This window comes from Acidobacteriota bacterium (assembly GCA_009861545.1).
Lineage (GTDB): Bacteria > Acidobacteriota > Vicinamibacteria > Vicinamibacterales > UBA8438 > WTFV01.
In genome coordinates this window covers 57,672-115,342 of record VXME01000076.1, presented here as the reverse complement: position 1 = coordinate 115,342, position 57,671 = coordinate 57,672, and the positions used below count along the sequence as shown (strand labels likewise).

46 protein-coding genes (2 of these 46 cut by a window edge) are annotated in these 57,671 nt (G+C 68.9%); 13 read left to right on the top strand and 33 right to left on the bottom strand.

The annotated features are described in order from the left end of the window. The 5 genes from F4X11_12690 to F4X11_12670 form a co-directional block, all read right to left on the bottom strand. Positions 1 to 572, bottom strand: partial view of a PQQ-dependent sugar dehydrogenase gene (locus F4X11_12690; GenBank protein ID MYN65868.1) — the beginning only. The gene continues 733 nt to the left of window position 1, outside the view; the window shows 572 of its 1,305 coding nt (coding positions 1-572); it begins with the start codon at positions 570 to 572; its stop codon lies off the left edge, out of view. A 104-nt stretch (positions 573 to 676) separates the two neighbouring features. Beyond that, positions 677 to 2,446, bottom strand: coding sequence for a PQQ-binding-like beta-propeller repeat protein (locus F4X11_12685; GenBank protein MYN65867.1), 1,770 nt, complete (start codon positions 2,444 to 2,446; stop codon positions 677 to 679). Positions 2,447 to 2,551: 105 nt separating this feature from the next. Further along, on the bottom strand, positions 2,552 to 3,292 hold the full coding sequence (locus tag F4X11_12680) for a hypothetical protein (GenBank protein ID MYN65866.1): 741 nt from the start codon (positions 3,290 to 3,292) through the stop codon (positions 2,552 to 2,554). Continuing rightward, a complete protein-coding gene (locus F4X11_12675) occupies positions 3,292 to 4,020 on the bottom strand; it encodes an ABC transporter permease (GenBank protein MYN65865.1) in 729 nt (242 codons plus the stop codon). The genes F4X11_12680 and F4X11_12675 overlap by 1 nt, the downstream gene beginning before the upstream one ends. Positions 4,021 to 4,024: 4 nt before the next feature. Continuing rightward, the gene (locus F4X11_12670; protein MYN65864.1) at positions 4,025 to 4,885 is read right to left on the bottom strand and encodes an ABC transporter ATP-binding protein; all 861 of its coding nucleotides are present in this window, start codon (positions 4,883 to 4,885) and stop codon (positions 4,025 to 4,027) included. A gap of 177 nt (positions 4,886 to 5,062) precedes the next feature. Between F4X11_12670 and F4X11_12665 the strand changes: the two genes are divergently transcribed. After that, positions 5,063 to 6,076: a YncE family protein gene (locus tag F4X11_12665; GenBank protein ID MYN65863.1), complete on the top strand. Its 1,014-nt coding sequence runs from the start codon at positions 5,063 to 5,065 to the stop codon at positions 6,074 to 6,076. Positions 6,077 to 6,190: 114 nt separating this feature from the next. On the opposite strand, the gene F4X11_12660 is transcribed toward F4X11_12665, so the two are convergent. Further along, positions 6,191 to 6,649, bottom strand: coding sequence for a hypothetical protein (locus tag F4X11_12660; protein MYN65862.1), 459 nt, complete (start codon positions 6,647 to 6,649; stop codon positions 6,191 to 6,193). 329 nt (positions 6,650 to 6,978) lie between these two features. Between F4X11_12660 and F4X11_12655 the strand changes: the two genes are divergently transcribed. Then, complete coding sequence (locus F4X11_12655; protein MYN65861.1) at positions 6,979 to 9,186, top strand: hypothetical protein; 2,208 nt, start codon at positions 6,979 to 6,981, stop codon at positions 9,184 to 9,186. 20 nt (positions 9,187 to 9,206) lie between these two features. On the opposite strand, the gene F4X11_12650 is transcribed toward F4X11_12655, so the two are convergent. Together F4X11_12650 and F4X11_12645 are read right to left on the bottom strand one after the other, a co-directional pair. Further along, positions 9,207 to 9,437: a type II toxin-antitoxin system VapC family toxin gene (locus F4X11_12650; GenBank protein ID MYN65860.1), complete on the bottom strand. Its 231-nt coding sequence runs from the start codon at positions 9,435 to 9,437 to the stop codon at positions 9,207 to 9,209. Next, positions 9,434 to 9,718: a ribbon-helix-helix protein, CopG family gene (locus F4X11_12645; GenBank protein MYN65859.1), complete on the bottom strand. Its 285-nt coding sequence runs from the start codon at positions 9,716 to 9,718 to the stop codon at positions 9,434 to 9,436. The genes F4X11_12650 and F4X11_12645 overlap by 4 nt, the downstream gene beginning before the upstream one ends. Before the next feature lie 174 nt (positions 9,719 to 9,892). On the opposite strand from F4X11_12645, the gene F4X11_12640 reads away from it, so the two are divergent. The 4 genes from F4X11_12640 (at position 9,893) to F4X11_12625 (ending at position 18,359) form a co-directional block, all read left to right on the top strand. After that, the gene (locus tag F4X11_12640) at positions 9,893 to 11,017 is read left to right on the top strand and encodes a hypothetical protein (GenBank protein MYN65858.1); all 1,125 of its coding nucleotides are present in this window, start codon (positions 9,893 to 9,895) and stop codon (positions 11,015 to 11,017) included. Positions 11,018 to 11,127: 110 nt separating this feature from the next. After that, positions 11,128 to 12,111, top strand: coding sequence for a hypothetical protein (locus tag F4X11_12635; GenBank protein ID MYN65857.1), 984 nt, complete (start codon positions 11,128 to 11,130; stop codon positions 12,109 to 12,111). Positions 12,112 to 13,288: 1,177 nt separating this feature from the next. Beyond that, positions 13,289 to 15,217 carry an exonuclease SbcCD subunit D gene (locus F4X11_12630; protein ID MYN65856.1) on the top strand — a complete coding sequence of 643 codons (1,929 nt, stop codon included), beginning with the start codon at positions 13,289 to 13,291 and terminating at the stop codon, positions 15,215 to 15,217. 1 nt (position 15,218) lies between these two features. Further along, positions 15,219 to 18,359: an SMC family ATPase gene (locus F4X11_12625; protein MYN65855.1), complete on the top strand. Its 3,141-nt coding sequence runs from the start codon at positions 15,219 to 15,221 to the stop codon at positions 18,357 to 18,359. Between the two features lie 73 nt (positions 18,360 to 18,432). Here F4X11_12625 and F4X11_12620 read toward each other — a convergent pair whose 3' ends face one another. From F4X11_12620 to F4X11_12595, 6 genes are read right to left on the bottom strand one after another with little or no spacing between them, the layout of a single operon-like run. Next, positions 18,433 to 19,329 carry a restriction endonuclease gene (locus F4X11_12620; protein ID MYN65854.1) on the bottom strand — a complete coding sequence of 299 codons (897 nt, stop codon included), beginning with the start codon at positions 19,327 to 19,329 and terminating at the stop codon, positions 18,433 to 18,435. Between the two features lie 54 nt (positions 19,330 to 19,383). Continuing rightward, complete coding sequence (locus F4X11_12615; GenBank protein MYN65853.1) at positions 19,384 to 19,599, bottom strand: DUF2283 domain-containing protein; 216 nt, start codon at positions 19,597 to 19,599, stop codon at positions 19,384 to 19,386. Between the two features lie 11 nt (positions 19,600 to 19,610). Continuing rightward, a complete protein-coding gene (locus tag F4X11_12610) occupies positions 19,611 to 19,865 on the bottom strand; it encodes a hypothetical protein (GenBank protein ID MYN65852.1) in 255 nt (84 codons plus the stop codon). A gap of 13 nt (positions 19,866 to 19,878) precedes the next feature. Next, positions 19,879 to 20,676 (bottom strand): phytanoyl-CoA dioxygenase family protein, encoded by a 798-nt coding sequence (locus tag F4X11_12605; GenBank protein ID MYN65851.1) that lies wholly within the window; start codon positions 20,674 to 20,676, stop codon positions 19,879 to 19,881. A gap of 49 nt (positions 20,677 to 20,725) precedes the next feature. Next, entirely contained in the window at positions 20,726 to 20,938 is a 213-nt protein-coding gene (locus F4X11_12600) for a type II toxin-antitoxin system HicB family antitoxin (GenBank protein MYN65850.1), read from the bottom strand. Further along, positions 20,938 to 21,192 (bottom strand): type II toxin-antitoxin system HicA family toxin, encoded by a 255-nt coding sequence (locus F4X11_12595; GenBank protein MYN65849.1) that lies wholly within the window; start codon positions 21,190 to 21,192, stop codon positions 20,938 to 20,940. The genes F4X11_12600 and F4X11_12595 overlap by 1 nt, the downstream gene beginning before the upstream one ends. Positions 21,193 to 21,344: 152 nt before the next feature. Between F4X11_12595 and F4X11_12590 the strand changes: the two genes are divergently transcribed. Both F4X11_12590 and F4X11_12585 read left to right on the top strand, forming a co-directional pair. Further along, positions 21,345 to 24,932: a TM0106 family RecB-like putative nuclease gene (locus F4X11_12590; GenBank protein MYN65848.1), complete on the top strand. Its 3,588-nt coding sequence runs from the start codon at positions 21,345 to 21,347 to the stop codon at positions 24,930 to 24,932. 53 nt (positions 24,933 to 24,985) lie between these two features. After that, the gene (locus F4X11_12585; GenBank protein ID MYN65847.1) at positions 24,986 to 26,068 is read left to right on the top strand and encodes a hypothetical protein; all 1,083 of its coding nucleotides are present in this window, start codon (positions 24,986 to 24,988) and stop codon (positions 26,066 to 26,068) included. A gap of 26 nt (positions 26,069 to 26,094) precedes the next feature. On the opposite strand, the gene F4X11_12580 is transcribed toward F4X11_12585, so the two are convergent. From F4X11_12580 to F4X11_12565, 4 genes are all read right to left on the bottom strand, one after another. Then, positions 26,095 to 27,174: a M28 family peptidase gene (locus tag F4X11_12580; GenBank protein ID MYN65846.1), complete on the bottom strand. Its 1,080-nt coding sequence runs from the start codon at positions 27,172 to 27,174 to the stop codon at positions 26,095 to 26,097. Next, entirely contained in the window at positions 27,171 to 28,790 is a 1,620-nt protein-coding gene (locus F4X11_12575) for a hypothetical protein (protein ID MYN65845.1), read from the bottom strand. The genes F4X11_12580 and F4X11_12575 overlap by 4 nt, the downstream gene beginning before the upstream one ends. Positions 28,791 to 28,798: 8 nt before the next feature. Then, a complete protein-coding gene (locus F4X11_12570; GenBank protein ID MYN65844.1) occupies positions 28,799 to 29,125 on the bottom strand; it encodes a hypothetical protein in 327 nt (108 codons plus the stop codon). Positions 29,126 to 29,369: 244 nt separating this feature from the next. Continuing rightward, entirely contained in the window at positions 29,370 to 31,094 is a 1,725-nt protein-coding gene (locus F4X11_12565; protein MYN65843.1) for an AAA family ATPase, read from the bottom strand. On the opposite strand from F4X11_12565, the gene F4X11_12560 reads away from it, so the two are divergent. Next, positions 30,955 to 32,700, top strand: coding sequence for a hypothetical protein (locus F4X11_12560; GenBank protein ID MYN65842.1), 1,746 nt, complete (start codon positions 30,955 to 30,957; stop codon positions 32,698 to 32,700). The two genes, F4X11_12565 and F4X11_12560, sit on opposite strands and share 140 nt — an antisense overlap. 143 nt (positions 32,701 to 32,843) lie before the next feature. Here the strand turns inward: F4X11_12560 and F4X11_12555 are convergent, their stop codons facing one another. Further along, positions 32,844 to 34,196, bottom strand: a complete 1,353-nt coding sequence (locus F4X11_12555; protein MYN65841.1) for a DUF1552 domain-containing protein — start codon at positions 34,194 to 34,196, stop codon at positions 32,844 to 32,846. A 50-nt stretch (positions 34,197 to 34,246) separates the two neighbouring features. Beyond that, a complete protein-coding gene (locus F4X11_12550; protein MYN65840.1) occupies positions 34,247 to 36,661 on the bottom strand; it encodes a DUF1592 domain-containing protein in 2,415 nt (804 codons plus the stop codon). 273 nt (positions 36,662 to 36,934) lie between these two features. Here F4X11_12550 and F4X11_12545 point away from each other — a divergent pair, with 273 nt between their 5' ends. Next, positions 36,935 to 38,695: an ankyrin repeat domain-containing protein gene (locus F4X11_12545; GenBank protein ID MYN65839.1), complete on the top strand. Its 1,761-nt coding sequence runs from the start codon at positions 36,935 to 36,937 to the stop codon at positions 38,693 to 38,695. A 10-nt stretch (positions 38,696 to 38,705) separates the two neighbouring features. Here F4X11_12545 and F4X11_12540 read toward each other — a convergent pair whose 3' ends face one another. Next, positions 38,706 to 39,581 (bottom strand): cytochrome c, encoded by an 876-nt coding sequence (locus F4X11_12540; protein ID MYN65838.1) that lies wholly within the window; start codon positions 39,579 to 39,581, stop codon positions 38,706 to 38,708. Beyond that, a complete protein-coding gene (locus tag F4X11_12535; protein MYN65837.1) occupies positions 39,514 to 39,726 on the bottom strand; it encodes a hypothetical protein in 213 nt (70 codons plus the stop codon). The genes F4X11_12540 and F4X11_12535 overlap by 68 nt, the downstream gene beginning before the upstream one ends. Before the next feature lie 292 nt (positions 39,727 to 40,018). Between F4X11_12535 and F4X11_12530 the strand changes: the two genes are divergently transcribed. Beyond that, positions 40,019 to 40,642: an STAS domain-containing protein gene (locus tag F4X11_12530; GenBank protein ID MYN65836.1), complete on the top strand. Its 624-nt coding sequence runs from the start codon at positions 40,019 to 40,021 to the stop codon at positions 40,640 to 40,642. Positions 40,643 to 40,669: 27 nt separating this feature from the next. Here F4X11_12530 and F4X11_12525 read toward each other — a convergent pair whose 3' ends face one another. The 11 genes from F4X11_12525 to F4X11_12475 form a co-directional block, all read right to left on the bottom strand. Beyond that, a complete protein-coding gene (locus F4X11_12525; GenBank protein ID MYN65835.1) occupies positions 40,670 to 41,581 on the bottom strand; it encodes an MBL fold metallo-hydrolase in 912 nt (303 codons plus the stop codon). A gap of 70 nt (positions 41,582 to 41,651) precedes the next feature. Then, positions 41,652 to 42,848 carry an ATP-binding protein gene (locus F4X11_12520; GenBank protein MYN65834.1) on the bottom strand — a complete coding sequence of 399 codons (1,197 nt, stop codon included), beginning with the start codon at positions 42,846 to 42,848 and terminating at the stop codon, positions 41,652 to 41,654. A gap of 151 nt (positions 42,849 to 42,999) precedes the next feature. Beyond that, on the bottom strand, positions 43,000 to 43,998 hold the full coding sequence (locus F4X11_12515) for a ParA family protein (GenBank protein ID MYN65833.1): 999 nt from the start codon (positions 43,996 to 43,998) through the stop codon (positions 43,000 to 43,002). Continuing rightward, on the bottom strand, positions 43,995 to 44,807 hold the full coding sequence (locus F4X11_12510) for a hypothetical protein (GenBank protein MYN65832.1): 813 nt from the start codon (positions 44,805 to 44,807) through the stop codon (positions 43,995 to 43,997). Before F4X11_12510 ends, F4X11_12515 begins: the two co-directional genes overlap by 4 nt. 249 nt (positions 44,808 to 45,056) lie before the next feature. Continuing rightward, positions 45,057 to 46,211, bottom strand: coding sequence for a carboxylate-amine ligase (locus F4X11_12505; protein MYN65831.1), 1,155 nt, complete (start codon positions 46,209 to 46,211; stop codon positions 45,057 to 45,059). Positions 46,212 to 46,449: 238 nt separating this feature from the next. After that, positions 46,450 to 46,980: an NYN domain-containing protein gene (locus tag F4X11_12500; protein MYN65830.1), complete on the bottom strand. Its 531-nt coding sequence runs from the start codon at positions 46,978 to 46,980 to the stop codon at positions 46,450 to 46,452. 82 nt (positions 46,981 to 47,062) lie between these two features. Then, entirely contained in the window at positions 47,063 to 48,256 is a 1,194-nt protein-coding gene (locus F4X11_12495) for a beta-propeller fold lactonase family protein (protein MYN65829.1), read from the bottom strand. Between the two features lie 177 nt (positions 48,257 to 48,433). Then, on the bottom strand, positions 48,434 to 50,665 hold the full coding sequence (locus F4X11_12490) for a carboxypeptidase regulatory-like domain-containing protein (GenBank protein ID MYN65828.1): 2,232 nt from the start codon (positions 50,663 to 50,665) through the stop codon (positions 48,434 to 48,436). A 180-nt stretch (positions 50,666 to 50,845) separates the two neighbouring features. Further along, complete coding sequence (locus tag F4X11_12485) at positions 50,846 to 52,318, bottom strand: hypothetical protein (GenBank protein ID MYN65827.1); 1,473 nt, start codon at positions 52,316 to 52,318, stop codon at positions 50,846 to 50,848. Between the two features lie 80 nt (positions 52,319 to 52,398). Continuing rightward, entirely contained in the window at positions 52,399 to 53,754 is a 1,356-nt protein-coding gene (locus F4X11_12480) for a DUF1552 domain-containing protein (protein MYN65826.1), read from the bottom strand. After that, positions 53,751 to 56,132 carry a DUF1592 domain-containing protein gene (locus F4X11_12475; GenBank protein MYN65825.1) on the bottom strand — a complete coding sequence of 794 codons (2,382 nt, stop codon included), beginning with the start codon at positions 56,130 to 56,132 and terminating at the stop codon, positions 53,751 to 53,753. Before F4X11_12475 ends, F4X11_12480 begins: the two co-directional genes overlap by 4 nt. 257 nt (positions 56,133 to 56,389) lie before the next feature. On the opposite strand from F4X11_12475, the gene F4X11_12470 reads away from it, so the two are divergent. Further along, positions 56,390 to 57,493, top strand: a complete 1,104-nt coding sequence (locus F4X11_12470) for a cyclase family protein (protein MYN65824.1) — start codon at positions 56,390 to 56,392, stop codon at positions 57,491 to 57,493. A gap of 95 nt (positions 57,494 to 57,588) precedes the next feature. Continuing rightward, on the top strand, positions 57,589 to 57,671 hold the beginning of the coding sequence (locus F4X11_12465) for a tannase/feruloyl esterase family alpha/beta hydrolase (protein ID MYN65823.1). 1,486 nt of this gene lie beyond the right edge of the window; the window shows 83 of its 1,569 coding nt (coding positions 1-83); it begins with the start codon at positions 57,589 to 57,591; its stop codon lies off the right edge, out of view.

Here is a 57,671-nt window from a genome sequence, read left to right as displayed (position 1 = left end):
ATCAGTCTGGCCACGCTGAAGCCGCTGACCCGGGCGTCCGAGACGAAGATGTCCTCGACGTCGGTCAGGGTGTTGGCGCCGTCGAAGCGGGCGCGCGCCAGCACCGACGTTCCCGCGGGCGCCTGGGACACGGCCGCATCCTGCGGCACGTCGTCACTCCGGTCGGGCTTCAGGTACGTGAAATAGACCAGCCGGTTTTCGGCGAACCGCGGATGCACCGCCACGTCCCACAGGCCCAGCCGGCCACCGTAGCTGTTGAGCACCTCGGGCATGCCGCGGATGGGTTCCGGATCGAGCACCCCGTCGCGGATGATGCGCAGGCCGCCCGAGCGCTCGGCGACCAGAATGTCGCCATTCGGCAGGAAGTCCACGGCCGACGGACGGAAGAAGCCCTTGATGGGGACGACACGGAACTGCTGGTCGCCGAAGCCCAGGATCCGCGGCTCGTCGGGCAGGGTGTCGGGGCCGATCCCCCGGCGTCCCTGCTGCGCGTTGCTGATGGCGATGAACAGGCACAGCGTGAGGATGACGAAGAGCGTGCGAGACCGTCCCAGCGAGCTTGCGTGCGTCATGGTGAACCTCCGGTACGCGGGTGGATACCAGTTTCGGGCCGCGATCGGGCGGCCGAGGGACGCCGGTCGACATCGACTCGACGACCGGCGGTCGCCCGCCGCGGTCACTCCGGCAGAGCGAACACGAACAGGTTGTTGCCGAGGCTCGGACGCAGCTCGGGGGTCAGGTCGATGAAGCGCGGCGTCCCCGTGCTGACGGCGACGTACTGCCGGCCGTCGACGGCGTAGGTGATGGGGAACCCGGAGACCGACGAGCCGAGGTTGATCTCCCAGAGGACCTCTCCGGTCCGGTCGTCGAAGGCGCGGAACCGCCCGTTGACGTCGCCCCCGAACACCAGCCCGCCGCCGGTCGCCGCCAGCGACATGGTGGCGGCCCGCTGCTCGTATACCCAGGCGGTCGCCCCCGTCTCGGCGGAGATCGCGTGCACCGCGCCGACCTGATCGGTACCCGGCGCGATCTGGCTGCGCCACGCGATGGCGTACAGCCGGCTCGCCTCCTCGTCCTCGAAGGTACTGGCGCGCATCCGCGCGCAGACGTTCCGCAGCGGCATGTACATCGTGTTCGTCAGCGGGCTGTAGGCACCGGCCTCCCAGTCCTTCCCGCCGCTCGCGTGCGGACAGGCCAGCACCACCTGCCCCTGCGCGGTGAAGACCAGCTCCGCGTTCTCCGACACCGCCCCGGTCGCCCCGTCGATGCCGCTGATGACGTTCTGGGTGATGGTCGGGGTGGCCCACAGGAACTCGCCGGTCTCCCGGTCGAGGGTGTAGACGACGCCCGTCTTGCCCGGAATGCCGGTCAGGACGCGGCGCTCCTCGCCCGGCTGCAGCCGCGGGTTGATCCAGCTCACCGCGGCCGGGTCGGGTCGGACCGGGGTGTCGACGAGCAGACGCTCGAACGGATGATCGAGGTCCCAACTGTCGTTCAGGTGCTGGTAGTACCAGACAATTTCTCCCGTGTCGGCGTTCAGCGCCAGGGTCGAGTTGTGGTAGAGGTGGGTCCTGTCGACCCCGCCGAGCATGAACTTCGGCGCCGGCGAGGTGACCGACGTGCCCAGGTAGACGAGGTTCAGCTCGGGATCGAAGCTCGGCACCATCCAGGAGCCGACGTGCCCCCGCTCCTCGAAGGGGACGTCGCCCCAGGTCTCGTCACCGAACTCGCCCGGTCCCGGAATCAGGCGGCGCCTCCAGAGCTCCTCGCCGGTCAGCGCGTCGTGGGCGACGATGACGCAGGCGTGCGGCCCGCCGCGCGGATGGCAGCTCCGCCCCGAGATCACCTTGCCGTCGGCGACGATGGGACCGGAGGTCTGATTCGCCGGGTTCACCCGGTAGTCGAGGACCTCGGTCTCCCAGACCACCTCCCCGGTGGTCGCGTCGAGGGCAATCACGTAGTCGTCGCTGGTGCTGTCGAAGAGGAGCGTGTCGTAGATGGCGATGTTGCGGTTGTGGCCGATCAGGCCCGGGATCATGTAGTCGGCGAGATCGTCCGGGCGATCGCGCTGGTACTGCCACAGCAGATCCCCGGTCACCGCGTCGATCGCCTGGATGAGATCGCGCGGATTCGGCATGTACATCACGCCGTTGCGGACCAGCGGGGTGCCCTGCTGGCGACCCGGACCCAACCCGCGGGACCAGACCATGCGGAGGTCGGCGACGTTGTCGCGATCGATCTGGTCGAGCGGACTGTAGCCCCAGCCGTTCAGCGTGCGGCGCCACATGAGCCACTCGTCGGGGCTGGGATCCTGCAGCTCCGCGTCGGTGACCGGATCGATGCGCGCGACCTGCGCCTGCGCCGGCAACGAAGCGGCGACGGTGACGGCGGCGAACGCGAACGCCGCCAGCCAGGTCCGGAACGACGGCGAGTCGGATGCGGGCATGACGCCTCCTCCGGGTTCGAGTTCTGGCCGATTATGTCACCGGGCAGGAGCCATCTCCTATCGTTGCGCCACGCCGCCCGACGTCTCTGAACGCGACTCTCGCCGCTATCGAGCGATCACGGTCTTGAAGCGCCGCAGCAGGAGCGCAATCAGCCCCCCCTGGTAGCCCAGGCCGGCCAGGAAGTAGAGGACCACGCGGGGTTCGCCGGCCTCGAGCATCCAGAAGACTTTGAGCGGCCAGTAGAGCGGGTCGAGCCCGATCGCGACCTGCCACGGCGACGCGACGAACCAGGCCAAAACCGGCGGCCAGGTGAGCACCCCGGCGCCTTTCAGCAGGGCGAACCCCTGGACCTTGTTCGCCGCGAACGCGGCGACGAACAGCGCGTAGAGCGGCGCGGCGGGGGCCGCCTGGACGGCGGCCGCGAAGGCCGCGACGATACCCATCTCGACCAGGTCCGCGATGGCGATGCCCGCCATCATGACCGGCACGCTCACGGCCATCGGGACGGCGATGCGGTAGGCGAGGTACCCCTGCACGGTGAGGGGCGTGACCTGCAGAGCCGTGAGCGTGCGGTCGTCGCGCTGATCGAGCAACAGGAAGCCGACGACCGAACCCAACAGCGTCGGCGTCATCAGCGCGAGGAAGCTGGTCAGCAGCGGGTAGTACGGGGTGAGGTCGAAGGCGTAGCGCTCGCCGAGCCAGCCGTCGAGGGCCGGGATGCCCCACCGGAACACGAAAGCGAGGACGATCGGCGTGCCGATAAGCCACCGCAGCATGCTGTCGCGGGCGACGCTCTTGAGGTCGATGGGGCCGAGCGCGCGGATGACGGCGGCGGCGGTCGGCATCAGCAGCCTCCCTCACCGGCGGCGCTGCCGCGTCTCTCCCGCGCGACGATGAACCGGTCGAACGCCCGCCGGCCGGCGAGCAGCAGCAGCCCGGCCCAGGCGGCGGAGTACAGCACGCCGTAGATCCACTGCCATGGCCCAAGCGGCCGGAACGCCCCGCCCAGCAACACGAGCGGCGCCGTGAAGGGATGGAGATAGAGCAGCCCGGTGTCCCAGAGGCCGAAGTAGTGCAGCATCGGGAGCGAGAGAACGGTCGTGAAGAGGACCGAGGGAAACAGGAACTCGTTGATCGACCGGTAGCGGGCGACGAGAAGGAAGCCGGTCAACGTGTACAGGACGCCCGCCAGCACGGTGCCGGCGATCAGCGGGCCGGCCGCGAAGCCGCCGCCGTACGCCGACCAGACGATGGCCACCTGCTCGACCACCGAGAGGGCGGCCAGCGTCAGTGTCTTCGAGGCCAGGTACTCCCAGTCGGCCAGCGGCGTCACCACCTGGGCCTCCAGCGTCCCCTCGCCTTTCTCCAGCAGCACGAGGCCCGCGACGAAGTAGAAGTTGACCATCACGAGGTTGCCGAACACGACGGCCGGCAACAGGTAGCCCCAGTCGATCGGTGGGAGAAGGGTGAGCACGATGAACCAGCAGACCAGCACGAAGGCCACCGCGTAGTAGAAGCCGTTCCGCATCTGCAGGCGGAGGTCCAGGCGCACGGTGGCGGCCAGCCTGTGCATCGGTTCACTGCAGGCTGTGGCCGGTGATCCGCAGGAAGACGTCCTCGAGGGTGGCTTCCTGGGTGTGCACGGTGTGGACGGTGGCCTCACGCAGCAGGACCAGGAAATCGGCGTCGTCGCCGAGTCCGTCGAGCGGAAACTCGCGCCGCCCGGGGCGGCCGTCGAGGTCGTACTCCATCACCACCGTCCGCGCGCCGTGGGCCAGCTTCAGGCCGTGCGGCGAGTCGACGAGCCGTATCTCGCCGTTGACGATGAAGGCCACGCGGTCGCACAGCTCGTCGGCCACCGTCATGTCGTGCGTGGTCAGGAACACGGTGCGGCCGGCCGCCTTCAGGTCCCGGATGAGGTTCCGGATGTGCCGCCCGCTGACGGGGTCGAGCCCCACCGTCGGCTCGTCCAGGAAGATCAGTTGCGGATCGTTGAGCAGGGCGCGCGCCAGACCGAGCCGCGTACTCATACCCTTGGAGTACTCGGCGACGAGGCGCGCGCCGTCCTCCGCCAGACCCACCAACTCGAGCAGCGCCTCCGGCTCTCGGGTCTCGCCCCGGTACAGCGCCCGGAAGTAGCGGAGGTTCTCCAGGCCGGTCAACCGGAGATAGTGATTGGGCAGCTCGAACGAGACGCCGATGCGCTCGTAGTAGTCGGCTCCCAAGTCCGCGAGGTCGCGGCCCATTACCGAGACTGTGCCCCGATAACCCCGCAGCAGCCCGATCAACAGCTTCTGGGTGGTCGACTTCCCCGCGCCGTTGGGTCCGAGAAACCCGAAAATCTCGCCGCGGTCGATGCGGAAGCAAAGATCCCGCACCGCGGGGGCCGTTCCGGACGCGTAGGTGAAGGTGAGCCCGTCGACGTCGACTACCGGCATGCGTGCGTCACCGCGCCGTCTTCCGGTGGGGGTTATATGCGATGGTGCCCAGAGGAGCAAGCGGCGAACGGTGCGGCGATAGAAGACCACGCGGGTATAATCGGCCGACTGTGTCGCGTGTCCTGCTGGAACCGTTGCCGATCCGGCAGTCCAGCCCGATCGTCAAGGAGGTTCCGGATGAGCTCAGTCAACACGTCGCTCCGGTGGATCGTCTCGCTGTCGCTCGCGGTGATCGTCACCGTGCTGGGCGTCGCCGACGCCCAGCCGCAGTCGCCCGAGCGACTTCTCGTCCTGCTGAGGGATGCCAGCGCCCTCGCGATCGTCGACCCGGCGAGCGGAACCGTTCTCGGGCGCGTGCCGACCGGCAGGGACCCGCACGAGGTCACCGCGTCGGCGGACGGCCGGCTGGCGTTCGTGGCGAGCATGGTCGATGGGATTTCGGTCATCGACATCGCGGCCCAGGAGGAAATCCGGCGGGTGGATCCCGGCCCCGGCAGTCTGACGCACGATGTGCTGTTCGCCGCCGGCAAGGTGTACTTCACCATCGAGGGCTACAAGTCCATCGGCCGCTACGATCCGTCAACGGACCAGATCGACTGGACGCTCGGGATCGGCCAGGACGGCACGCACATGCTCGTGCTGGATCAGGACCGGGACCTGATGTTCCTGCCGAACATCGGCTCGAACACCGTGACGATGGTCGAGGGCGCCATGGCGGGTCCGGCTCGAGCGACGCTCACCGATATCCCCGTACCGGGCGTCAGGCCCGAGGGCCTCGACCTGTCGCCGGACGGCCGGGAGCTCTGGACGGCGACCCGCGGCGATGGGGGCGTGTCGATAATCGACGTGGCGAGCCGACGGGTTGTCGAGACGCTCGACCTGGGTATGCAGGATGCCAATCGCCTGAAGTTCACCCCGGACGGCCGCGTGCTGATCATCGACGGCGAAGCGGCATCCCTGGTGGTGATGGACGCTGCTTCCCGGACCGTCATCGAGCGAGTGACCGTGGGCTCGACGGACACCGGCGACGGCGCCGTCCTGGTGGCGCCCGACGGCTCACGCGCCTATCTGGGGCTGCGAGCCGCGGACCGCGTCGCGGTCGTGGATCTGGACACGCTCGAGGTCATACGCGAGATACCCATGGGCGACGGCGCCGGTCCCGGCTGCCTCTACTGGATCGGCGCGATGTAGCTGACAGCGGGATCAGTAGATCCGCCGTCTCACCGCGCTCCAGCCGAACCGGGATGGATTCCGGTCCCCCGCCCCTGGTGGAACCGTACGGTGATCACCTCGATGCTTGCCGGGCTACTGCCCGGTGCCGAGGGGTCCGATGTGCTGGTTCTGGTCCGCGAACTCGAGGTGGATCGAGACGCGAGGTGCGTCGCCGACGTTCGCCGTCGTGTGCCCCTGGCCTGTCAGATCGTCGATGTATTCGACCGACCCTGCGGGCAAATCGACCTTGCCTTCCGCCACCTCGAGCTGTCCGCCACCCGTCAAATTGATGATGTATCGGCGCCCCGGGGCCACATGCCAGTCGATGAAGCTCCCCGGCGGTGACACCCGGACCCGCATGCCGGTGACCTCCTCCATCACCGAGTCCGCGTTCAGTGGGATGTTCTCGACGTGCGAAAGTCCATCGGTGCCTGTATAGATCCGCTGCATCATGAACGGAGCGTCCGACGCCTGCGCCTCCACCACACCCTGACCGCCCTTGACCGCCCACCCAAGACCGAACCCGACCACAAGGGCTCCGGCCACGAACAACCTCGTCCTCGTCATGGAGCTCATCTGGAATTCCTCCTGCTGACGACCCGAACAACAGGCACGGCGAATCCGCGTGCCGACGCATCCTCGTCACGCTCGCGTTTCGCGAATACTCGAACTCTAGATGCCAACAACAAGCCTGTCAAAACGTGGCTCGATGGGCCTGATGGCGCCGCGGCGACGCGACCGATCAACATCTGCACGGTTGACGTTTCTCCTCTGCGATTTGGATCGAGTCCGCGCCTTGGCGCGACGTCCGAGAGTGGATACGATGTCGCAACACGGAGGCGGTGGCGCCCGGTCTGCCCACGGCGGGGCGATTGCCGACGATGCCGACGACGGGAGTTGCGCGCGAGGACTGCCGGGCAGCACACATCATGTTCCCTTCCAGCTCTTTGCTACGTTCGACGATAGTAGCCGCCGGCCTGCTCGTTCCCGCCTGCGCGTTCGCACAGGACGAGGCCGAACAGGAAGTGGCGGCGCCCCACACGCTCACCGTCTCGCCCGAGGAGATCACGCTGACGGCCGGCGAGACCGCCCGCATCCGCGCCACCGTGCTCGACGGCGAGGGGAACGAGATCGAGGCCGAGGTGCTCTATCTCCCCCTTTACGGGCAGTACTGGAACCTGGAGGAACGCACCTGGGGATTCAACATCTTCAGGGTATCGCCCGACGGCCGCGTCTCGACCGTCCGTCCGGGCGAGTACGCCGTGCTGGTGCGCGTGGTGGGCAGTCAGCGCGACCCGCCGGCGGCCGATTCGGATGCGGGCGGCTACCTGCAGCGGCGCGTTCCGCTCACCATACTGCCGCGGCCGCCGGCGTCGATCGTGCTGAACGCTCCGGGCCCCTTCTATGCCGGCACCGAGGTGACGCTCGAGGCCACGCCGCTCGACGACAACGGAGCGTTCGCGGACGATGTCGAGGTCGACTGGGAAACCTCGGACGGTTCGATCGCGTCGCCGATCGGGCAACCGCCGGCCAACCAGCGGACCACCCGCCGGGGCGTGCTGATGCTCGGCGCGCCGGGCAGGGTCACGATCACGGCGGCCGCCGGCGCGGCGACGGCTGAGATGACGCTCGACGTGGAGCCGAATCCTGCAGCCCGTATCACGCTGACACCCGACCGGAACGCCGTCCGCACCGGAGACGTGACGTACCTGACCGCCACCGTGACCGACGCCGAAGGGCGCTCGATCGAGGACATCCCGGTCGCCTTCAGCGTGTCCGCGATCAGCGACGCTATGACCAGCGGGGGCCCTTCATCGGGCCTGATCACGCAGGACGGGCGCTTCGTCGCCGATCTTCCCGGCGCCTATACCGTGGTCGCCCGCACCGGGTCGGTAGCGGCCTCCGCCATGATCCGGGTCGTCGAGCGCGGGGTTCGGCGGCCCATCGAGCTGGTCGGGCACGGCCGCGTGCAGGATCGCGCCACTACCGATCTCTGGGTGTGGGAGGCGCCCAACGGGCGAGACTACGCGCTGACCGGGACACACAGCGCCGCTGGCCACGCCTACGTCTGGGACGTGACGGATCCGGCGAGCCTCGAGGTCGTCGACATCGTCCGCGTGGACGCGCGCTCGGTGAACGACGTCAAGGTCTCGGAGGACGGCGCGACGGCGGTGATCTCCCGCGAGGGAGCCTCCAACCGCCGGAACGGGCTGGTCATCTTCGACGTGTCCGATCCGGCGGTCGGTGTGCGGAAAATCGCCGAGTACGACGACCGGCTCACGGGCGGCGTCCACAACACCTTCATCCACGACGGGCACGTGTACGCGCTCTCCGCCGCCCGACGCTACGACATCATCAGCATCGAGGATCCGGCGGCCCCGCGGCGGGTCGGCAGCTTTGCGCTCGACAACCCGGCGCGCTCCATCCACGATGTCGTGGTCCGGGATGGCATCGCCTACTCCGCGAACTGGACGGACGGGGTGGCGGTGGTCGACGTCGGCGGGGCCGGCAGGGGCGGGAGCCCGCAGGAGCCGCGGCTCATCGGGCAGTTCCCGTTCCCTACCGGCTGGAACCACGCCGTCTATCCCTACCGGAGCGCGTCGACCGGCAAGTTCTACATTTTCGCCGGGGACGAAGCGGCGCGCAGCGGCCCGAACTACAGCCCGGAGTCGGCCATCGGCACCGGTACGCCCGGCTACGAGAACGAGCCCCATCGCTGGCGCGGCTGGGTTCACATCCTGGAGTGGGACGAGTTCGAGTCGCCGCCGCGCCTGGTCGCCCGCTACGAGGTCCCGGAGGCCGGGAGTCACAACATCTGGGTCGAGGACGACGTGATGTACGTGGCGTTCTACAACGGAGGCCTCCGGGTCGTGGACGTCTCGGGCGAACTGCTCGGCAACCTCTACCGCCAAGGCCGGGAGATAGCCCGCTTCCTGCCGCTCGACCCCGAGGGCTTCGTCCCGAACGCGGCGCAGGTCTTCGGCGCCCAGCCGCACAAGGGAACGATCTTCTTCTCGGACATGAACTCGGGCCTCTGGGCTGTGCGCCTCGGAGAGCTTGAGGGCGAGGAGACGACGGACCCGCCGTAGCGGCCGACCCGGGCCGGGACCTACGCCAGCTTCAGGCCGGCAGCAGCGAATCGGCTGAAGTGGGCTACGTTCGATGTCGCGACGCTGGCGCCGTCGGCGAGAGCGGCCGCCCCGATCATGCAATCGATGATCGTCCCGCGACGCCGCCCCGACTCGTTGAACAGGCGCGCGGCCACGTTCCGCAGCTTCGTCTCTTCCGGCGTCCCCGGAATCAGCGCGCGAACGAGAAAGCTCGTATCCAGATGAATCATCGCGTTTCCGAGCCGAGCCGCCGGCCCGCGGCCTGCCGCTCGGACTCCACCTCCCGCGCCCACTGATCGAGATCGATGTTGCGTGAGCGCAGCGACGCCTGAAGCTGGTCGAGCGCCGCCAGCGCATCCCCGCCTCTGGCGGGTTGTCGACCGGCTTCGCTCCGGATGGCCCGCCGGAGCGCTTCCGACTTCGAGACTCCCCAGCGGCCGGCCAACTCCTCGAGCGCTCGCACGGACTCGACGTCCAGCGAGTACGTTGTCTTGATGGTAGTGGTGACCATACTGCATTATGGCCATACTTTTCTTCTCCTTCAAGGCCCCATCGACGGGACTCACGAATCGTGCAGTGCAACGGCTTGACGCGCCGCACGAGGGGTGCACTCAGCGTGTTCCGGTGGCTCGTCGGGACCGCCGGGTCGCCCACGCCTGCCGCGCGGCGGTACCCTCTTCCCGGCATGCAACCGTGGCAGGGAAGGTTGACAAACATGACAAGGGGCTACAAGAACCAGTGCAACGCCATCGCGGCCGGCGACCTGACGGCCCTCGAAACCGCCATCGAGCGCCATCCGGACGGCCTCGGCCACTGGAAGCCCATCGTCGACGCGGCCCACGCCGGTCGCGCCGACATGGTGCGGGCCCTGATTGCCGCCGGCGCCAACCCGAATGTCATCTCCGGCACAGGCGCGCGCCATACACCGCTCACCCGGCTCACCGAGCACCACGCGACCATTCCCAGGCATGACGGCCACCGGAAGGCGCTCGTCGCGTTGCTCGAGGGCGGCGCCGATCCGAACCTGCGCGCCGGTCCCCACCACTTCGAGCCGCTGGCGTACGCCGCCATGGCGCCGGCCCAGGATTTCATCGATCTGCTGCGGAGCGGCGGCGCCAGAATCAGCGTCCACCTGGCCGCCAGCCTGCTCGACAACGGTCGCCTCGTCCGAGCGTTGCGCAACCCGGATCGCGCGCGGGAGGTCGATCCGCGTGGCAGAACGCCGTTGCACTACGTCGCGCTGTCGGGGCTGTGGAAGCTGCACGGCAGCGACCGCGCGTTGCTGTGCGCGGCGTTGCTGCTGGACGCCGGGGCCGACCTGGACGCCGCCGAGGAGATCGTGGACGGCGACGAGGTCTTTCGAGCCACGCCGCTGTGGCACGCCCTGGCATGGCAGCAGCACCTTGCGCTGGCCGCGTTCCTGCTCGAACGTGGTGCCGATCCGAACCCGGCCGTGTTCGCCGTCACCTATCAGGGGGACGAGCGTGCGTGCGCGCTGCTCGACCGGTATGGCGCCGACTGGGAGCAGGTCTTCAACGGCCGCACGCCGCTCATGGACCTGATGTACTTCAGGCGCCCCGGCGCCAGCCGCTGGCTGATTGCGCGCGGCGTCGACGTCAACACCGCGGATCGAACCGGCAAGACCGCCCTGCACTTCGCCGCCCTGCGGGGCGTGCGCGCCGACTACGTCGAGAGCCTCGTCGACGCCGGCGCCGACGTCGGCGCGCAGGATGCGAACGGACGGACGCCGCTCGATTGCGCCGTGCAGAAGAAGCGGACCAGGCTCTTCGAGATACTGAAGCCGAGGTGATGGGAGCACGAGTCAAGTCGAGGGCGCCCAACCTCGCTGTCAGGATCCGTCACCGCTGTCGGCGTACGCTCACAGTTCCGAGAGAGGCTGCGCCGAAATAGAGATCTCCGATGCCGGAGCACCAGGCGGACGCTGCACATAGGAACGGCAAGCTCGGCGTCGAGGCCTTCGATGCCGCCTACGGCGCCGGGTTTCGGGCGGACGACGACTCGCCGCACGCCGTCGAGTGCGAGCTCGTGGAGGACGCCGGGGCGTTCGAGGCACACCGCCCGCCCGCAGGGGAGCGCCCGCACCGCCTCGCGTTCGTGGACGGCACGATGCGCACCGAGGCGCGCCTGACCCACACCAGCGCCGCGGGCGACGCGAACACGGGTCTCGCGGGAAGCTGGGCCGCCGGCGCGGTGCTCGTCACCGCCTACGCACCGGCCCGCTTCGATCGGGTGAGCATCGGACGCACGGCCATCTTCACGGGCGGAAACGCCGGCCACCTGCCCGACCACCGGGACGGCTGGCGGTGGGAGCCGTACGCGGTCGACGGCGCCGACATCGAAGCCGCCCGGCAGCAGCTCCAGCGGCTGATGCGCGACGCCGAGTCAGACATCGCCGAACAGCTCTGCGCCGATGGCTGGCTGACCGTGCTCGACGGCCCGCTCCACGGCATCCGCCATCGGCGCGGCCTGCCTGTAGTCGGCTACGTCAAGACGCATCATCGCCGTATGCTTGCGCACGAACACTGGACCCGGGTGCCGAGCCTCGCCGTGCGCGGACGTTCGGGCCTCTTCGCGATGGGTGACGAGCTGTACGGCTGCTACCTGCGGGTAGGCGACCCCGGGCCGTGGGCGGGCCCGTGGGCAGGCATCGCCCGCATCGAGATGCCGGCCGGGATCGGTCTGGCCGCCGCGGTAGAGGCCGCGGACCGGGCCGCGGGCTGGCTGCCGGACTTCGCGTCGGCACTCCACCGGGACGCGCGGGCCCCGGTCAACCTGACCCCGATAGCCGGTCTGGAACGGCACCTGCACCATCTACAGGGCGACCCGCGTCTGGCCCTTCGAGCCGTACGAGAGGCCGTTCTGCAACGCAACCGCGAGGGATGAAGCGAATGAGCATGCCGCCGCCGGCGGACGGTCCGCCGCACGACGATGGACGCATAGGACTGGTCGACGGATCGGTCGAGAGCGACTCGCGCACCTTCCACGTGGTGCTCGACCCGGACGTGTTGATCCAGCTCGACGAGCTGGTCGCCGTCGCGACCGACCTGCCCGGCGGCAGGCAGGTGACACACTACGGCATCGTCACCGAGCTGCGATCCCGCTTCGAGGGCGCCGACCTGCCATCGGACACCGGCCGGGTAGTCGACCGGACGCTGCCGGCGGAGCACGTCCGGCGGGCCGAGGTCCGCGTCCTGCGGGTGGTTCCCGAGCTGTTCGTCGCGCCGCACGCCGGGGCCGCCGCGACACGGGCTGTCGGAGAGCACCGCACGGCCGCCCTGTTCGAGGACGAGATGACACGCGGCAAGCTGCCGGTCGGCCTGGACCTGGGCGGCGCGCCGGTCTACGCGGACATGCGCTTCGTCGACGGCCGATCCGGCGGCCACGTCTCGATCTCCGGCATCTCGGGCGTCGCCACCAAGACCTCCTATGCGCTGTTCCTCCTCTACCAGCTCCTGGAAACCGAGCAGGGCATGGATCTGCTGGGCGGCCGGGCCGGACGCGAGAGCGTGCGTGCGCTGGTCTTCAACACGAAGGGGGAGGATCTGCTGCACGTCGACCGCCCGAACGCCGAGTTCGCGGGCAAGGCGGAGGCGATCGAGAAATGGCGCGCGCTCGGCATCGACGATCCGGGGCCGTTCCGCTCCGTCCGGCTCTACGCGCCGCGCCGGGCCGGCGTGCAGACCAACGTCGCCGACGTGAAGACCCGCCGGACCGCCGACGTGAACGCCTACGGCTGGACCCCGGAGCAGTTCATCCGCGAGCAGCTCCTGCAGTTCTGCTTCACCGCCGACGACGAGCGCTCGACCCAGGTGGGCTTCGTGGAGCAGCAGGTCCGCATCCAGCTCCTGCGACGCCTGCGGCGGCTGGCGGGAGACCCGACCGGCGCCGTGGTGATCGCCGAGATCGTGCCTCCCAACACCGGCTTCAACCCGGACCGGCTGGCCGAACGCGAGCCGGACGAGGCATCGGCCGGCGCCGGGCACGTAATGCGCGATTTCGGCGATCTCATCGACTTGCTCGAGGAGGTGGTGTCCACGGACGACGAAGGCCTGATGAACGAGTGGTTCGGCCGGGCGCAGTCCGGAACGCGGCAGGCGTTCCTGCGGCGGCTGCTGAAGCTGCGGCGCCACATCGGTCCGCTGATCGGCTGCGGCCTCGAGCCGGTCTCCGCCGAGAACGCCAAGCTGCACGTGGTCGACATCTCCACGCTGCACGACGACGCCCAGCGTTTCGTGGTCGGCGCTCTGCTCGACCGCGTCTGGCGGGAGAAGCAGGGGACGGGCCGCACCCCGCTGCGCTTCGTCGTGCTCGACGAGTTGAACAAGTACGCGCCCGCGCACGGCTTCTCGCCGCTGAAGGACCTGCTGGTGGACATCGCCGAGCGCGGCCGCTCGCTCGGCGTCCTGCTCATCGGCGCGCAGCAGGCCGCCTCCGCGGTGGCGCAGGCGCTGCCGCGCAACGCCTCGCTCAAGGTGGCCGGGCGGCTCGACGCCAGCGAGTCCGACGCCTACCGCTTCCTGACGCCGGCGCTGCGGGACCGCGCGACCCGCTTCATGCCGGGCACGATGGTCGTCTCCCAGCCGATCGTGCCCGAGCCGATCCCCATCCGCTTCCCGTTCCCGCCGTTCGCGACCAATCCGGACGAGGCGGCGGCGGACGAGGCCGCGGACAAGCGGAAGACCGACCGGATCCTGAGCACCATGGGCGCCCTGGCCGGACCCGAGGTCGACCTGTGAAGCTGCTCCACACCTCCGACTGGCACCTGGGAGCGAAGCTCGGCCGGCACGACCGCGCGCCGGATCATGAAGAGGCTCTCCGCGGACTGCTGGACATCGCCAAGTCGGCGCGGCCCGACCTGATCCTGCATACGGGCGACCTCTTCGACGCGTCCCGGCCGCCGTACGAGGCGCTACGGCTCGGCGTGCGCGCCTTGAGACGGCTGGCAGAGCTGGCGCCTACGGTCGTGATCGCTGGCAACCACGACTCGTCGATGCTGTTCCGCGTGATCGACGACCTCGCCGGGGCCGCTACCCCGCGCCGGCTGTGGCTGGTGGCCACGCCGCAGGTGCTGCCGTTTCCAGCGATCTCGGACGCCCCGGTAGCCGTGGTCTGCGTGCCGTTCATTCAGCCGAGTGCGATCGCGCAGTTCGCGACGGACGATCCGGCGCGCTTCGAGGGCAACTACGCGGACGGCGTCAAGACGTTGAACCAGCGCCTGCTCGACGAAGCGCACCGGGAAGCGGGCGCCCGCGGCATCGTCCTCTACGCCGCGCACCTGCACGTGCAGGGCGCCCGGCCGGGCAAGTCGGAGCGGCGGATCACGGTCGGCGAGGACTACGCCACGCACGTCGAGGGACTCCAGCGCGCGCTGTACTGCGCCTTCGGCCACATCCACGACCCGCAGCTCCTGCCGGGCGGCACGGCGCAGGGACGCTACGCGGGCTCACTCATCCCCCTGGACTTCGGTGAGCGCAGGCAGGCAAAGCACGCGGTGCTGGTGAACATCGGGGACGGCGTCGAGGTGAACACGCACGACCTGCCGGGCGGGCGGCCTCTCACCGAGTTCGCCGGCACGCTGGCGGACCTCGAGACCCGCGCCGCGAACGGTGGGCTCGACGGCTGCATACTGAAGGCGCGGGTGGTCTCCGACGATCCCATCCCCGACCTCGCGGACCGGCTGGCCGAATGGTCGCCGCGGTGCACGGTGTTCGAGCTGATCAACACCATCACGAACCAGCCGGTGAAGCCGATAGACACCGCCGGCGAGGGCGACGCGGAACCGGCGCTCGACGAGTTGTTCACGGAGTGGCGCACCACCGCGGCGCGCGGGATCAAGGCGCCCCACGAAGCGGTCGGCGCGCTCTTCGCGCAGGCCCTGGGCAGCGCCGGCCAGGCGGCGGCGGCCGACTTCGGACTCACCCCCCTCAAGCTGAACGCGCAGGAGACGCTGCACGCCCTCGCGTCCAAACGGGACGGAAGGGGCGCCTGAGATGCGCCCCCTCCAGCTCACCATCGAAGGGCTGCGGTCGTTCCGGACACCGCCCGCGCAGGACGGCGGCACCACCCCCCGCAGGCCGACCATCGATTTCACCGGCCGCGACCACATCGCCATCGTCGGCGACACCGGGGCGGGCAAGTCCTCGATCCTGGAGGCGATCACTTACGCGCTGTACGGGCAAACGACATTCACGGCGCGCGCCAACCAGGAGCTGATGAACGACACGTCGGTCCACCTGCGGGTCGTGCTGCGGTTCCGGGTATCCGGCGAGACCTGGGAGGTGACCCGTACGCTGCGACGCGGCGGCCAGGGCGACGTCGGCCAGGTACGGGCACTGCTTCGGCGAGTCGGCGACGACGACGCGACGGTCGAGCAGGTCGAGCAGGTCCGGCGCGTCAACGAGCGCATCGAGGAACTCCTGGGACTCGACAGCGATGCCTTCCTGCGCACCGTCGTCCTCCCACAAGGCCGTTTCGCGCGCCTGCTGGTGGAGGACGAGCCGCGCGACCGGAGCCGAATACTGCGGCAGGTATGGCGCACCGACGAGCTGGAGGAGGCCGGAGAGCTGGCCGGCAAGGCGCGGCGGGAGACCGAGACGCTGCGGATTCAACTGGAGCAGGCCGCGTCGGGGTATCCGGAAGATCCTGCATCTCATCTGAAGCACCTCCAGGAGACCGCGGAGACGGCCCGACGGCTGGCGGCGGCGGCATCCGACGACGAGCAGGCGGCATCCGCCGGCCGCGAGGCCGTATTGGCGGCGGACAAGGCGCGGCAAACGGCCTCCGACGTCGCCGAGCGGCTGCGCGCTCTGGATACCGAGCAGGCCGCCGGCCGGCTGGCGCCCATCGCTGCCATCGAACGACAGCTCGCCGCGGAAGACGCGGCACTGAAGGAGCGTCAGGCGCACCTGGAGGACGCACTGGCTCGCATCCCGGCCGACGACGGCCCGACAAGCGAAGCGGTCACGGCGGCCCTGACAACGCTGCAAGGCCTGCCCTCCCTCGCGAAGGCCGGTGAGGAAGCCGCCGCCACGCTCCGCGCCAGCGTGGAGGACGCGGCGAAGACGCAGACCGAGGCACAGCACGCGGCCGAGAGCGCTGCGGACGCGGAGAAGCAGGACGAGGAACACGCCGCCAAACGCCCGCCTCTGGACGAGGCCGCGCGGACGGCGAACGAGCGCCGGGCCTCCGTCGAGCAAAAACACGCTCGCTGCGCCGAGCTTGCCGCCGAGCTGGACCACGTCCGCAAGCAGGCAGATGTACTCCGGACGGAGGAAGCCGATTGCGGGCGAGGGCTGGAATCGGCACGGGAGTCGGAGCGCCGCGCGACGCTGGAGGCCGCAAGCGCCGACGAGCATCTGGCCGTCGCGCAGCGTGCGGAATCGGCGGCGGCCGCGGCGCACGATCTGCACCCGGGCGACGCCTGTCCGATCTGCCGCCGCCGTCTCACCGCCGACTGGGAGGCGCCCGACGGCATGAGACTCACCGAGGCCCGGCAGGTCGCCAAGGCGGCGCACGATGCCGCGAGAAAAGCAGCCGGCCGGGCAACGTCACTCGACGCCGAGCGAAAAGGTATCCAACGCCAGATGGCCGACACCGAGGCCAGACGCACCGCGTCCGGGACTCGATTCCGGAACGCTCTGCAGGAGTTGGCGCGGGAAGTCGAACTCGACACCGCCGCACCGCTTCCCACGCGGGACGCCTTGATCGCCCCTCTGGAGGCAACGCGCAAGGAGACCGCCGAGCGCCTGGCCGAGCACGATCGCGTCGGCGAGGACTTGCGGGAGAACGCTACCCGGCAGGACAAGGCCGCGGGCGTGGCTCAGGAGGCCGCCTCCAACGCGAGAGCGCTGGTCGAGCGTACCCGGCGAACCGGTGAGAAAGCCCTGGAGAGACTACTTGCGACGATACGGACCATTCCGCAGCCGTTCCGGCCCGGCCTGGATCTGCCTGCCGACGTTGCGGATCTGCACGAAGTGGATCTGGGCCCAGTCGGCGAGCGGACCGGGTCGGCACAGCAGCGCGCCCAGGTCCTGGGGGCGCGAAAGCGCGAGCAGGACCGCCTGCGACATGAGCTCGACGGCGTTCGAGAAGCCCGCTCGACGCTGGCGACCCGGCGGGCGAACGACGTTGACGCGCCCATCGACGCGCTGGTCGCGGACCTCCATGCCCACCGCGACCTCCTCGTCGAGTCGGTCAGCCGGCTGGGCCTCGACACGAACGTCCCCGCGGCCGTCTCGGCGAGAAACGCGGCGGCGCTGGAGTCGCATATCGGCGAGATCGGCAGGCAGGCCGCGGGGACGGCCCGCTCCGCCGACGAGCATTCACGGGCCGCTTCCGACAAGGCCGCCGCCGCCCGCGAGGCGCTCGCCGCCCTCGCCGAACGGCTGGGCGCCGAGATCGACGTCCGCGATATCGAGGCGGTCGTGGCCGCCGCACGCGCGCGGGCCGACGACGCCCGCTTCGCCGAGCGCCGCGCCAGGGAGTCGGCAGAGCACTTCGCAGCGATCATCGACGACGTCCGCCGCCTGCGCACGCTGCTCCAGGAGGTTCTGGGAAGGGAACGGGCGCTGGGCGACCTGGAGGACGCCCTGAAGCCGGGCGCCTTCCTGAAATGGCTGACGCTACGGCGCTCGCGACGCCTCCTGGTTCACGCGTCGCGGATGCTCGGCGAGATGAGCAACGGCAAGTACGCTTTCGTGGATCCCGGCGACGCCGACGAACAGTGGCGCGTGCTGGATGCGGATTCCGGCCAGGACCGATCCCCGGCCAGCCTGTCCGGCGGCGAACAGTTCATCGCCTCGCTGTCGCTCGCGCTCGGCATGGTCGAGATGATGGCGCGCAGCGGCGGCCGGCTGGAATCGCTGTTCCTGGACGAGGGATTCGGCTCTCTGGATCGCAACAATCTCGACACGGCGGTCGAAGCGCTGAACACCGTAGCGGCCGGCGGCCGCATGGTGGGCGTGATCTCCCACGTCCGCGCGGTAGCGGAACAGGTCGAACACGTCCTCGCGGTGACACGCCATGCCACCGGCAGCCAGGTGGAGTGGCTCACCGGCACGCAGCGGCAGCATCTCTCCGAGTCGGACGGCGGCCTCGATGCGGCAACCGCGATGGCCGGTCTGCTGGAGTGACGCACCGACGCCACACATCGGCTCACTTTCTGAGGTTTCGTCTTCCGTCAGCCTTGGATACGACCATCCGTGGTCATTCATCGGCAAAGTAGTCCGCATCGATTCGCTTCAGCTCGTACGTGGCTTCGGTCGTGACGCCGACCCCATAGTCGATCATCAACTCCGCGAGCTGTGCCCCCGCGATGAGGATTACCTTGGTCTCAATGCTGGCCGCATAGGCTACCGCCTCGCCGGAGAACGAGGACGTTGTTATGAAGACGCCCTTGCGTGCTCGTTTTCCTGCCAGGGCGCCGGCAAACCTCTGCACCTCAGGACGCCCCACGGTATTCGCCCAACGCTTGGCTTGAATGTAGATGATGTCCAGACCCAGACGGTCCTCCTTGATGATGCCGTCGATGCCTTCGTCTCCCGCCTGCCCGATGGCCTCCCCCGCTTCCTGCCGCGAACCTCCGTAGCCCATGTGGACCAGGACATCTACTACAAGCTGCTCAAAGAAGGCAGGAGACGCCCGTTTCACTTGATCGAGAAGGTCTGCTGCAAGACTCTTTTGCAGCGTCGTGTGAGCAGCCTGTATAGCCTCCTCCGGCGTCAACTCGGGGTCTGTCCCCCCTTGCATTGACGACTGGTCCTTGCCGATGAAGTCCTTGAACTCCTTGAACTTCTGAAGGAGCTTGGTGTCGATTCTAGCGGGCTTGCCAGCAAGAACCTTACGACCTCGTTGGGTGATCCGGAATTCTCCGCGCCGAGGATCCTCCAGCAGACCAGCCTTCTTCAGGTAGGTTCGGGACCAGGCGACGTTGTACTTGAATCTGGCCCGCCGGCCATCAGGCATCAGTTGTTGCCTCTCCTCCTCGGTGAGCCTGAAGCGCTCGGCAAGATCGTCCACCGCATCCCGAACCCGATGAACCTCGTTGTCCCCAGCCACTTCAAGCAAAGGCAACATGATGGTCTGGTAGTCCGGAATCGCCATCTTGTCTCCTGACGTCCGAGTCACACTCTCCAGGGGCGCTTGGTCAACACGCCTTCACCCGGCCCTGTACACCTGGATGGGCAGCGCTCTCGTCTCCAGCGTCGAGAGCTCGAGGCGCCTGGAGGCATGGTCGATGTCGAACCCCACGACCTCTCCGTTGGCATCGAGGTCAACGTTGAACCCACTCGCGACCTCGCGCGTCTCCGTCCCTGATGATGACTTCAACTCAACATAAAGACTATCGGTGTCGGCGTAGTAGTGCAGCTTCATGACAGGGCCTATCAACGGGCTCGCGTCGGCTGCGACGAGCCGCCCCGCCATTCGATGATCGCCTCGGCGTCCTCGCGGACGGTGTCCGAAGTGCCACCGACGACAGGAATCCCGAGCCGAGACACGTGCCGGATGAACTCGGCGATGCTGAGCTCCGAGAATCGCGCGGCCTGTCCGAGCGACAGGCTGCGGTCGCGATACAGCGCCGTGGCGAACGCTCGCCGGATGCCCGGTTCGGCGAGCAGTGAATCGTCATCAAGATGCACGAGAGACCCTCAATCATCCTAGCGCAAGCACGTACCGCGCGAGCGGGCCAAGCCGTTTGCGCGTCTCCGATTGCATGCGGGCCGCGAAGTCGGTTGCTGCGCGACCGTCCCGGGGAACGAACGCGCCCTGGAGCGATCGTCGCGGCTCGTTCGATACATTGGCCGTGTGGCCGTGCCACGTCGACCCGTTGAAGACCACCAGCGACCCGGCAGAGCCGCAGGCCAATACCTGCTCGTCGTGTTCTACCGTCACATCGGCCATCGAGTCCCGGGGCGCACGTGGCCACCGATGCGAACCCGGAACGAACCGCGTCGCGCCGTTGTCCGGCCGAAAGTCATCGACCCTCAGGATGAAGCCCATGAGCGGCCACTCGGACGAGTGTCGCCCTACGTCGACGTGCAGGGCCTGGGCGGCCGCGCCCGGCGGCAGCGTCCGTGCGTGCAGCGTGCTGAGCTTGAACGGTCTTGCGATGACGCGGCAGCACGCGTCGAGCAGCTGCGGCAACACGTACAGTCGACCGAACTCCGCCCCGCGATTGACGAAGTCGGTCACCCTCGTCGAAGTGCTGCCGATACTGACGTCGTCGCCCGTCGCCAAAGCCTCCACCCGGTGGTAGGCAGCAACCAACTGTTCCATCTCGCCGGACGGCACCGCGCTGGGAAGGATCGCAAAGCCACGTTCCTGCAACTCCGAGACGGCATCCGAATCGAGAACGCTCCATTCGGCCAACGTACCGAACCAATCTGGTCCCGGCACCGGGTCCCGACACGAGTCGGGCGTGACCCGGGCCGCGAGTCCTTCCACCCTCACGACAGCCCCCCTCCCGGATGCTCGACACGATGAGCGGCGGCCGTCTTCGCTATGCCAACATCAGACGTTCACCCTTGGGCTCCGGTATGGGGTCACCTGATTCTCTCGCCGTATCGATCCAGAGTTCCATCGCCTCGTTGACATTACCGAGAGCGGCTTCCTGCGTGTCGCCGTGCGCCATGCACCCGGGAAGCTCGGGCACCTCGGCAACGAACACGCCATCGACCTTGCTCCAGTAGAGAATGATCTCGTACTTGTACATCACTCGTTCACCTTCAGCCCGTACTTCAGGATCACGTGACGCACCTGCCGCACCTGATAGGGCTTGGCCTGGCCATTGTCACGCTGCAAGTTGATTCTCTCGGTAACACCCTCCCTCCTGAATATGTGATGGCTTCCCCGCACGCGTTCGATGAATCCAAGTTCCCGGAGCAAGACACGCAGGTCGTCGAAGCGCAGATTCGCATCCGAGCGACCGGCGAGAATCCGCTGTAGAAGCAGCCGGCTTCGGCTCATGCGGTCGCGCCGTCCGGTCCACGGTTCATCGCAGCTCCCACCACGACGGAATCGTACCAGACGCCGCCGGACATGGCCTCTAACGATCCGGATCCCATCGCGAGGCCCGCGTGACCGGTCCTCCGTCACAACCCGTGCTATCGTCCCGCCCGATGCGCCACGCCGACGGCCGACTCCTGTTCTCCGCCACCGACCTCAGCCGCCACCTCTCCTGTGCCCACCTGACGGGCCTGCGCCGCGCCGCCGCGCTCGGGGAGATCGAGCGGCCGACGCCGTACGACGACCCCCGCGCGGAGGTCCTGAAGCAACGCGGGATCGAGCACGAACGGCGCCTTCTGGAACGGTTCGCGGCAGAAGGCCGCGCCGTGGAAATCGTCACGCCACCCGAGTCGCCGTTCTCGGAGCGCGACCCGGAGGAAGCCGCGGCGCGCACCCGGGAAACGATGCGGCGCGGGGTCGACGTCGTCTACCAGGGGCGCCTGCAAGACGACGACGGGCAGTGGAGCGGCTATCCCGATTTCCTGCTCCGGGTGGACGAAGCAAGCGCGCTGGGCGGCTGGTCGTACGAGGTGCTCGACGCGAAGCTGGCCCGCGTCGCAAAGGGCGAGGCGCTGCTCCAGCTTCTGCTGTATTCGGACCTGCTGGCCCAGGTGCAAGGCACCACGCCGGAGCGAATGCACATGGCGCTCGGCGGCAGCGACGGGCCTCGAGAAGCAAGCTTCCCGGTCGTGGAGTACTCCGCGTACTACCGCGCCGTCCGCCGGCGCTTCGAGGCGCACGCGGCGGAGCCGCCGGACACCTATCCGGAGCCGGTCGACCATTGTGCGCTCTGCGACTGGAAGCAGGGCTGTGCGGATCGCCGACGCACTGACGATCACCTGTCGCTGGTCGCCGGGATCACGCGCAGGCAGCGGCGCAAGCTGGTCGACCGGGGCGTGACGACGATGGCGGGTCTCGGGGCGCTCGACCCGACGGCGTCTCCGCCGCCGGACGGCGTGAGCCACGACGCGCTGCTTCGGATCCGGGAGCAGGCGCGCATCCAGGATCAGGGACGGCGTGAAGGCCGGCGCATGCACGAGCTGATCACGCCGGTCCAGGAAGACAAGGGACTCGCCGCGCTGCCGGAAACCTCGCCGGGCGACCTCTTCTTCGATCTCGAAGGCGATGCCTTCGCAATGAACGGCGGGTTCGAGTACCTCTTCGGGGCCGCGGATCGGCACGGCAGATACGACGGCTGCTGGGCGCTCGACGAACCGGCCGAGAAGCGTGCGTTCGAGCGTTTCATCGACCGCGTCACGGCGCGCTGGCGGGAGTATCCGGGCTTCCACATCTACCACTACGGCGCCTACGAGACGACCGCGGTCAAGCGCCTGATGAGCCGCTACGCCACCCGCGAGGAAGAGGTGGATCGGCTGCTGCGCGGGCGCGTCTTCGTCGACCTGCACCGGGTGGTCCGCCAGGGGCTGCGCGCCTCGGTCGAGGGGTACTCCATCAAGAAGCTGGAGCCGTTCTACGGCTTCGTGCGCCGGATCGACCTGACGACCGCAACACGGGCGCTGGTCCGGTTCGAGGCGGCGCTGGAGTCGGGCGAGGCGCACGGCACGGCGAACGCCCTCCGCGCCGAGATAGAGGGCTACAACCGCGACGACTGCCTGTCGACGCTGCGGCTGGCCGAGTGGCTGGCGGGATGCCGGCACGATCTGGAGGCGTTGACAGGACAGCCAGTGCCGCGGCCCGCGGTACGGGACGAAGAACGCGACCAGGAGCGGGAATCGGCGGCGGAGATCGCGGCGCTGTTCGAGGCGCTCACCGCTGGACTGCCGGAGGGAGACGACGGACTCGACGACGAGCAGCGTGGGCGGCGGCTGCTGGCGCACCTGCTGGAGTTCCACCGGCGCGAGGAGAAGTCCATGTGGTGGGAGTTCTTCGACCGCTGCGGCTTCAGCGCGGAGGAGCACGTGGCCAGCCGGGCGACGCTCGGCGCGCTCAGCTACGTGGGCGAGGTGGGGCAGGTCAAGAAGTCGATCGTCCATCGATACCGCTTCCCGGAGCAGACGCACGAGATCGAGGTGGGTGACTCGCCGAAGAACCCCGACACCGCCGAATCCGACGAGCGCAAGCGGGGTTTCTGCGGGACAGTGGTTGCGCTCGACGAAGCGGAGCGCACGATCGATCTGAAGCGCGGGCGCAACTCGCCCGTTCCCCAGCCGACCGCACTGGTTCCGCTCGACGCCGTCAACAGCCAGGTGTTGCGGGACAGCCTGCTCCGCCTCGGCCGGGACATGGCGTCCGACGGGTTCGCGGCGGAGAGCGCGCGTCGTGCTGCCTTCGACCTGCTGCGGCGCGTGCCGCCGCGTCTCGAGACGGCGAAGCCTCGAGCCAATCCACTGAGCCTCTTCCCTCTGGAGGACGGCGCCGCTCCCGAAGACGCCGTTGCTCTCGAAAACCTCGTCGCTCCCGAAGAAGCACCGCTGGATGCGGTCCGGCGGATCGCCCCGCGGCTGGACCGCTCCGTCCTCCCGGTGCAGGGACCGCCCGGCAGCGGCAAGACCTACACCGGCGCGCGGATGATCCTCGACCTGCTGGCCGGCGGAAAGCGGGTCGGCGTGACGGCCAACAGCCACAAGGTGATCTCCAACCTGCTCGGCGCCGTGTGCAGGGCGATGGACGAGCGCCCCGGCGAAGGAGCGCGGCCCGGGCGCGAGCAAAGCGGCGTGGCGGCCGAGCCCGCGGCTGTCGATGTCCGGGGGATCCAGAAGGCCAACGACGGCGACGGCTGCCCGGACGAACGCATCGTCCGGACCCACTCGAACGAAACAGTGGCCGAGGCGCTCTCCAATGGCGACGCCAACCTCGCCGGCGGCACCGCATGGCTGTGGTCCCGCCCGGAGATGGCCGACGCGGTGGACGTGCTGGTGATCGACGAGGCGGGCCAGATGAGCCTCGCCAACACCCTCGCCGTCTGCCAGGCAGCGCAGAGCTTGGTGCTGCTCGGCGACCCGCGCCAGCTCGATCAGCCGATCCAGGGCGTCCACCCGCCCGGCGCCGACGTCTCGGCGCTCGGCCACCTGCTGGGCGAATCGGCAACCGTCGGCCCGTCCCGCGGCGTCTTCCTCGAGCACACCTGGCGCATGCACCCCGAAGTCTGCGCGTTCACGACGGAACAGTTCTACGAGGGCCGGCTCGGCACGCGCCCGGAGCTGGCTCGGCAGACGGTGGTCGGACCGGGCCCGCTGGCGGGACACGGCCTGCGTTTCGTACCGGTGGAGCACGCCGGCAACACGAACGCCTCAACGGAGGAAGCCGACCGCGTCGCGGCGCTGTTCGGCGAGCTGCTCGCCGCCGGCGCGGCCTGGATCGACAAGGAAGGTGAACAGAAGCTGCTGACGCTGCGGGACATCCTGGTCGTGGCGCCCTATAACGCGCACGTCGCAGCCCTGCGGGCGGCGCTGCCGGAAGGCGCACGGGTCGGCACCGTGGACAAGTTCCAGGGACAGGAGGCGTCGATCGCCATCTACTCGATGGCCACCTCGACCGCCGACGAGGCGCCGCGCGGGATGGCGTTCCTCTACAGCCTGCACCGCCTCAACGTCGCCACCTCCCGCGCCCGCTGCGTGGCGGCCATCGTCGCCAGTCCCGACCTCCTCACGCCGGACTGCCGCACCCCGGAACAGATGCGCCTGGCCAACCCCTTCTGCCGCTTCCTGGAGTTGGCGAAAACCACACTCTCAGCACCCTGATCCGCGCCTCTTCTCTCCGATTCCACGCGCCTCCCCCGGTGCTAACATGGGGAATGCCTCACGCGGACCTGCCGCCGCTGTCCGCGCGCGGCGGCGACGGAACACAAACACCAGACGCAACGGCCTCTGACCCGCCGCGCGGCGAGTCGGTGGACTACGAGGCGCTCCGGTTCCCGGGCTGCCAGCCCATCTCGCTCACGCGGGAGGAGTTCGCGGATTTCGACGACCGCATCGAGCACTGGGACGCCCGGACCGGGACCGCCTGGGTGGTTGCCGACAAGTACGGCGTTCACGAAGGAACCTCGCGGCGGCTACCCCACCTGGCGGAACGAATCGCCTCGGTGCGCGGCACGCCGATCATCTCGTACGGATCGGTCACCCTGCTGGTGCGGGATGCCGACGGCCGGGCCCAGCGGGCGATGGAGGCCGACGAGACGCTCTACCTGCACCCGACGCGCGCTGCGACGCCCGTGAAGTCCCTGATTATCGGCGAGAACGACTTCCCGGACGTGGTGCTCGAGGTGGACCATACAACCGACGTGCGACCCGGCAAGCTGCTGCTCTACGAGGCGTGGGGCTTCCCCGAGCTGTGGGTGGTCGTGCCGCCGGGGGCCACGCGGCGGCGTCCCGCCGGGTTGACGATTCATCGGCTGGTGAACGGCCGGTTCCAGTACGCGCGGACGAGCGGGGCGTTTCCGGGCTGGACGGCGAAGGAAATCCACGCCGCATTGACCGAGCTGGTGTCGTCGGCCGCGACCTACCGGGTGCTGGAGCGCGTGGGACGGACGCTCGGCGAGCGGGAGGGAACCGGTCCCGACGACGATCCGCTGTGGCGCGTGCTGGGCGAACGCAAGCTGGCGGAAGGCGTCGCGCAGGGTCGTGCCGAAGGTGTCGCAAAGGGCCGCGCGGAAGGCGTTGCACAGGGTCACGCGGAAGGCCTCGCGAAAGGTCGCGCCGAGGAACTGGCGGCGACCGTGCAGAGCCTGCTGCAAGCGCGCGGAAAGCGGGTGTCGGACGCGTTCATGCAGCGCGCACCGACCCTCGTCGACACGCCGCGAGATACGGTGACGGCGGCGGCGCTGGCCGCGACCGACGAAGCGGATTTCTGGCGCCGCCTCAGCCATCGGGTCCGCTGAGGCGACCGACTCGGGGCAGCGCGATTTCACGCCGTCCCGGTCGGCGCTCCCGTCCCTACTGCGGCCGCTGCGCCTCCCTGATCGCCCGGAACTCGCTGGTCTCGCTCCACACCGGCCACTCGTCGGTCGCCGCGAGCCGGGCGCCCATGTGGTACATGAACGTCAGGTCCTCGAGCGCCCCCGACAGGTCCCAGTCGGGCTTCACCTCGTCCGACACCTTGTGGTAGTCGTTCACCGTGTACTCCGTGCGCTTCTCGATGCCGTAGCCCTCCGGCTTGTCGATGTACTCCACGCCGGGGTCGCCGTAGAACGCGGGGATGCCCGCCTTGGCGAACGAAAAGTGGTCCGACCGGTAGTAGAAAGCCCTTCTCCGGTTCCGGATCCGGCGCCAGGGTGCGTCCGAGGCGCGCGGCCACGTCGGCGGCCACGTCGTCCAGCTCCGACTGGCCCACCCCGACGATGGTCATGTCGCGCGTCCGACCCCACTGGTTGAGGACGTCCATATTGATCGCGGCGACGGTCTGCGCGGCCGGGTAGAGCGGGTTCTCCCCGTAGTGCCGCGATCCGAGCAGGCCCTGCTCCTCGGCCGTCACCGCGAGGAACAGAATCGACCGGCGCGGCGGCTCCTCCGCATGGGTGAACGCGCGCGCGATCTCGATGAGCCCGGCGGTGCCGGTGGCGTTGTCGGCCGCCCCGTTGAAGATCTGATCGCCTTCCAGGCTCGGGTCGACGCCCATGTGGTCCCAGTGGGCGACGTACATGACGACCTCGTCGGGGGCCCCGCTGCCCTCGATCTTCGCAATGACGTTCTGCGAGTCGATGCGCCGCAGCTCGTTCCGAATCCGCAGCGACCCGGTCACCCCGAGCGGAATGGGCTCGAACGTGCGGTAGGCCGCCTGCTGCTTCGCCTCCTCGAAGTCGAGCCCCGCCATCTCGAACAAGGCCTCGGCAGTGGCACGCTGGACCCAGCCCTCGATCGTGGCGCGGCTCAGGTTGTCGTCGGCCGCCACGAGGTCGAACGACTCGGCGTACGGCGTGCTGCCGACCACCTCCCACGGATAGCCGGGCGGCGCCTTCTTTGGTCGTCCCGTTGCGCGCAGCGTCACGGCTGGTCGTTCGCGGCGTCGACCGGGATGTCGCGCAGCCGTTCCTGGACCGTGCCGGGGATCCCGAGCTCGGTGTTGGCCCCCAGCCGGGCGAGGAGCGCCGCCGTCTCGGGCCAGCTCTGGAACTGGAACGACTGCTTCGAGCCCTCGGCCATGCGGTAGGCGGTCCTGCCCCGGAAGTCGCGGGCGTCGATGTCCGCGCCATTCTGCACCAGGTACTCGATGACCTCGTTCATGCCGCGGAACGCCGCGCCGTGAAGCGCCGTGAAGTTCGCCTCGTTGGTGGCGTTGATGTCCGCGCCGGCGCGGTGCAGGAACTCGACCGCGCGCTCCGAGCTGCGGGCTCGCACGCCGCGGGGCTCGCGCGGCGTGTAGGTGGCGGGGCCGAGACCCGCCGCCGCCATCAGGGGAGTCGTCCCGTCACTGGTCGTCAGGTGCAGGTCGGCGCCCGCATCGAGCAACGCCCGCATGACCTCGACGCCGGTCGTCGTAGCGCTCGGCATCACCGCGAAGACGTGTGCCTGCCCCCGCGCGCCGTTCATGTCGTAGGCCGCCACCCATAGCGGGGTCGCGCCGCGAAGGTCGCCGGTACCGCAGGCGAAGGGTTCGAAGGCGCCCTTACGCGGATAGCCGATGTAGTTCATGATCATCGCCCACGCGGTGATCCGGCCGTTCGGATCGGCCCCGCGCTCGAGCAGCGCCTCCACCAGGGCAAGGCGGCGAGCCGCGCTCAACCGCACGCCCCCGAGACCGGCATAGAGACGGTTGCGGCCGTGGCGGCGATACCACTCGAGAAGCCACGGACTGACGTTGCCGGCCGCCGCGTGCAGGGCGGAGACGCCGCCCATCTCGCCGTTGGGGTCGGCGCCCTGGTCCAGCAGGTACAGGGCGAACGCGTCCTGGCCGCTGACTATCGAGAACGGCAGCACGTGAGTGCCGTCGGCGCTCGGCTCGTTGACGTCGCTGCCGGCCGCGATGAGCGTCGCCGCGGCGGCGATGTCGCCGTTGCGGGCCGCGTACATCAGCGGCGTGAACCCCTTTAGCGTCGAGGCGCGCGGGTCGGCGCCCGCGGCGAGCAGCAGCCGCACGACCTCGGGATGCCGTTCCGAGACCGCCCACATCAGCGCCGTGCTCCCGGTCGCGGTCACCGCGGCGTTGGCGTCCGCCCCGCCCGCGATGAGCCGGCGCACCACATCGGCGCCGCCGGTTCGCGCAGCGGTCATCAGGGGGGTGAGCCCGCTGGTCTGCGCCGCGTCGACGTCGGCGCCCGCCGCCAACAGCGTCTCGACCATGGCGACGCTCGCGTTCTCGGCCGCGCGCTCCAGAGCGGTCACGCCGTGGTCGTCGGACGCGTTCACGTCGGCACCGGCGGCGAGCAACCGCTCCGCCAGCTCGACGTCGTCCCGGTGCGCCGCCCAGAGCAGTGCGGTCACGCCGTCGGGCCGTGCCGTGTTGACGTCGATCCCCTCATCGAGGAGCGCGAGCACCGCCTCCCGGTCCTGATCCGCGGCGGCGGTCACGATCCGCAGGTCCTGGGCGGCGGCCGCGGCGGTGCCGAGCACCGAGACCGTCACGAGGAAAACGAGGCACCGCAACGTGGGAATCTTCATGGTCATCGCTGCAATTATGCATCAGCCGCCTCGACGTGCGCCGCGATCCGATCTCGCAGCCGCTGCGTCTCGGGACACAACTGAAACAGCCGTTGCAGGTTCTGAAGCGACCTCTCGATCATCTGGTCTCTGCCGCCGCCCGCCCGCCTTGGATCGCCGTGCCTCTGCAGCAGCGGCCCGAAGACTTCCTCCTTCATCCGAGGATGCCTGCGAGCATCCTGCCAACCGCCCGGCAGATCGTCCTGAAACCCGACGCAGACGTAGATCTCGACCTCCGGCTCTGCGGGACAGCAGAGCAGCGCGATACCTCTGGCTTGGATGTCAGCCTCCAGGCGTGCCATTGCGTCTTCCCCCGCGCGGTCGGCGTCAGGAAAGAACAACCAGAGGTCGAAGAAATCCGTAGCCGTCGGGAAGTTCCTCACGAATGGCCCGCAGCGCGTCCGCATAGCCGCGGAGGTGCGGCTTGGACAGCACTTCTATCCTGGCCTTGGGTTTTCCCCGCGCTCTCCATCAACTTCTTGGTCAGGGGCTTCAGGATGTACCCGTTCCAAGTCGGATCTTCCGGGATGACGAGTACGCGGAAGCTCACAGCGCCGCTTCCAGCCAGCCCTCCGAGAGCAGCTCGGAAACCGGCTTCCTCTTCACAACGTCGATGAAACGCGGCACGTCCGCCAGCGCACGAATCCGCGACTCGCCCGTCTCCTCGTCCCGCCTGCAGACGAACGTCGTCCGATAGTCCTCTTCCTCAAGCCAGTCGAGCACCGCCGCCGAATGTGTCGTTGCGACCACCTGCGTATTCGCCGCCGCAGACTGGCTGCGCAGCAGTTCCAGCAGCAGTCGCGCACGATTCGCGTGAATCCCGTTCTCGATCTCTTCTATCGTCATCAGATCGGGCATGTCCGGCTGGAAGAACGCGGCCGCGAGCGCCGCGAAGCGCAGGGTGCCGTCGCTGAGGATTGCCGCGGGGAACTCCCGGCCGTTCTCCTTCAATACGAACAGCGGCTCGCCCATGGCGCCCTGCCGCACGCCGACGTCATCGACCTCCTCGGGACGAAGCTGGCGAAGCCAGGACAGGTAGGCGTCCTTCGTCCTGTCGTCCTTACATAGGGTCTGAACGAGGGCCGCGAAGTCCTCGCCGCGTTCGCCCATGCGCTGCACCTCGGCAACCTGCGAATAGGCGCGCAGCATCGACAATTCAGGCTCTATCGGTTGGATGTTCGCCAGCAACCTGGCCACCCCGCGAGCGAGGTACCGGCAAGCTCCACACGCTTCTTCCGACTGCTCCGATGACGCACCGTCTCTTAGCCCGGAATCGAGGCGCCACACTCTTCGCTGGAGCTGCCCCAATGCGGGACTTGTGCGCTGCAACTCCACGGACCAGCCTTGTGAGCCTTCGACCGGGCACCAGATCCGTAGCTTCGCGTCCTTCTCCGAGAAGCCCTCGACGCGATCGGTGTCGTAGATGACAGTGTCCACCTTGAAGCGCTCTCGGGTCACGCCCCTCGTCGTCGGCGAGAATGCGATCAAGAGTTCCCAATTCGATGCGAGCTCACCCTGGGAATCCGGCTCCTGCACTCCGACCCGGGGCGAATCAGGGCCACCCGCGAACCTGCCATGCACCTCGATGGTCACGTCACCGCCGCCGAGGCCCTCGGCGGCACTCGCGAAGCAGGCCCGGCGGCTTCCGCCGCGGATGCCGTCCCACACCGCGCTGGTCGCGCTCCGCGGCTTGCCGTCCAGAATCTCGCTGATGGTGAAGCCGTTGCCGATACCCTGCAGCACGCGGAGCAGGTCGAGGAAGTTCGACTTGCCGCTGGCATTGGCGCCGACGAACAGGTTCATTCGCCCCAGGCGCAGATCCACCCGCCGCAGGCTCTTGAAGTTCTCGACGACGATGCGGTCGATCATCACTGGTACTCTACATGGCAACTCGGCCATGCAGCCGCAACGCCGCTGTCGGGTGCATGAACGCACGAGGCGTACCAGAGTCGACGATACGGCAGGGATGTGTCGATCTCGGCACCCGCTCGTTGATTGACCGTGCGCCGTGGTGCGCTTGACGGGAGTCCAGGTTGCGCCATACGTGCCAACCCGTTGCGCTATAGTTCCCACGACTCTCGAACCGTCCGCAAGCGCACTGCGGCGCACACGTGAACGGAGCTGCCACTCGATGAGCGCAAGTGATGCATCGACCTCGAATTCCCGCCTGCGGTACGCGGTGGACGAAACACCGTCGGAGGGACTGACGATCGGCCTCAGTCTGCAGGTCGTCACCCTCGTCCTGACCGGGATCATTCTCGTCCCGATCATCGTGCTGAACGCGGCGGGCTACCCGGAGGGACTGGAGTGGGCGGTGTTCGCGGCCCTGGCCGTCAGCGGCCTCTCGACCATCCTGCAGGCCCGACCGGCAGGACCGATAGGCGCCGGCTATCCCCTCTACATGGGCACGTCAGGGGCCTTCATCGGCGTTTCGGCGGCGGCGGTGGCCACCGGCGGCCTGCCGCTGCTGGGGACGCTCGTGGCCGCCTCGGCGCTGGTGCAGTTCTTCTTTTCCGCACGGTTGTCGTTCTTCCGCCGGCTCATCACGCCGACGGTCGGCGGTACGGTGATCATGCTGCTCGCCGTCAACGTCTTTCCCATTACGACCGATCTGCTGGCCGGCGTTCCCCCCGGCATCGACCGCCTGTCCATGAGCGGACCGCTGGTAGCCTTCGCGACCTTCGCGGCCATCACCCTGGTGTCGCTCTACGCCCGCGGCGCGACCCGCCTGTGGGCCCCGTTCATCGGCATTCTGGTGGGAACCTCAGTCGCCGGCCTGGCCGGAATCCTCGACTGGGCGCCGCTGCTGAACGCCGGCTGGTTCGGCCTGCCGCGGACCGGCTGGCCCGGACTGGACCTGTCGCTCGATGCGCGGTTCTTCGGCTTGCTCGTCCCCTTCATCATCGTCACGATCATCGGCGCCATCGAGACCTACGGCGACGCCATCGCGATACAGCGCGTGTCCCACCGCACCCCGGTGCCGGTGGACTTCAAGGTGGTTCAACGGGCGTTGAACGCGGACGGCGTCGGCAACCTGCTCTCCGGCCTCGCCGGTACCGTGCCGAACACGACGTACTCCAGCAGCATCTCCATCGCCGACCTGACCGGCGTGGCCGCGCGGCGCGTCGCTCTCTACGCCGGGATCATGATCGTTCTGGCGGCGTTCGTACCCAAGATCGCGGCGGTGCTGCAGGTAGTACCCGACCCGGTCGCCGGCGCGTACATCTTCATTTTCATCGTCCTGCTGTTCCGGCAGGGCGTGCGCATGGTCACCACGGGCGGGTTCGACTACGAGAAGGGCCTCATCGTCTGCATCTCGTTCTGGATGGGCCTGGGCTTCCAGTACGGCGTCATCTTCCCGGACCACCTGCCCGAATGGTCCAGGGGCGTGCTCGACAACGGCATGGCGGCCGGCGGCATCGTCGCCATGGCCCTCACCCTGCTCGTGTCCCTCGGACAGCGCGGCCCACACATCGTGCTGGAGCCGAGCGTACGGTCGCAGTCGAAGCTGCGCGCCGTGCTGGACGCCGCCGCGGAACGCGCCGGTTGGGACGACGTCGCCACCAGCCGTCTCGAGCTGGCGGGCGAGGAAGCGTTCCAGTATCTGCTCGACCGACAGGCCGAGTCGAAGTCGCATCCGATCCGCGTCGCAGTGAGGCCGGTGGACGACCTTCTGCAGATCGAGCTCGCGAGCGGCCCCGACAGCGCCAACCTGGAAGCCCGACTCGACGCGCTGGACGAAGAGCACGAGGAGTACTCGGTGCTCAGGGACGTGGGGCCGCGCATCCTGCGCCACGTGGCGAAGGAAGTGCGGCACGAGCAGTTCTACGATCTCGACGTGCTGACCGTGACCGTGGACACCAAGCCGCTCGTGTGAGCACCGGAGAACCACTGCCCGCCGTCGCTCCGGCGGGCGGGGGCTCGCCGCCGACGGCCGCAGCTTCGTACAGGCGAAGAGCCGGCCGGCGCCGTCACGCTGCGGCGCCGACCGGCTCGCCGTGAGCGATTCGCGACGGCCCGCTACACGCCGGAGAGCGGCTCCAGCGGCAGCCTGCCCGTGGCGTCGCCGAACTTGTCCGTTTGCACGCCGGCCCGCTCCAGCATCGCCAGCAGCAGGTTGTTCATCGGCGTGTCCTTCGAGTGCCGCAGGATCTTGCCGCCCTTGACCCCGCCCGCCCCGCCGACCAGGACCAGCGGCAGGTCGATGTGCGAGTGCTCGTTCGCGTCGCTGATTCCGCCGCCGTGGAGCACGAGCGAGTGGTCCAGCAGGTTGCCTTCTCCGTCGGGCGTCGCTTTCAGCGCCTTCAGGAAATGGGCGGTCAGACCGATGTGGTACTGGTTGATCTTGTGGCCCTGCTCGAACTTCAGCGGGTCGTGCTGGTGATGCGACACCGCGTGGTGGGCGCCGTTGACGCCCAGCTCCGGATAGGCGCGGTTGGTCTGCTCCTTGCCGAGCGTCAACACGAAGACGCGCGTGATGTCGGCCCGGAACGCCAAGGCCACCAGGTCGAACATCAGCCGGGCGTGCTCGTCGTACGACTCCGGGGCCCCGACCGGGCGGTCGGGAAGCTCCAGCACGGACTCGCGCCCCTGCCGTTCCGCCACCTGCAACCGCCGCTCGACCTCGCGCACCGAGTCTAGGTACTCGTTCACGCTGCTGCGGTCCGACGGGCCGAGCTTCTTCTGCAGATGCGCGATGTCGGCGGTCACCCAGTCGAGGATGCTGCGATCCTCCTGCACCTGCGCCAGACGCTCCTCGCGCGTGCCGCCGTCGCCGAACATCCGCTGGAAGACGATGCGCGGATTCGTCTCGTGCGGGTTCGGCGTCGTCGCCGTCCGCCAGGAGATGCTGTTCGTGTAGACGCAACTGTAGCCGTTGTCGCAGTTGCCGATGAGGTAGGTCTGCTCCATCGCCAGCTCGAGCGACCGCAGCGGCGTGTCGCCGCCGATGTGCTGCGCGGCGATCTGGTCCGCCGTGATGCCGTTGCGGACGTCGGCGCCCTCGGTCTCCTTCGGGTGGACGCCGCTCAGCCACACGGTCCCGGCCCGGGAGTGCTCGCCGTTGCCGTCGCCGAGCGCCTCGGCCTGCTTCTGGCTCAGGCCGATCGGGACGATGACCTGGTCCTGGAACGGCGCGAGCGGGCTCAGCGTGGGCGACAGCTCGTCGAGCGCGCCGTCACCCTCCGGCTGCCAGTGGGTCATCACCGCCCCGTTCGGGATGTAGACGAAGCCGAGACGCCGGACCGGTTTGGCCGCCGTATTCGCCAGCGCCGAGGCGGCCGGCACCATCGCGTCGAGCAGCGGCAGACCGAGGGTGACCCCCATCCCGCGGAGGAACGTCCGACGAGGCAACGCGGTCTTGGTGATGAACATGACAGCTACTCCTGATCAGCGAGCCGTTTTCTCTGATTCTTCTTCCGCGTTCAGTTGGCGGCCGCGTCCGTCCTGGCCAGCCGCATCTGGAACGGCGTGCTCTTCACGACGCCGACGATGAGCGACGCCAGGCCGTAGTCGTGCTCCGCCGCGGCGCGGGTGATCCGGCGGACGGCCGGCGCGTCGTAGTACTCCACGCCGCGGCCGAGCGCGTAGGTCAGCAGCTTCTCGGCCACGACCGTGACGAACTGTTCCGGGTTCCGGACGAGCAGCCCGCGCAGATCCGCGGGGCCGTCGAACGGCGTCCCGTCGGGCATCGCACCGGACGCGTCGATGGCGATGCCGCCCGGCATGTGCCCGCGCCAGCGGCCCACCGCGTCGAAGTTCTCCAGGGCCAACCCCAGCGGGTCCATCAACCGATGGCAACTCGCGCAGACCGGGTTCGCCCGGTGCTGCTCCATCCGCTCGCGCATCGCCAGCACCCTGCCCGAGTCCTCGGCCGGCTCCAGCTCCGGGACGTTGGGCGGCGGCGGCGGCGGCGGCGTCCCGAGGACGTTCTCCAGCACCCACTTGCCGCGTCCGACCGGCGACGTACGGTCGGAGTACGAGGTGACGGTCAGGATGCTGCCCTGGCCGAGCAGGCCGCGCCGGTTGCGGTCGGTCAGCGCCACGCGCCGGAAATCGCTGCCGTAGACGCCGGTTACGCCGTAGTGCCGGGCGAGGCGTTCGTTGAGGAACGTGTAATCGGCGGTCAGCAACTCGGTGACGCTCCGGTCCTCGCGCATGACGCTGTCGAAGAACAGCTCGGTCTCCCGGACGAAGTCCTGCCGCAGGCTCTCGCCGAAGTCGGGGAAGAGCACGTCCGACGGGAGGGCGCCCGAGATGTTGCGCAGTCGCAGCCACTGGCCGGCGAAGTTCTTCGCCAGCGCCTCGGACCGCGGGTCGGCCAGCATCCGCCGCACCTGCCGTTCCAGGACGCCGGGATCCCGCAGCCGCCCCGCGGCGGCGGCGTCCAGCAGCTCGTCGTCCGGAATGCTGCTCCAGAGGAAGAACGAGATGCGCGACGCCAGCTCCAGGTCGCTCAGGCGGTAGGGAGCCCCGGACGCGGTCCCGGGCGGATCCGACACCACGCGAAACAGAAAGTCGGGGCTCACGAGGAGGGCGCGGACCGCCCGCTCGACGCCGGCCTCGAAGCCGCCCGTGGCCCGGCCCTCGTCGTAGAAGACGAGCAGGGCGTCGACATCCGCGGCGGTCACCGGCCGCCGGTAGGCCCGCCGCGCCAACGTCGAGATGATCTCCCGCGCGCACGGCGTCTCGCCGGCCTCGCCCTCCGGCCGGCAGACGAAGATGCGGCTCCGTGACGGCGTGTCGCCGGCCCCGAGCGTATTGAACGGGCCGGAGATGGTCAGCGTGCCCAGATGCGGCTGGTACAGCAGATAGTCGCCTTCGCCGTGCGGCCGGTCGAAGGGCTGCCGGACGCTCTCGGCAAGCGCGCTGGTCTTCTTGATGAACGCCGCCGTCACCACCCGCGGGCCGGCCCCGACCTGCACGCGGGCCCGCAGCGAGTCGGGACCGCGGTTGTAGGCCGCGCCCTGATCGCGGTCGGGGTCGGGCGGCGTCAGGTGGAAGACGGCGACCCGCTCGCCGTCGACGCTGAGCTCGAGCTGGTGCGGCTCGCGGATCGGGGCGCCGGCGAACAGGTCGAGCAGCTCCAGCTCGATCTCGTACTCGGCGTCGCGCGGGAAGTTGTACTCGACGGACATGCCTCCGCGCGTCCCGAACGGCAGGCCGTCCCGATGCTGATACTGGGACAGGTCCGATACGATGCGGAACGTCTCGCCGGCCGGCGCCAGCGGCGACGCCCCGACGGCCAGGCGGCTGATCGTGCGCGCCGCGTTCATGTACCGCTCGAGCAGCGTCGGCGAAACCTTCAGCACCCCCGCGATGTTGTCGAACCCGTAGCTCTGATCGTCGGCCGGAACCAGCGCCGCGGCGTCGACGTCGAACGCCAGCAGATCGCGGATCGCGTTCTGGTACTCCGTGCGGTTGAGGCGGTGCAGCGGCTCCGTCCGTCCCGGATTGGGATGGGTGGCGGCGACGCGGTCGATCTCGGTCTCCAGCCAGGCCGCGAGCGCGTCGCTGGCCTCCGCCTCGGGACGCGGTCTGCCGGCCGGCGGCATCGAACCCGTGCGGAGCTTGCGGATCACCTTCTCCCAGACGTCCGCCGTGCCCGGCACGTCGGCCAGGTCGCCGGTGCGCAACGCGATCGGAACCGTGCCGCGGGCGGCGAGCCGCTCGTTGTGGCACGTCAGGCAGTAGCGCTGAAGCAGCGCCTCGTGGGCGGCTACCGGCGAGGGCTCCGCAGCAGCAGGATCCTGCCCCGGGCCGGCCGTCGCCGCAGGCGCGAGCCACACCATCCCGGCTACCATCCAGACGCCGAAGAGGACGAGTAAGCGTCGCGTCATCGGTTTTCCCTGCGGCCGCACACGATCCCGGCCAAGCACCCGGACAGTCGATACCCCAACCCGGTAGATCCTACGTCGTTCACACCGGTTGTCAACGACAATCGCCCGTGGAGAGGCGACCGGATCTGCGATAACATGGGCCAATGGAGCGCGCGGACAGGCTCACGATACTCGTAGCCGCCGGTGCCCTTGCCGGCTCCATTTCCATCGGCACCTGTTCCACGAGTCGTGAGATCGACCGTCTGGCCAGCGCCGTCGACACGTTGCGAACGGATGTACGCGCCGACTTCGCTGACGTGCGGGCGGACTTCGCCGACTTGCGTACCGACCTCGCAGAGGTACGCGCCGACGTCCGGCGTCTGGACGATCGCGTCCGAGCCGTCGAGATCGCGATCGCCGGCACGGCATCTCCGCCGGGCGAGTGACGAAGCGCAGCCGTTCATTTCGCGAGAGATCGCGAAGCAAGCAGGATCGGGGAGAACCGAAATGCGGATAGCCGACAAAGTGGCGGGGTTGTCGTTGCGCGTTGTGCTCCTGGCGGTCTTCGGCATGTCGCTCGCCGGTACGGCTACGGCAGCGCCTGCCCGTGATCTGCCCCTGGTGGAAGCCGCCCGGGCCGCCGACGCCGACGCCGTCCGGGCCTTGCTGGAGAGGAACGTCGACGTCGACGGCGCCGAGACGGACGGAACCACCGCCCTGCACTGGGCCGCGTACAGGGGTCAGGTCGAAACCGCGCGGCTCCTGCTCGGCGCGGGCGCCGACGTGGAGGCCGCCAACCGCTACGGCGTCACCCCGCTCGCACTGGCTGCCGGCCGCGGCAGCGCGGCCATCGTGGAGGCGCTCCTCGACGCCGGCGCCGACCCGAACACGACGCTGCCGGAGGGCGAGACCGTGCTGATGACCGCAGCGCGGACCGGCGACGTCGACGTGCTGCGGCTGCTGCTGGCCCGCGGCGCGGACCTGCGCGCACGCGAGAGCTGGCGCGGGCAGACCGCGCTGCACTGGGCCGCCGCAGAGAATCATCCGGCCGCCGTCCATGCGCTGATCGAGCTCGGCGCAGCCGTCGACGAACGTTCCACGGCCGGCTGGTCCGCGCTGTTGTACGCGGCCCGCGCGGGCAGGGCCGACGCCGTGGTGGCGCTCCTCGAAGCGGGGGCCGACGTCAACGACACCATACGGCCGCCCGCCACCGAGGACGACGCTCCGGAGGACGCCCGGCGCGACCCGACCATCGGCACCAGCGCCCTGGTGCTCGCGGTGATGAACGGGCACTTCTCGCTGGCGCAGTACCTCGTCGAGCGCGGGGCCGATCCCAACGCGGCGGAGCAGGGCTGGACCGCGTTGCACCAGTTGGCCTACACCCGGCGCCCGAACTCCGGCAAGGGCATGCCGCCGGTGGTGCTGCTCGACCGCGTCGACACCCTGGCCCTCGCGCGCTTCCTGCTCGACAACGGCGCCGACCCCAACGCACGCCAGACCGCGCGGTTCAACAACCGCGAGCGAAACAACCTGAACCGCGTCGGCGCCACGCCGTACCTGCTCGCCGCGAAGCATGCCGACCCGCCGCTGATGCGCCTGCTGGCGGAGTACGGCGCCGACTCGCGGCTGCCGACCGAGGGCAACGCGTCGCCCCTGATGGTGGCGGCCGGGGTCGGCATCTTCAACCTGGGCGAGAGCGCCGGGACCAACGAGGAGGCGTTCGAGGCCGTGCAGCTCGCCTGGGAGCTGGGCGATCACAATGTCAACGGGGCCGACGACCGGGGCTACACGGCGCTGCACGGCGCCGCGCTGCGGGGCGCGAACCCGATCGTGGAGTTCCTGGCCGAGCGGGGCGCCGATCTCCTTGCGGAGAGCCAGGAGGGCTGGACGCCATTGCGCATCGCGGACGGGGTGCACTACACCGGCACGGTGAAGCGCGCCGACCACACCGCGGAGCTGTTGCGTCGGATCATGCGGGACAGCGGGGTCTACGACGCCGCGAGGCACCAGAAGGACGTGAACAGCGTGGCCGTGGTGAAGCCGGCCGGCCAGTAGGCGCGCTCACCTACCGCGCGCAGGCATCGGCGACCATCCCGAGCGAGCTGACGTTGATCCGATCGCCGTTCGGGTCGCGGATCAGGAATCCCTTGACCGCCATCCGGTGTCCGGCGTGCTCGGCCGGATTCGGGTAGACGTTCATCAGGCCGAAGGTCCGCGTGCCCGTCGGACGGGAGCCGAGGGAGCTCAGCTCGTCCTCGGTCGAGGCGGACGGGTCCCGCGTGCGAACGGCCCGGGTGCTGTTCGTCAGCAGCCAGCCGCCGGCATCCTCGGTCAGGCAACCGACCACCTCCACCAGGGCGAAGCTCGGCACCTCGGCCGGCCCGTCCCGGCCCTCGATCCGGATGTCCTCGAGGCCCTCCGACGTCAACTCGCGCTCGCCGGGCGGGAACCCGTTGAACTCGAGGATGTAGGCGACGCTGTCGAGGTAGGCGTCGGCGCTGAGGGTCGCGGGCTCGTCGAACGGCATCAGGTTGCGGATGCGGACGAACAGCGTGTGCAGCGTGTCCTCGCGCCAGTCCTGCATGAAGCGCTCGCCGGCGAGCGGGCGCGCCTCGTCCGAACCGCTCATGTCGGGCAGATGGCACGCACCGCAACTGGTGTCGTAGACGACCTTGCCGCGCGCCGCCTGCCCGGCCGTGTAGACGCCGTCCCACACCGTCCGCCCGTCCTGGCCCGCCTGCGCCTCGAACACGCCGCCGGACAGGTTGGCCACCGACAGCAGCACGACGGCCGCCGCCGGTATTGACACGTGAAGACGCCTCTGCCGCACGGTTGTCGATCCTGTCTGCATGGTCCTGTGGCCCGGCCCGGAATCAGGGGGTGACGGCAACGTCGGCCGCCGCGTAGAGACAGCCGTCGTCGGCCAGCCCCCGAATGACATGGGTCCCCGGCTGGCTCGTCTCCGTCCCGATCGTCTGCGCGCCGGCCAGACTCGCCGCGGCGAACAGCGCCACGCCGACGATGGCGGCGACGATCCCGGCGCGCACGGCGAAGCGCGCGTAGCTGCAGCAGTACATCCCGTCCATCGTCCCGTCCTCCCCTGCTCCACTCCGAGGTCCGACCCGGCGGCCGGACGCGGCCGCGCGCGGGGCGGCCGCCTGCCCGCCCCCGTTATACCATGCTGGCTGCTGCGGCGGCACGCGCGTCGCCGGGGAGCCGCGGCGCCGGGAATCGCGTCCTCATCCCGGCCTGCACGTCGGCACGCGCCGGCGCCCGGCTCGTGGATTGCAGGCGCATCGGTGTAGCATTTCACGAGACGCCAGCGTTTGGCATGAGTTGACGAGACCGCCTGTTATTTCGAAGAGGTAGCCAGCCGGTATGCGAATCAACTGGGAACAGCGGGAAGGCGCCGCGATCGCCAGGATGGAGGGACGCATTGACAGCTCCAATACGGTGGAGTTCGAGCGCGTCCTCGAATCCGGTCTGAACCCGACCGCCAGGACCGTGGTGTTGGACTTCGAGAAGGTCGCCTTCATGAGCAGCGCGGGACTGCGGGTCGTGCTGATGCTGGCCAAGCAGCTCAGGAAACGAGGCGCGCAGGCGGCCGTCTGCTCGCTCCCAGGGCCGATTCGCGAGGTCTTCTCGGTGAGCGGCATCGACAGGATTGTGCCGACGCACGGCTCCGACAAGCAGGCGATCGATGCGCTGTCCGCCGATCCGGGCTCCGGCGAGCAGGAGCCTCCGATTCTCCGGGGCGAGATCGATTTCGATGTCGTAGGCGACAACCTGAAGGACATCGCCGGATTCACGATCGAGAAGTACGAGTACATCAACGAGTGCACGCTCTCCGAAGAGATGCGCGAGGAAGCGCTGGTCCGCATCAACGACGCCTTGTGGCAGCGCGTCGAGCAGTTGAAGCGCCAGCGTATGCTGGTCCTGAAGGAGATGTTCATCGCCGCGTCGCGAGCGTTGGATGAAGTCGTCGAATCCGGCGCAGACTGAATCACCCGCCGCCGCCGTTCGAGCACCCTACCGGTCCGCGGACACCTCATCGTAGAGCGCCTGCAGCGCCGCCGGACGGAACGGCCAGTCGAGATCGGCGGTCTGCACCCGGTCCGGCACGTCGTCGCGGCTGGCGCCCGCCTCGACCGCCGCCCGCATGCGATCCTGCAACGTCTGCATCCGGTCGCGGAAGATGCGCACCTCGTCCTTCGAGAGGACCGGGCCGTGGCCCGGAATCACGGTATCGAAGTCGAGCGCCAGCACGCCGTCCAGCGTGGCCGTCCAGGCCAGGCCACTCCCGCCGTTGTTGTAGTCCATGAAGGGCGCCAACGTGCTGCCGTCGGACCGCTGCCCCCAGATGAAGAGATCGCCGGTGTGTATCGTTCGCAGCTCGGGGAAGTAGATGACCGCGTCGCCGTTCGTGTGGCCGCGCCCGAAGTGATGCGCCCGCGCCTCGACCCCGCCGAGGAACACCGACGTCTCGTCGCTGAAGACGATGCGCGGCGCCCCGGGCTGGTTGTTGCGAAGCATGTTCCGGCGCGCGTTCTTGTGCGAGATCACCTCGCCGACCGCCATGAAGTCGGCGTTGCTGCCGGCGTGGTCGCCGTGATGATGGGTGTCGAGGACGTACTTGATCGGAAGCGACGTCACCTTGCGGACCTCGGACATGATCATCCGAAAGCTGTGCGGGAACTTGTTGTCGACGATGATCACGCCGTCGTTGGTTACCCGGACCGCCACGTTGCCGCCGGTCACGCCGCCGTCGTAGCCCGGAATCACGTACAGCCCGTTCTTGCCCGGCACCGGCCGGATGGCCGTCAGTTCCGCGAGCTCGTCGGCGGTGATCGTTTGCTCGGCCGCTGGCCGTGCGGCCGAGATCACTACCGCCACGGCCAGCACGGCCGCCGACATTCCCGCAATCATCTTCATTTCACGCATCGTCACCCTCCGGGCGCCATCTTACAGCCGGTGGCAAAGCCGGGTCCCGCCAGGGCCCGTCGAACCTCTCTCAGCGCAGGAACCAGGGCAGCACGCGGACGCCCTTGAACTCGAAGCGCTCGCTGCCTCCATGGACCAGTACCCCGCCGCGGTTCGGATTCCCGGAGATCGACGTCCACCAGACAAGCCCGTCGACCGCGTCGGCGGCGACGGTCCGGCCCGACTTCACCTCGAGCGGGATGACCCGCCCACCAGTGTCGATCAGCACATCCACCTCGTGCCCGGTAGCGTCCCGCCAGAAGTACAGCGGCGCGTCACGACGCCGGGCCGCGAAGCTCTTGATCAGCTCCGATACGACGAACGACTCGAAGATGGCGCCGCGCAACGGGTGGCGTTCCAGGGTCGCCGCGTCCCGGATGTCCAGCAGGTAGCAGGCGAGCCCGGTATCGAGAAAGTGCAACCGCGGGCGTTTACGCAGGCGCTTGCGGTAGCTCGCATGATGCGGCGGGAGCGTTGTCGCCAGATAGCCGATCTCCAACGCCGCCAGCCAGCGCTTCGCCGTCTGCTGGGTGATCCCTACGTCACTGGCGAGGCCGGTCAGGTTGAGCTCCTGCCCCGTATGGGCGGCGGCGAGGCGCATGAAGCGCTCGAAGCTGCGCAGATCCGAGACCTGCATCACCTCGCGAAGATCCCGTTCGATGTACGTGCGGAGGTAGTCCGCAAGCCACTCCCCGGCCGGGACGCCCCGATCGTGAATCCGCGGATAGAAGCCGTCGACCAGCGTCTTCCAGAGACTTCGGTCCGGCACCGCGGCGGCGCCGCCCGCGTCATCCCCGTCCAGGTGCTCCGCATCCACCGGCGGCCGTTCGAGCAGCTCGGCGAGCGACAGCGGATACAGGCGGACCAGGGCGGTGCGTCCCGCCAGCGTCTGCGAAACCGACTCCATGAGCAGGATGTTCTGGGAACCGGTCAGAATGAACCGTCCCGACCGATCGTCCTCGTCGACGAGGATCTGGATGTACGAGAGCAGATCCGGCGCGCGCTGGATCTCGTCCAGGATCAGTCTGTCTCCCTGCGCCAGGAAACCGCGCGGGTCCTCGATTGCCCGCGTGCGAAGGTCCGGTGCTTCGAGCGACAGATACAGGTGGTCCGGAAAGAGCGCCCGCACGAGCGTGGTCTTTCCCGACTGGCGGGGACCGGTGAGGGTCACGCACGGGTTGAGGGCCGCGGCGGCGCAGAGTGCTTCGGTCAGGTGGCGGCGCAGCACCCGGAGATGCTGACACGCCGATCGCGTCGTGTCAATTCCGTGACACTGTCACCTATAAAGCATGACGCTTGCCAAGGATTCAAGCGAGCTCCGCAAATCGTTTCGAGTATTTTTCGGTTACCATCAGATTCCGTCTACCTTACCGCCCAATTCAGTCCAACGACTCGCGGAAGCCGCACCTGTCGGCAATCCGACGCGCCAGCGTCCCGAAATCCCGATAGCAATCCTGCACGGCGTATATGTGACCACCCAAAGCACCGTCCGCTGCTTTCAGATGGAACATCGGTTTGCGGGCTTCGTGAGCCATGGCCATCAAGCTGCGGTAGTGTTTGAGAGTGGCAAGGCATTCCGAGTCGTTTTCCGTGGAGGACACGCTGCTGCCGGTCTGCTCGAGCGCCTCTTTACGATAGACGTTCGGAATGCGCTTGATCCATTTCTGGTACGCCTGCACGGGACGACCCGCACGAACAGCATGTTGCATCACAATGTAGCCGGCCGGCAGGATATCGGCGGTCGGCAGTTGCAGGTCCTGCACCTGCGGACGGCGTTCCAAGCGGTCCTGCCAATCGTTGCGCCACTCGCGGAGCGTCGGTCCGACGTTGCGGAGTGCTTGCAGGGAAAACAGATCGGGAGCCAGCGGAAAGACGACGAAGTTGGCCGCAACGATAACGGCCCGGTTGATGGCGCCCAGGTTCGGGCCGACGTCAACGAGGGCCAAGTCAGCATTCCGTTTGTACGCGGCGTTGAGGATCGTGCGGTAGAAGGCCGACTCGGTACGGAATGCAGACTCGTCACGACCCAGACAGTCCGGCCACGCCGAAGACAGCTTCGCCTCGAAACTCGACAAACCCAGATCACCGACGACCAGGCCGAGGTTAGTGGTAATTGGCTCGACATGCGGCTCCCGGATGTCGCCGACCCCCCGCAGGATGGGAGAGACCGCGCCTAGAATGCTGTCGGGATGCTCATCATCAGGCCACAACTCCTCGAGTCGGTCTTCGCTAAGAAACACGGCGCTCAGGTTGGCCTGCGGATCGAGGTCCGCCGCCACCACTGAGTACCCGAGCTCCGCATACATCCAGGCAAGGTGATAGACCAGGGTGGTCTTGCCGACGCCCCCCTTGTTGTTGAAGAAGGCGATCGTCTTCACGCCGCCCTCCGGATGGTCGCCAGCACGTGGGAGGTCTCGAACGTGAACTCCGCCTCCGGGTTACCGTTTCTCCGCAGTGCCTCCTGCGCACGGATCACGCCGCGCCCGAACGCGTTGACGTAGCCGAGCGTCGCCAATGCGCCGGAGAGAACCGGATTCCTGTAGTCCGTCTGTCGTGGGAAGTTCTCGCGCGACACCATGCCGTAGAGCCCGCCTGGGTTCTGGATCTCGATGCGGTCATCGTACCAGTAGAACCGAACAGGGGCATTGGTCTCGTACGACCGGTGCATGATTGCATTCAACAGCAGCTCGCGAATCGCCACCGGCGGGTAGTCCGCCACCGTTCGCTCGCGGAGAGTAAACGACCGCTGCAGCGCCGTTCGCTTCTCGATCAGGATCCGCTCTTCCTGCTGGTTCGCGCCGCGGCGCGATGGACCTACCCGAATCCAGACCCTGCCCTTGTATCGCACGGGGGGGAGATCTGACGGCAGGACCTCAACCACCGCCACCTCGCCCTCCGGCAACGAGTACTTCTGCACGGTCATGCCCGGCAGCGGTTCGATGTTGACGTTCGAACGGAGGTTGCCGAGACTCCGCAGCAGCTCGTCGCCCACGGTCAGACCGCCGACCCTTCCCTTGTCGTCCACCCCGACGATCAGATAGCCCGGCTGTCGGTGATCGGAAAAATCGTTCGCGAACGCGCAGATCGCCTCCCCGAACTTGTCCGTCTTCTTCGTGGAGGTCGTCAACTCCGCACGGTCGGACTCGTGGTTCGCGATCAACGCCCGTAGCTCGTCCGTCGTCAGCATGGCCTCGCGGTCCCAGCGTACATCAGTAGGGTTCCGGACAGGCGGCGGGGCCGGCGGGTCCGGGCCACGAAGAGCAGGAGCGAGGGGAGGGCCAGGCCCGAGTCGGGAAACGGCTTCGATCAACTCCAGCGCCAAGCCGTCGAATCCTCGATCAGCGCGGCGCAGGTCTCGCCGAACGGATACGGGACCTCGACGATCGGAACACGGGCGGGCCGCGAGGCGAACAAGCACCGGGCTGCCGGCAGGACGTCACGCATCGACTTCGATGCCCTCCCGCGTCTCGGCGATCAACAGGTCGACCACGGCACGCAACGCCTCTTCGTGCGAATCGCCCTCCAGCCGGCGGAGACGGAAGTGGTCGAGCTGCCGGTCGGCGCTGCTGCCGTCGTGGATGATCGTGAGCACGTGCTGCAACTCGTCCTCGCAACCGAGGTCGCGGGCGTCGTCGGCCAGTTCCTCGACGAGCCGGGCAGCGTAGTCCTGGATGTCCACGCGTCCGCCGCTACCCCAGACGTTGCCGAGGAAAGCGAGCACGCCGTAACGCTGGGCCAGCCAGCGATTCTCGGCGATGATCTCCGTGGGCGGATCGGGCGGCAGCAGACCACGGCGGTCCAGTTGCAGCAGCCGGCGGACCAGTGACGCGTAGAGCGCGACGAGGCTCACCGCATCGTCCAGACGCGGGCAGGTGTCGCAGATTCGCATCTCCACCGTCGGATAGTCCTGAGAGGGCCGGACGTCCCACCAGAGTTCGCTGCCGCTCTCGATGAACTCCATCCGCCGGTAAGCCGCCACGATGCGTTCGTAGTCCGCCCGCGACAGCAACGGACCGGGCATGCTCGTTCGCGGCAGCGCACCCATGATGCTCAACCGGCAGGACTTGAACCCGGTCTCGCGGCCCGCGTGGAAGGGCGACGAGGTCGACAGCGCGTGCGCCAGCGGCAGGTAACGCCGGGTCGCGGTCATCACCCGGATGCGCGAATCGGCGTCACCGAAACCGGCGTGGACGTGCATGCCGCCGACGATCAGCCGCCGCACGCTCTCCTGGAACGTGACGGCGAAGCGCTCGTACCGCTCGCGGGGCGTGATGAGCTGCGACTGCCACTCGGCGAACGGATGGCTCGACGCGGCCATCACCGCCACCCCGTGCTTCGCGGCCGACTCGACGACCAGCCGCCGGGTCTCCCGCAGCGCCTCGCGCGCCTCCGCCACCGATCCGCAGACCTTCGTGCTGGTCTCGATCTGCGACCGGAGCGCCTCGTGCACGACCTTGTGCGGCCCGCGCTGCCGCTCGCACGCCGCGAAGATGTCCGGGTCGGGATCGGACACCAGGTCACGTGTTTCCGGGTCGACGAGGAAGAACTCCTCCTCGACGCCGAGGGTGATGGCGAGATCGGGTTCGCTCATGGGTCGGACTTCTTCAGCCGTCAGTCTCCCGCCAGTGTAGCAGCGATAACAGGATCATCCGGGCCACCCGGGGCGCCCCGGACTATCGCACTTCGCCCCTCATTGCCGATAGTCCTTTGGGTCGAGACAGGCATCGTAGAACGCCTGATCCATCTTGAACCAGTCGGTCTTGTCGATGCCTCTCCCTGCAGAGGCGGTGGAACTGGATGGAAAGCCGACACGATCTTCAGCCAACGGTTCACGGCGAGGGAGATGTCTCGGATTTCGGTCGCGACCTCCGCAAGTCCTGGTCTTGGCTGAAGATCACCGCCACGTCAAATTGGCCTTGGCGAGCAAGGCGAACCACATCCAGTCCCAGTCGAAGATCGATACCCTTCTCTTGCGTCGCATCGATTTGTTGACGCGTGCCGTCCGCCAAGCGGACTTCCTTCGTGCGGTAACGAATGGGACGAGACGTCACATGGATACCTGCCCGCCGCATGCTCAGAAGCCGACGCTGCCAGTACGCGTGCCAGCGTGGATCTCTATCGGCCGAAGGGACACCCGTATAGAACCGCACGCCGTGACTTCGCCAGCCATTCCTACGACACACGGCCTCACTGAGCAGGTTCGGATCGTAGTTCGGATGCTGATGCCCGAACGCAGCCTTGGCGTGCCAAAATAGGTTTTGGCCGTCGAAGAATGATACGACACGTTTCGTGGCAGGTTCTGGCGGCACGTGCGGAGGAAAAAAATAACCCCGTCGGGGCCTTCTCCGTTCCCTGACAATGCAGGACGGATTCCGGCAAGTCCGACGGGGAGTAAATGCTTTTCTAGTCTAGTCGGTCATTTGTAATTCGTCAAGCGCGCGATCACTCCGCCGGCACGATGGCAATCCCCCACGGCCGCTCGCCGGCCGGAATGCGGGCGATCACCTCCAACGTCTCCGTGTCGACGACGCTGACGTCGTGCGACGGGCCGTTCGCGGTGTAGAGGTACCGGCCGTCCGGGGTGACGCCGATGCCCCACGGCCGATCGCCCACCTCGACCTCCGCCACCGCCTCGTTGGTGGCCGCGTCGATGACCACCACGTCGCGCCCGCGCCCGTTCGTCACGTAGACGCGCGACCCGTCGGGCGACACGACGACGCCCATCGGCCGCATCAACTCACCGGTGAGCTGGATCGTCTCGATGACCTCGTGGGTCGACGTGTCGACGACATGCACCGTGCCGCTGTTCTCGGCGGTCACGTAGGCGCGGCTGCCGTCCGGCGAGAACCCCGTCGCGCGCGGGCGGGCGCCCACCTCGAACACCGCGATGACCTCGTTGGCGGCGGTATCGATGACCGAGACCTGGTTGTCCTCCTCCGAGGTGACGTAGACCACGCTGCCGTCCGGGCTGATGCGGACGCCCTCGGGCTCGCCCCCGACCGGGAACCGGGCCAGGAACTCGCCGCTGGCGATGTCGACGACGCTCGCCTCGCCCGCGTCCTCGTTGGCGACGTAGAGCCGCGTGCCGTCCGCGCTGATCGCGAGCTGCTCGGGATCCGTGCCGGCATGGACGATGTTCACCACCTCGCCGGCCGCGATGTCGACCACGCCGATGCCGTCCGCCGAACGGTCCGGCGGGGGCAGGGTGCTCATGTCGGTGCCGGGCGGAGCCGGCGGCGAGCCGCTCAGCGCCACGAAGAGCTGGGTCCGGTCCGGCGACACCTTGATGCCGCGCGGCCGCTTACCCAGTGCAAAGGTGTCGACGACCTCGTTCGTGCCTCCGGCGATGACCGTCAGGTCGCCGGAATATTCGTTCGTGACGAATACGTGGTAGGGGGGCGGAGGCGCCGGCGCGGGCGGCGGAGGCGGCGGCACCGCGTCGGCCAGCTCCACCAGGGTCGTTCCTTGCGTGCGCAACTCCCCTTCGAGGGTCGACAGGCGCTCCTCGAAGCTGTCCATGCGCATCGTCATGACGTTTCTCAGGTCAGCGATGCTGGCGTTCGTCGCGCAGGAGCCCCCCACGACGGTGATCGCGATCGCTCCGGCGCCGAGCAGGATCGCCGTGTTCTGACTCATGCCGTTCGCTCCTTTCCGGACGGCCGACGCGCCGTCGCGACGGTTTCCCGGATGTCCCGAGCCCGCGTCGGCTGTGACTCCACCGTAATCATGCCTCGTACAACGCCGGAGACGAAACGAAGGGGACAGGCGCCAACGGCCTGCCCCCTTCGAACCGAAGCTGCGAGTGCGTCCGACCTACTTCGCTAGCGGGTCGGGCCGGAGCTGGAAGTGCACCATCTTGCTCTTGGTGCCCTTGCCGCCCTCGGTGTGCCAGACGTAGTTGGCCCCGTAGTTGGCCCACAGGCCGCGGCCCTTCCACCCCGTCGTCGGATCGTCGATGCGGCCGTCGAGCCCGCGCGAGTAGAACGCCATCGGGTACGGCACCCGCAGCGTGGTCCACTCGCCGGTTTCCGGATCGAGGGCCAGCAGCGAATCCGACCCGGAGCCGTTCGCGATCGGGATGTTCTCGCCCATCCCGAGGGTGTTGTACTGGTCGACCCAACTGTAGTAGTGGAAGTCGGCGCTGCCCGGCGTTTCCACGCCCTTCATCTGCGGGCCGGGAACGTTGTACAGCGTCCACCCCTCGGGGCAGTGCTGGCCGGTCGCCTCGGGACCGCTCGTGATGGCGCACTTCGAGCGGTCGAAGCTGGCCATCTGGCTGCTGCCCGACAGGGCGGTCCAGACGACGCCGTGGCGGTCGATGTCGATGCCGCGCGGCGCGAAGCCGGTCTGCGACGCGTCGACGTTCGGGTTCTCGATGGACGGCGGCTCGTAGACCTCCGCGATGCAGGTCTCGGGCGGATTGTCGCCGCGGTCCAGGCGCACCAGCCGGCCCGGGAACGGACCCGTGCGGGTGATCCAGACCGAATCGTCGATCGAGCTGGGAATGATGCCGTACCCGAAGCCGACGGTGCGGGTGTCGAGCGCCGGGTCGATCTCGACCTGGCCCTGACGGTTCGGCTCGTTCCACGGCTTGGTGATCACACCGTCGCCGTTGGTGTCGATGACGGTCGGGCACCAGCCCTGCGACGCGATCTCGTCGCCGCTCAGGTCGTAGGCCTTCGTGTCGATCCAGCCGATCGACTGGCTGTCGCCGCTGAACCAGAGGGTGTCGTTCTTGTCCTCGCCGAACTGCAGGTGGTGCGTACCGTAGCAGGTGTCGATCAGGACGAACTCTTCACTCTCCGGGTCGTAGTAGGACGCCTGCCGTCCGCTCGCGGACAGCGGCAGGTACTGCGCGAACTTGTTGTCGGACCCCTCCCGGCACCAGTCGGGGTTCGGGCGGGCACGCACGGTCGACGTCATCCAGACGCGGCCGTCCTGGTCCATCATCGGGTTGTGCGGATCCGACGAGTTCTCACGCCCGTCCGGACCGCCGGCGCCCCACAACAACTGGTCGCCCCAGTAGTAGGACGGCTGGAGCTGCATCTGCGGGAAGCGCGAGGGCACCGAGTCGGGATCCTCGGGCCGCACCGGGATCTTCAGCTCGACCGCGGTGTTCTCGACCGGGTCGACGACCGTCAGCGTGCCGTGGCCCGCCGACACGCCGTAGACCGGCCCGTGGCCGTTGACGCTCGGGTTCCGCTTGTCGGTGGTGATCTCGTCGTGGATGAAGGAGCTGTCCACGCCCCAGTCCCACAGCGTCACGACGAGGTTCCGCTCGACGCCGGACGGGCGCGGCGGACGCGGCGGCGTCTCGCCGTTGGCGATGCGATCTGACCAGTCGGCAAACATCTCCAGGGCGCGCTCACGGCCGAAGCGGCTCATCGCCGCGCTCATCTGGTTGCCGCGCTGGCCGGTCTGCACCCGGTGGTCCCAGGCCGCCACGGTCGAGTCGAAGTCGTCGCGGTGCTGCACGACGCGCGTCGCCGTGTTGCCGAGCTGGTGGCAGAGCTGGCAGCCCTGCTTCATGATGTCGATCCACGCGGCCTGGCTGTGCAGGTTCGGCGAAATGCCGTTCCCGTCCGGACCGGTGCCGGGGAACTCGCTCGCGGCCGGCGGCTCGATCAGCGAGTACCAGTAGTTGCCGGGGTAGACCTGCGCCGCGGCCTGTTCGTCGGGCGCGATGACGGCGGTCAGGCTGACGTCCTCCCGGGTCGGTGCAAGCCGCACCTTCTCGGAGTCCACCAGGCCGTAGCCGCGCACCCACACGTCGTAGGTCGCGTCCGGCATCTGCGGCAGCACGAAGTGGCCTTCGTTGTCGGTCACGACAATCTTGGCGAACTTCGTCTCGAGCTCCTCCGTCTCGGCGATGACCCACACGCCCGCCTCCGGGCCGTGAGCGCTCTCGACGACGCCGCTGATGTAGCCCTCGGCCATCTGGGCGTTGGGCGCCGCCCCGAAGGCCGCGATCACGGCGGCGAGGCCGGCGCTCACCACGCCGAGACGCGCCAACGTGCGCCATGACGATTGTGTCCGCGCGTTCATGTTGTCTCCTCCTGGATCCTCGTCATCCATCCAAGTAGCGACGATGCGTCGCTCGGTCGTTCACCATGCGTCGCTCGGTCGTTCACCATGCGCCGCCCGCTCGTTTGCACGATATCGCGTAGCCCGGCCACCCGACCCGCGCTCGTCGCCTGCCGGGCGCCGGGACCGGGCCGGCGCGGGTCACTGATCCTGCTGCTGCGCCAACGCCAGCCGCTCCGCCGGGGACAGGTCCTCCGGCCGGCGTGAGCCGGCGGCCGGGTCGGCCCCGAGGTCGAGCAGGAGCGTCACCAGCTCCGGATGCCGGTTGAACGTGTTCGGATAGAACACGCCCTGAGCCACCGACAGCGCCGACCAGCCCTTGCCGTTGACGGCGTCGATGTCGGCCCCCTTCTCCACCAGGAACCGGACGATGTTGCCGGCGCCGCGGTGAATCGCGCCGTGGAGCGCCGTGTCCCCATTCGTATCGGCCGCATTGACGTCGTTGCCCAGCTCCCACGCCAGCTCGACCGCCGCGAGCGCCTCGTCGTTGGTCCCGGGGTTCTCGCCGATCTTCCAGATGCCCACGCCGGCCGCCGCCATCAGCGCCGTCACGCCCTCCTCGGTAGTGATCGAAGGGTCGGCCCCGAGGTCGACGAGAAGCCGCATCATCTCGGCGTCGGCCACCTTCGCCGCCTGCAGGAACGGCGTCGAACCGATGCGGTTGAGCATGTTGCGGTTGCCGTCGCGCGGCTCCCCGGTCTGGCGGGCGTCGAGGTCCGCCCCGGCCCCGGCCAGGGCGCGCACGAGATCGAACGCGTCGAGCTCGCCGAGCGGCACCGGGAACGGCGGGTTCCGGCCGAGGTTGGGCCGGTTCGTCCACACCACCTGGTGCAGCGCGTTCCAGCCGTTGCCGGCCGCGTCGGGGTCGGCCCCCAGGTCCAGCAGCGCCTTCGCGAAGTCGTACTGCGCGTTGTAGACGGCCAGGACGAGCGCGCTCATGCCGTTGGACGGCAGCGCGTCGTCAGCGTCGGCCCCGGCGCGGACGAGCGGTTCCAGCACGTCGACGTGCCCCTCGCGCGCCGCGAACAGAACCGGCGTGAAGCCTCGCGCGGAGCGGGCGTTCGGGTCGGCCCCGGCCGCGAGCAGCGCCTCGACCGCGGCCGTCTGGTTCTGCGCGGTCGCCCACATCAGCGCCGTCTGTCCGCGCCACCCCTCGACCGCGTCCACCTCGGCCCCGTGCTCCAGCAGGCTCTCGATGGCCGCGCCGTTGCCCGTGCGAGCCGCCGTCATCAGCGGCGTCTCGCCCTCGGGATTCGGGAGGTTGGGGTCGGCCCCGGCTTCGAGCAGCCGCGCGATCATCGGCGTGCTGCCGTTGACCGAGGCGAGCGCAAGCGGCGTCACGCCGTAACGGTTGGCCGCGTCCACCGCCGCGCCGGCGCCCAGCAAGAGCCCGGCAATCTCCAGGCGGTCGTGGTGGGCCGCCCAGTGCAGCACCGTGGCACCGTCGACCTCCGCCGTGCGCACGTCGCCGCCGTCGGCCAGCAGCTTCTCCACCGCGGCCGTGTCGCCCGCCTTGACGGCGTCGAAAAGAGGCGTGTCCGCGGCCGCAGCCGATGCGGCGCTCGCGAGCAACACCGCCGACACGCCGGCCGCGATGCGCCAAGTGGTCTTCATCTCGCCTGTTCCTCGTGCCGTCTCGACCCACGCCGGCCCGGCGTCGTTCGCGGCGGCACCATCTTCTGCGGCGCAGGCTCCTACACGCCGCTCAGCGTCTCCATCGGCAGCCGGCCGGTGCTGTCGCCCAACTCGTCGATGGCCACGCCCGCCTTGTCGAGCATGCTGACGAGCAGGTTGGTCATCGGCGTCTCGCCTTCGTACTTCAGGTGGCGTCCGCCCTTCAGCGTGCCGGCGCCGCCGCCGGCCAGGATCAACGGCAGATCCAGGTGCGAATGCTGGTCGCCGTCGCTGATGCCGCCGCCGTAGAGGATCATCGACTGGTCGAGCAGCGTGCCGTCGCCGTCCGGCGTCGCCTGCAGCTTCTCGAGGAAGCCCGCGAGCAGGCTCACCTCGTAGGTGTTGATCATGGCGTACTTCTCGAGCCGCTCCGCGTCCATCTGGTGATGCGACATGGCGTGGTGCGGGTCGGGAACGCCGATCTCGGGGAAGCTCTGCGCGGTCTGCTCGCGCCCGATGAGGAACGTGAAAACGCGGGTGATGTCGGCCTGGAAGGCCAGCGCCTGCAGGTCGAACATCAGCCGGGCATGCTCGTCGAACGACTCGGGAATGCCGACCGGCCGCTCCAGCACCTCGGGCAGCGCCGCGTCGGACTGCGCCTCCGAGCGCCGGATGCGGCGTTCGATCTCGCGCACCGCGTCCAGGTACTGCGTCACGCGCGAGCGGTCGGCGGCGCCGAGAGTCCGCTCCAGGCGCGCCATGTCCTCGCGCACGGCGTCGAGGATGCTGCGGTCGTCCTGCAGCCGGGCGACACGCTGCTCCTCGGTGCCGCCCTCGCCGAACAGCCGCTCGAAGACGACGCGCGGGTTGTGCTCCATCGGCAGCGGCGTCGTCGGCGTGCGCCACGAGAACGTGTTCGTGTAGACGCAGCTATAGCCGTTGTCGCAGTTGCCGACGACGAAGCTGTTCTCCAACGCCAGCTCGAGCGACGGCAGCGGCGTCTCCTGTCCGAGCGCGGCGGCGGCGATCTGGTCGGCGGTGGTCCCCGCCTGCACGTCGGCGCCCTCGGTCCGCTTCGGGTGAATGCCGTTCAGCCAGACCGCGCTCGCCCGCGAGTGCTCGCCGTTGCCGTCGCCCCACGCCTCGGCCTGCCGGTGATCCAGGCCGGTCGGGATCACCACGTGGCTGCGCACCTTCTCGAGCGGCTTCAGGCTCCGCGACAGCGACAGCGTCCCGCCGTCGCCGGCCGGCGTCCACTGCGCCATGTTCGCGCCGTTCGGGATGTAGATGAAGCCGAGCCGCGGCGACGGCCGCGCGGCGGTCTTCGCCAGCGCGGTCGCGGCGGGCACCATCGCGTCGAGCAGCGGCAGCGCCAGGGTGGCGCCCATCCCGCGCAGGAAGGTCCGCCGGGGCAGTGACGTTCTGGTGATGATCATGACGGCGATCTCCTCATCTGAAACGGTGCGCTCCGGACGACGCCCTTGACGAGCGATGACAGTCGGTACCCGTCTTCGGCGGCGCCGCGAACGATAGCGCGCACCGCCGGTGCATCGTAATACTCGATGCCCCGCCCGAGGGCGTAGGTCATCAACTTCTCGGTCACGGTCGTGACGAACCGTTCCGGGTGGCGCAGCAGCGCATCCTTGAGACCCGCCGGCCCGTCGAACGGCGTCCCGTCCGGCAGCGCTCCGGTCGCGTCTATCGCGCCGCGCGTCTCGCCGCGGTCGCGCCAGCGGCCGATCGCGTCGAAGTTCTCCAGCGCCAGCCCGAGCGGATCCATCAAGCGGTGACAGCTCGCGCAGACCGGGTTCGCACGGTGCTGCTCCATCGCCTCGCGCATGGACAATGCCTGACCGCCCTCGGCCGTCTCCAGGTCGGGCACGTCCGGCGGCGGCGGCGGCGGCGGCGTCCCGAGGATGTTCTCCAGAACCCACTTGCCGCGGTTCACCGGCGACGTCCGATTGGCGTAGGACGTCACGGTCAGGATGCTGCCGTGGCCGAGCAGGCCGCCCCGTGCGCCGTCCTCCAGCGCCACGCGGCGGAAGTGGCTGCCGCGCACGTTCGGAATGCCGTAATGCCGGGCGAGCCGCTCGTCGACGAAGGTGTAGTCGGCGTTCAGCAGGTCGAGGGCGCTGCGGTCCTCGCGAAGCACGCTGGAGAACAGCAGCTCCGTCTCGCGCCGGAAGCCTTGCCGCAGTCTCTCGCCGAAATCGGGAAACTCGTCCTCGTCCGGCTGCACGGCGGCGGCGTTGCGCAGCGTCAGCCACTGACCTGCGAAGTTGCCGACCAGGGCCTCGGACCGCGGGTCGGCGAGCATGCGCTCGACCTGCGCCTCGAAGACCGCCGGGACGCTCAGCTCCCGGCGTTCAGCCACGTCCAGAAGCTCGTCGTCCGGAATGCTGCTCCAGAGGAAGAACGACAGCCGGGACGCCAGCTCCAGGTCGCTGACCCGGTAGCTCTCGCCGGCCTCGACACCCTCCGGATCGCGCTCGACGCGGAACAGGAACTCGGGGCTGACCAGCAGCCGCCGCAGCGCCATCTCGACGCCGGTGTCGAAGCTGCCTCCTGCGCGTCCCCGCTCGTAGAAGGTCAGAAGCCGCTCGACGTCATCGTCGGCCACGGGCCGGCGGTACGCACGCCGCGCGATTGCCGACAGGATCCCCCGCGCGCACGCGGCTTCTTCTGCCGTGCCCGCTCCCGGCCCGGGACGGCACGTGAAGATGCGGTCGCGGCTCGGCGTCCCTTCGACCGGCCGGGCGCCGCTGGATTCGTACGGCCCGGCAATCGTCAGGCTCTCGACGTAGGGCTGGAAGCGCGAGTCGCCCCCCGAACCCTCGCCGGTGAACGGCCGCAGGTAGAGCTTGCGGATCCCCTCCGGCTCCGCCGACGTCTTGCGCAGGAAGGCGACGCCGACCGCGTGCGGCCCGGCGGTGACCGGCGTGCGCACCTCGAGCGTCTCGATCTGCGGCGTGTAGAGACCGCGCGGATCGTCGGGGTCGGGCGCCTTGCCGACGGTGAGCAGCGCGATCCGCTCGCCGTCGATGGTGACCTCCAGGTCGTGCGGCTCGATGCGCAGCGGTCCGTCCGGAAGAACCTCGAAGACGTACTCCGCGTCTTCGGGAAAGTTGTAGTCGACGACCATGCCGCCGCGGGTGCCGAAAGGCAGCCGATCCATGCGGCGGTCCTGCCCCAGATCGGAAGCAATCCGAAACGTCTCCGCGGTCGGCGAGGGCACCGGCGAGGCGACGGCGAGGCGGCTGATCTTGCGCGCGGCCGACAGATACCGCTCCATCAGGGTCGGCGACACGCCGAGCACGCCGGCGATGTTGTCGAAGCCGTAGCTCGTGTCGTCGGCCGGAAGCAGATCCTGGACATCGACATCGAGGGCGAGCAGGTCACGGACGGCGTTGCGGTACTCGGTCCGGCTGAGCCGGTGGAACGTCTCCGTCCGGCCCGGGTCCAGGCTCGCCGCCGCCGCGGCGTCGAGCTCCCCTTCGAGCCACGTGCGAAAGCCGTCGTAGGCCTCCTGGTCGGGACGCGGGCGGGGGCGGGGCGGCATGGCCCCGGCGCGCAGCTTGCGCACCACCTTCTCCCACGCCTCCGGATGCGCCGCCACGTCGGCGGCGTCGAGCGGATCGAAAGAGAAGCCGCCGGTCTCCAGGCGGTCGTTGTGGCAGGTGACGCAGTAGCGGTCGACGAGCGCCTGACCGTCGACGCCGTCGGCCGCCTGCTGTCCGGCCGCGGGCGCGGCGATCACGGCGGCGGCGAAACCAGCCACCAGCAAAGCGAGCGCGAAACGCGGGACTCTCTGCATCTCTGTGGCCTCGGGCGGGGTCCGGCGGCGCTGGCAGCCCAGGCGCCGGGCGGAAGACACCCCGCAAACGGCGAGAAAGCAGCCTAGTTTGAACGAACGAAACGCAGCGTGTCAATCGGCATCCGGCTGCGGTAGCATTGACGGTCTCGTCTTCCGCGACTCCGCGCCTCGGACGTGCGGCGCCCGTGCAGGACGACGCCGGAGGCCTGTCGCCGACTGGCGGGCGATGCCGGCCCGAGCGCAAGAAAGGACGGCAGATGATGGCCTCTTCACGACGACGGTTCCTGACGACCATCGGCGCGGCAGCAGCCGGAGCGGGAGTCGCTACCGCCGCGCGCGGAACCACCCCGGGCGGAGCCCATCCCGGCAACGCGGTGCCCGGCGGGGCCTTCTCCCCTTCGGAACTCCTCGAACGCCACACACGGCAGACGGCCGCTGCCGGGACGCCAGCGGCCAGGATCGCGCCGGTCGCCGGGCAGTCGGACCGGCCGATGCCTTCGCAGGCCGAGGTGGAGTCGTGGTATCGCGACCTCCGCAACTGGGGGCGCTGGGGCGACGACGACCAGAAGGGCGCGGTCAACCTCATCACGCCGGAAAAGAGCGCCGCGGCGGCCCGTCTGGTCCGCAACGGCCGCAGGGTCTCGATGAGCCGGGTGTTCGAGCCGGAGCAGCACTTCATCCGCAAGAGTCCGCGTCCGAACGGCGCGGGCGTCTGCGTCGACTATCTCGGCTTCATCTACCACGGTCAGACCGTCACGCACATCGACGCCCTCTGTCACATGTGGGACGTCGACGGGATGTGGCAGGGCCACGACCCGGACACCGGGGTGACCACGCAGGGCGCCGCCTGGGGCGCCATCGACGCCTGGAGCGACGGCATCGTCACGAAGGGCGTCCTGCTCGACGTGCCGCGCCACCGCGGCGAGCCGCACGTCACGCCGGACCGGCCGGTGCAGGGTTGGGAGCTGGAAGCGATCGCCGAGGCGCACGGGGTGACCGTGGAGCCCGGCGACGCGCTGCTCGTCTACAGCGGCAAGGATGCCTACGTACGCGCCGGCGGCGAGTACGGCGGCGGCGACCGCCCCGGTCTCAGCGCCACCTGCGCGAAGTTCGTACGCGACCACGACGTCGCGCTCCTCGGCTGGGACATGATGGACGCGCGTCCCGACCCCTACAACCTCGCGTTCCCGATGCATGGCGTGCTGTTCAACTTCGGCGTCGCGCTGCTCGACAACGCGCTGCTCGAGCCGCTGGCCGCCGCGTGCGCCGAGGAGGGCCGCTACGAGTTCATGTTCATGGGGCTGCCGCTGAACGTCGCCCGCGGCACCGGAAGCCCCGTGAACCCGATCGCGATGTTCTAGACTCGGAAGACCTGATCAGGCTCGCGTTCTTTCCGTAGTGTCACGCGACCTCCAGCGAGCCAGTCGGACACACGGACCAGGAAAGGAAGGCAAACATGAAACGCGTGATCGCCGCTACCGTCGGCGTCGGCATAGCCGTAGTCGGCATCGTCCTCACCCACGGCGACAGCCAGGAGCT

What these genes read in the sequence shown, in the direction of transcription:
- F4X11_12510 (MYN65832.1), bottom strand. Translation starts at nt 44,807, where the DNA reads ATGCTGACGACGGACGAGCTACGGGCGTTGATCGCGAACCACGAGTCC.
- F4X11_12570 (MYN65844.1), bottom strand. Translation starts at nt 29,125, where the DNA reads ATGGCACGCCTGGAGGCTGACATCCAAGCCAGAGGTATCGCGCTGCTC.
- F4X11_12575 (MYN65845.1), bottom strand. Translation starts at nt 28,790, where the DNA reads ATGACCATGAAGATTCCCACGTTGCGGTGCCTCGTTTTCCTCGTGACG.
- F4X11_12655 (MYN65861.1), top strand. Translation starts at nt 6,979, where the DNA reads ATGCCGACGACGGGAGTTGCGCGCGAGGACTGCCGGGCAGCACACATC.
- F4X11_12490 (MYN65828.1), bottom strand. Translation starts at nt 50,665, where the DNA reads ATGAACGCGCGGACACAATCGTCATGGCGCACGTTGGCGCGTCTCGGC.
- F4X11_12480 (MYN65826.1), bottom strand. Translation starts at nt 53,754, where the DNA reads ATGATCATCACCAGAACGTCACTGCCCCGGCGGACCTTCCTGCGCGGG.
- F4X11_12565 (MYN65843.1), bottom strand. Translation starts at nt 31,094, where the DNA reads ATGATCGGGACGAGAATGATCCCGGTCAGGACGAGGGTGACGACCTGC.
- F4X11_12585 (MYN65847.1), top strand. Translation starts at nt 24,986, where the DNA reads ATGCCTCACGCGGACCTGCCGCCGCTGTCCGCGCGCGGCGGCGACGGA.
- F4X11_12680 (MYN65866.1), bottom strand. Translation starts at nt 3,292, where the DNA reads ATGCCGACCGCCGCCGCCGTCATCCGCGCGCTCGGCCCCATCGACCTC.
- F4X11_12640 (MYN65858.1), top strand. Translation starts at nt 9,893, where the DNA reads ATGCAACCGTGGCAGGGAAGGTTGACAAACATGACAAGGGGCTACAAG.
- F4X11_12645 (MYN65859.1), bottom strand. Translation starts at nt 9,718, where the DNA reads ATGGTCACCACTACCATCAAGACAACGTACTCGCTGGACGTCGAGTCC.
- F4X11_12665 (MYN65863.1), top strand. Translation starts at nt 5,063, where the DNA reads ATGAGCTCAGTCAACACGTCGCTCCGGTGGATCGTCTCGCTGTCGCTC.
- F4X11_12620 (MYN65854.1), bottom strand. Translation starts at nt 19,329, where the DNA reads ATGGCGATTCCGGACTACCAGACCATCATGTTGCCTTTGCTTGAAGTG.
- F4X11_12505 (MYN65831.1), bottom strand. Translation starts at nt 46,211, where the DNA reads ATGAGCGAACCCGATCTCGCCATCACCCTCGGCGTCGAGGAGGAGTTC.
- F4X11_12470 (MYN65824.1), top strand. Translation starts at nt 56,390, where the DNA reads ATGATGGCCTCTTCACGACGACGGTTCCTGACGACCATCGGCGCGGCA.
- F4X11_12530 (MYN65836.1), top strand. Translation starts at nt 40,019, where the DNA reads ATGCGAATCAACTGGGAACAGCGGGAAGGCGCCGCGATCGCCAGGATG.
- F4X11_12545 (MYN65839.1), top strand. Translation starts at nt 36,935, where the DNA reads ATGTACGCGCCGACTTCGCTGACGTGCGGGCGGACTTCGCCGACTTGC.
- F4X11_12485 (MYN65827.1), bottom strand. Translation starts at nt 52,318, where the DNA reads ATGAAGACCACTTGGCGCATCGCGGCCGGCGTGTCGGCGGTGTTGCTC.
- F4X11_12555 (MYN65841.1), bottom strand. Translation starts at nt 34,196, where the DNA reads ATGTTCATCACCAAGACCGCGTTGCCTCGTCGGACGTTCCTCCGCGGG.
- F4X11_12635 (MYN65857.1), top strand. Translation starts at nt 11,128, where the DNA reads ATGCCGGAGCACCAGGCGGACGCTGCACATAGGAACGGCAAGCTCGGC.
- F4X11_12685 (MYN65867.1), bottom strand. Translation starts at nt 2,446, where the DNA reads ATGCCCGCATCCGACTCGCCGTCGTTCCGGACCTGGCTGGCGGCGTTC.
- F4X11_12625 (MYN65855.1), top strand. Translation starts at nt 15,219, where the DNA reads ATGCGCCCCCTCCAGCTCACCATCGAAGGGCTGCGGTCGTTCCGGACA.
- F4X11_12595 (MYN65849.1), bottom strand. Translation starts at nt 21,192, where the DNA reads ATGAGCCGAAGCCGGCTGCTTCTACAGCGGATTCTCGCCGGTCGCTCG.
- F4X11_12615 (MYN65853.1), bottom strand. Translation starts at nt 19,599, where the DNA reads ATGAAGCTGCACTACTACGCCGACACCGATAGTCTTTATGTTGAGTTG.
- F4X11_12675 (MYN65865.1), bottom strand. Translation starts at nt 4,020, where the DNA reads ATGCACAGGCTGGCCGCCACCGTGCGCCTGGACCTCCGCCTGCAGATG.
- F4X11_12590 (MYN65848.1), top strand. Translation starts at nt 21,345, where the DNA reads ATGCGCCACGCCGACGGCCGACTCCTGTTCTCCGCCACCGACCTCAGC.
- F4X11_12475 (MYN65825.1), bottom strand. Translation starts at nt 56,132, where the DNA reads ATGCAGAGAGTCCCGCGTTTCGCGCTCGCTTTGCTGGTGGCTGGTTTC.
- F4X11_12670 (MYN65864.1), bottom strand. Translation starts at nt 4,885, where the DNA reads ATGCCGGTAGTCGACGTCGACGGGCTCACCTTCACCTACGCGTCCGGA.
- F4X11_12650 (MYN65860.1), bottom strand. Translation starts at nt 9,437, where the DNA reads ATGATTCATCTGGATACGAGCTTTCTCGTTCGCGCGCTGATTCCGGGG.
- F4X11_12560 (MYN65842.1), top strand. Translation starts at nt 30,955, where the DNA reads ATGAGCGCAAGTGATGCATCGACCTCGAATTCCCGCCTGCGGTACGCG.
- F4X11_12600 (MYN65850.1), bottom strand. Translation starts at nt 20,938, where the DNA reads ATGTACAAGTACGAGATCATTCTCTACTGGAGCAAGGTCGATGGCGTG.
- F4X11_12525 (MYN65835.1), bottom strand. Translation starts at nt 41,581, where the DNA reads ATGCGTGAAATGAAGATGATTGCGGGAATGTCGGCGGCCGTGCTGGCC.
- F4X11_12495 (MYN65829.1), bottom strand. Translation starts at nt 48,256, where the DNA reads ATGAGTCAGAACACGGCGATCCTGCTCGGCGCCGGAGCGATCGCGATC.
- F4X11_12550 (MYN65840.1), bottom strand. Translation starts at nt 36,661, where the DNA reads ATGACGCGACGCTTACTCGTCCTCTTCGGCGTCTGGATGGTAGCCGGG.
- F4X11_12535 (MYN65837.1), bottom strand. Translation starts at nt 39,726, where the DNA reads ATGGACGGGATGTACTGCTGCAGCTACGCGCGCTTCGCCGTGCGCGCC.
- F4X11_12540 (MYN65838.1), bottom strand. Translation starts at nt 39,581, where the DNA reads ATGTCATTCGGGGGCTGGCCGACGACGGCTGTCTCTACGCGGCGGCCG.